General features: G+C 61.8%; 40 protein-coding genes and 1 tRNA gene (1 of these 41 cut by a window edge). 6 read left to right on the top strand and 35 right to left on the bottom strand.

Annotated elements, in window-relative coordinates; translation table 11 throughout:
* Positions 1-22: 22 nt before the first annotated feature.
* Genes cobT through cobM form a run of 8 tightly spaced genes read right to left on the bottom strand, consistent with a single transcriptional unit; the run spans position 23 to position 7939 of the window.
* The gene (gene cobT / locus ARB25_RS05620) at positions 23-1165 is read right to left on the bottom strand and encodes a nicotinate-nucleotide--dimethylbenzimidazole phosphoribosyltransferase (protein WP_082421887.1); all 1143 of its coding nucleotides are present in this window, start codon (positions 1163-1165) and stop codon (positions 23-25) included.
* A complete protein-coding gene (locus ARB25_RS05615) occupies positions 1158-2540 on the bottom strand; it encodes a cobyrinic acid a,c-diamide synthase CobB (protein ID WP_253276055.1) in 1383 nt (460 codons plus the stop codon). The genes cobT and ARB25_RS05615 overlap by 8 nt, the downstream gene beginning before the upstream one ends.
* Positions 2537-3871 carry a precorrin-6y C5,15-methyltransferase (decarboxylating) subunit CbiE gene (gene cbiE, locus ARB25_RS05610; RefSeq protein WP_055286474.1) on the bottom strand — a complete coding sequence of 445 codons (1335 nt, stop codon included), beginning with the start codon at positions 3869-3871 and terminating at the stop codon, positions 2537-2539. The genes ARB25_RS05615 and cbiE overlap by 4 nt, the downstream gene beginning before the upstream one ends.
* Complete coding sequence (gene cobJ / locus ARB25_RS05605; RefSeq protein WP_253276054.1) at positions 3859-4584, bottom strand: precorrin-3B C(17)-methyltransferase; 726 nt, start codon at positions 4582-4584, stop codon at positions 3859-3861. The genes cbiE and cobJ overlap by 13 nt, the downstream gene beginning before the upstream one ends.
* 17 nt (positions 4585-4601) lie before the next feature.
* Complete coding sequence (locus ARB25_RS05600; protein WP_253276059.1) at positions 4602-5687, bottom strand: cobalt-precorrin 5A hydrolase; 1086 nt, start codon at positions 5685-5687, stop codon at positions 4602-4604.
* A 48-nt stretch (positions 5688-5735) separates the two neighbouring features.
* Positions 5736-5969, bottom strand: coding sequence for an SAM-dependent methyltransferase (locus ARB25_RS09760; RefSeq protein ID WP_216595113.1), 234 nt, complete (start codon positions 5967-5969; stop codon positions 5736-5738).
* Positions 5962-7146 carry a cobalt-precorrin-5B (C(1))-methyltransferase CbiD gene (gene cbiD, locus ARB25_RS05595; protein ID WP_055286468.1) on the bottom strand — a complete coding sequence of 395 codons (1185 nt, stop codon included), beginning with the start codon at positions 7144-7146 and terminating at the stop codon, positions 5962-5964. Before cbiD ends, ARB25_RS09760 begins: the two co-directional genes overlap by 8 nt.
* Before the next feature lies 1 nt (position 7147).
* On the bottom strand, positions 7148-7939 hold the full coding sequence (gene cobM, locus ARB25_RS05590) for a precorrin-4 C(11)-methyltransferase (RefSeq protein ID WP_055286466.1): 792 nt from the start codon (positions 7937-7939) through the stop codon (positions 7148-7150).
* 458 nt (positions 7940-8397) lie between these two features.
* Here cobM and ARB25_RS05585 point away from each other — a divergent pair, with 458 nt between their 5' ends.
* The 5 genes from ARB25_RS05585 to ARB25_RS05565 all read left to right on the top strand — a co-directional run bounded on the left by ARB25_RS05585 (position 8398) and on the right by ARB25_RS05565 (position 13893).
* Positions 8398-9324, top strand: a complete 927-nt coding sequence (locus ARB25_RS05585) for a sirohydrochlorin cobaltochelatase (protein ID WP_055286465.1) — start codon at positions 8398-8400, stop codon at positions 9322-9324.
* Between the two features lie 145 nt (positions 9325-9469).
* A complete protein-coding gene (locus ARB25_RS05580) occupies positions 9470-10003 on the top strand; it encodes a hypothetical protein (RefSeq protein ID WP_035138217.1) in 534 nt (177 codons plus the stop codon).
* A 163-nt stretch (positions 10004-10166) separates the two neighbouring features.
* A complete protein-coding gene (locus tag ARB25_RS05575) occupies positions 10167-11579 on the top strand; it encodes an ABC transporter substrate-binding protein (protein WP_055286463.1) in 1413 nt (470 codons plus the stop codon).
* 4 nt (positions 11580-11583) lie between these two features.
* Positions 11584-12624, top strand: coding sequence for a FecCD family ABC transporter permease (locus ARB25_RS05570; RefSeq protein ID WP_253276053.1), 1041 nt, complete (start codon positions 11584-11586; stop codon positions 12622-12624).
* Positions 12625-13893: an ABC transporter ATP-binding protein gene (locus tag ARB25_RS05565; protein WP_055286461.1), complete on the top strand. Its 1269-nt coding sequence runs from the start codon at positions 12625-12627 to the stop codon at positions 13891-13893. It abuts the gene before it with no gap.
* Between the two features lie 159 nt (positions 13894-14052).
* Here the strand turns inward: ARB25_RS05565 and ARB25_RS05560 are convergent, their stop codons facing one another.
* The 9 genes from ARB25_RS05560 to ARB25_RS05520 form a co-directional block, all read right to left on the bottom strand.
* Entirely contained in the window at positions 14053-14664 is a 612-nt protein-coding gene (locus tag ARB25_RS05560) for a TetR/AcrR family transcriptional regulator (protein WP_055286458.1), read from the bottom strand.
* 116 nt (positions 14665-14780) lie between these two features.
* Positions 14781-16088 carry a lysylphosphatidylglycerol synthase transmembrane domain-containing protein gene (locus tag ARB25_RS05555; RefSeq protein WP_055286456.1) on the bottom strand — a complete coding sequence of 436 codons (1308 nt, stop codon included), beginning with the start codon at positions 16086-16088 and terminating at the stop codon, positions 14781-14783.
* Positions 16089-16239: 151 nt separating this feature from the next.
* A tRNA-Glu gene (locus tag ARB25_RS05550) sits at positions 16240-16316 on the bottom strand.
* Between the two features lie 127 nt (positions 16317-16443).
* Positions 16444-17838, bottom strand: a complete 1395-nt coding sequence (locus tag ARB25_RS05545; RefSeq protein WP_035138209.1) for a CCA tRNA nucleotidyltransferase — start codon at positions 17836-17838, stop codon at positions 16444-16446.
* A 164-nt stretch (positions 17839-18002) separates the two neighbouring features.
* A complete protein-coding gene (locus ARB25_RS05540) occupies positions 18003-18935 on the bottom strand; it encodes a 1-phosphofructokinase family hexose kinase (protein ID WP_006233968.1) in 933 nt (310 codons plus the stop codon).
* A gap of 189 nt (positions 18936-19124) precedes the next feature.
* Positions 19125-20057, bottom strand: coding sequence for a 1-phosphofructokinase family hexose kinase (locus tag ARB25_RS05535; RefSeq protein WP_006233969.1), 933 nt, complete (start codon positions 20055-20057; stop codon positions 19125-19127).
* 74 nt (positions 20058-20131) lie between these two features.
* Positions 20132-21835 (bottom strand): phosphoenolpyruvate--protein phosphotransferase, encoded by a 1704-nt coding sequence (gene ptsP, locus ARB25_RS05530; protein WP_035138206.1) that lies wholly within the window; start codon positions 21833-21835, stop codon positions 20132-20134.
* 133 nt (positions 21836-21968) lie between these two features.
* A complete protein-coding gene (locus ARB25_RS05525) occupies positions 21969-22232 on the bottom strand; it encodes an HPr family phosphocarrier protein (protein WP_022094575.1) in 264 nt (87 codons plus the stop codon).
* A 550-nt stretch (positions 22233-22782) separates the two neighbouring features.
* Positions 22783-24786 (bottom strand): fructose-specific PTS transporter subunit EIIC, encoded by a 2004-nt coding sequence (locus ARB25_RS05520; RefSeq protein ID WP_055286454.1) that lies wholly within the window; start codon positions 24784-24786, stop codon positions 22783-22785.
* 272 nt (positions 24787-25058) lie between these two features.
* Between ARB25_RS05520 and ARB25_RS05515 the strand changes: the two genes are divergently transcribed.
* Positions 25059-25916 carry a MurR/RpiR family transcriptional regulator gene (locus ARB25_RS05515; RefSeq protein WP_055286452.1) on the top strand — a complete coding sequence of 286 codons (858 nt, stop codon included), beginning with the start codon at positions 25059-25061 and terminating at the stop codon, positions 25914-25916.
* A gap of 59 nt (positions 25917-25975) precedes the next feature.
* On the opposite strand, the gene ARB25_RS05510 is transcribed toward ARB25_RS05515, so the two are convergent.
* The 18 genes from ARB25_RS05510 to ARB25_RS05425 form a co-directional block, all read right to left on the bottom strand.
* A complete protein-coding gene (locus ARB25_RS05510; RefSeq protein ID WP_055286450.1) occupies positions 25976-27604 on the bottom strand; it encodes a DNA repair protein RecN in 1629 nt (542 codons plus the stop codon).
* Positions 27594-28454, bottom strand: coding sequence for an NAD(+)/NADH kinase (locus ARB25_RS05505; RefSeq protein ID WP_055286448.1), 861 nt, complete (start codon positions 28452-28454; stop codon positions 27594-27596). The genes ARB25_RS05510 and ARB25_RS05505 overlap by 11 nt, the downstream gene beginning before the upstream one ends.
* Positions 28451-29254, bottom strand: coding sequence for a TlyA family RNA methyltransferase (locus ARB25_RS05500; RefSeq protein WP_055286493.1), 804 nt, complete (start codon positions 29252-29254; stop codon positions 28451-28453). Before ARB25_RS05500 ends, ARB25_RS05505 begins: the two co-directional genes overlap by 4 nt.
* Positions 29255-29289: 35 nt before the next feature.
* Complete coding sequence (locus ARB25_RS05495; protein WP_006233978.1) at positions 29290-29529, bottom strand: exodeoxyribonuclease VII small subunit; 240 nt, start codon at positions 29527-29529, stop codon at positions 29290-29292.
* 2 nt (positions 29530-29531) lie between these two features.
* Positions 29532-30119, bottom strand: coding sequence for a transcription antitermination factor NusB (gene nusB, locus ARB25_RS05490; RefSeq protein WP_082421883.1), 588 nt, complete (start codon positions 30117-30119; stop codon positions 29532-29534).
* A gap of 3 nt (positions 30120-30122) precedes the next feature.
* A complete protein-coding gene (locus ARB25_RS05485) occupies positions 30123-30485 on the bottom strand; it encodes an Asp23/Gls24 family envelope stress response protein (RefSeq protein ID WP_006233982.1) in 363 nt (120 codons plus the stop codon).
* A gap of 24 nt (positions 30486-30509) precedes the next feature.
* Positions 30510-31073 (bottom strand): elongation factor P, encoded by a 564-nt coding sequence (efp, locus tag ARB25_RS05480; RefSeq protein WP_055286447.1) that lies wholly within the window; start codon positions 31071-31073, stop codon positions 30510-30512.
* Between the two features lie 159 nt (positions 31074-31232).
* A complete protein-coding gene (locus ARB25_RS05475) occupies positions 31233-32363 on the bottom strand; it encodes a M24 family metallopeptidase (protein WP_055286445.1) in 1131 nt (376 codons plus the stop codon).
* Positions 32364-32495: 132 nt separating this feature from the next.
* A complete protein-coding gene (locus tag ARB25_RS05470; protein WP_055286443.1) occupies positions 32496-33605 on the bottom strand; it encodes a hypothetical protein in 1110 nt (369 codons plus the stop codon).
* Positions 33602-34135, bottom strand: a complete 534-nt coding sequence (locus tag ARB25_RS05465; protein ID WP_006233986.1) for a shikimate kinase — start codon at positions 34133-34135, stop codon at positions 33602-33604. The genes ARB25_RS05470 and ARB25_RS05465 overlap by 4 nt, the downstream gene beginning before the upstream one ends.
* An 8-nt stretch (positions 34136-34143) precedes the next feature.
* Positions 34144-34641, bottom strand: coding sequence for a YqeG family HAD IIIA-type phosphatase (locus tag ARB25_RS05460; protein ID WP_055286441.1), 498 nt, complete (start codon positions 34639-34641; stop codon positions 34144-34146).
* Between the two features lies 1 nt (position 34642).
* Positions 34643-36076 (bottom strand): endolytic transglycosylase MltG, encoded by a 1434-nt coding sequence (gene mltG / locus ARB25_RS05455; RefSeq protein ID WP_253276052.1) that lies wholly within the window; start codon positions 36074-36076, stop codon positions 34643-34645.
* Positions 36069-36497, bottom strand: coding sequence for a Holliday junction resolvase RuvX (gene ruvX / locus ARB25_RS05450; protein WP_055286437.1), 429 nt, complete (start codon positions 36495-36497; stop codon positions 36069-36071). Before ruvX ends, mltG begins: the two co-directional genes overlap by 8 nt.
* 17 nt (positions 36498-36514) lie before the next feature.
* Positions 36515-39172 (bottom strand): alanine--tRNA ligase, encoded by a 2658-nt coding sequence (gene alaS, locus ARB25_RS05445; protein ID WP_055286435.1) that lies wholly within the window; start codon positions 39170-39172, stop codon positions 36515-36517.
* Positions 39173-39324: 152 nt separating this feature from the next.
* A complete protein-coding gene (locus tag ARB25_RS05440; protein WP_055286433.1) occupies positions 39325-40731 on the bottom strand; it encodes an AI-2E family transporter in 1407 nt (468 codons plus the stop codon).
* A complete protein-coding gene (locus ARB25_RS05435; RefSeq protein WP_022094589.1) occupies positions 40728-41519 on the bottom strand; it encodes an RNA polymerase sigma factor SigF in 792 nt (263 codons plus the stop codon). The genes ARB25_RS05440 and ARB25_RS05435 overlap by 4 nt, the downstream gene beginning before the upstream one ends.
* Before the next feature lies 1 nt (position 41520).
* Positions 41521-41898, bottom strand: a complete 378-nt coding sequence (locus tag ARB25_RS05430; protein WP_006233993.1) for an ATP-binding protein — start codon at positions 41896-41898, stop codon at positions 41521-41523.
* Positions 41891-42099, bottom strand: the final stretch of a protein-coding gene (locus ARB25_RS05425; protein ID WP_055286431.1) for a hypothetical protein. Its footprint extends 379 nt past the window's final position; the window shows 209 of its 588 coding nt (coding positions 380-588); the start codon falls outside the window, past its right edge; its stop codon occupies positions 41891-41893. The genes ARB25_RS05430 and ARB25_RS05425 overlap by 8 nt, the downstream gene beginning before the upstream one ends.

Genomic DNA, 42099 nt, shown 5'->3' with positions numbered 1-42099 from the left:
GCGCCGATAACGAACGTCACCGTCATTTCCCAGCCTCGAAATGCTCGTAAGCAGCCATGCCAGTCGCCGTGAACGTCTTCCCATCCCGGTACACGCGCAGCGCCGAATCAAGAAGGGGCAGATACGCCATGGCGCCCACGCCCTCGCCCAAGTGCATGCCTGCGTCGAGGGGTGCCTTTATACCGAGCTCGCGAAGGAGCTCCTGGCTTGCGGGTTCGCTTGATGCGTGGGTGCCCACGAGGTAGCCCAAGGCGTTGGGGCACAGGCGCGCCGCGCACAGGGCCGCCGTGCAGGATATGACCCCGTCGAGGAGCGCCGGCGCCTTCGAGGCCGCGGCCCCCAGGTAGAAGCCGCACATCGCCGCGATATCGAAGCCGCCCACCTTCGAGAGCACGTCGATCGGGTCGGCGGGATCGGGCGAGTTCGCGTCGATAGCGCGCTCGACCACGTCGCGCTTACGCGCGAGCGAGGCGTCCGAGAGCCCCGCGCCGCGCCCGACGAGGCTCCGCGCGTCCGCCCGAATGAGCACTGCGGCCACCGCCGCCGAGGTGGTCGTGTTGCCGATGCCCATCTCGCCCGCGGCGAGAAGGCGCACGCCGGCGCGGACAAGCCCGCACGCGACGGCGATTCCGACATCGATCGCGCGCACGGCCTCATCGCGAGACATAGCGGAGCCGTGCGCGATGTTGCCGCTCCCCCGCCGTACGTTCGCGCGCACCATGCGCGCGTCTTCTATGCCCCGGGCCATACCCACGTCGACGGGCACGACCTCGGCACCCGCGAACGCCGCCATGCGACAGGCGCTCGTGGCCCCCTCGCACATGTTGCGCGCGACGGCTCGCGTCACGTCTTGCCCGCTTTGCGACACGCCTTCGGCAACGACCCCGTTGTCGGAGAAGAATACCGCGAGCGCACGGGGAAACTCGGCAACCTCGGCGCTCCCCTGAGCTGCGGCGATACGCGCGACGGCGTCTTCAAAGTCGCCCAATCCCCCCAAGGGGTGCGCGATGGAGTCCCACGCGGCGTACGCGGCGGCGCGGGCGCACTCGTCTGCGGGCGCGATCCGGGAGAGCGCGGCTTCGAGCACGGCGCCCGGCGCCGAAGAGAACGCGCGCTCGACTTCCTCGCGGATGCAGGCAAGCGCGGTTTCGGTTGCTTCAGCCATGCCGTCTCCTCTCTGCGAACGACGCTGCGGCAGACGCGAACGCGCGCGCAACGTCGGGGTTCGCAGGATAGTACACATGCGGGAAGCCCGCAACCAGGGACGGGGTGGTCGTCATGCACGGCCAGCCCTTGTCGCGCCGGGGCTTCTGCGCCCAGAAGTCGCCGCCCGGGCAGGTGGACTGCCAGTAGTGGAACTCGTGCGCACGGATGCGTGTGCCGCGCGGCCCGTAGAGCCCGTCGCGTTGGGAAGTGAGCTCCACGTACCCGAAATGGGACAGCCTTCCCCCGTTCTCGCTTGAGCCCTCAAGGGCGCCCGCAACAGGCCAGCGCCTCCCCTCGCTATCGGCGATTTCGTGCTGCAGGTACAGAAACCCACCGCATTCGGCGACCGTCGGCATGCCGGATTCCACCGCGCGCCGCACCGCCTCGCGCATCGGCGCGTTCTCGGAGAGCTGCCGCGCATGGAGCTCCGGGTAGCCGCCTCCCAGATAGAGGGCGCTTGTCCCCCGGGGCAAATCGCTATCACACAGGGGGCTGAAAAAGGCAAGCTCGCAACCCAGGTCCTCGAGCGCGCGCAGGTTCTCCTCGTAGTAGAACGAGAACGCCTCGTCACGCGCGACGGCGACGATGGGCCGCGCTCCCGCGATCGGCTCCAACCGGTAAGGTTCCTCGCGGATATCGGGTGCCGTCGCCGCTATTTCGAGCAAGCGGCCGATGTCGACGCTCTTTTCCACCAGCTCGGCCATCTTGTCGATGCGCGCGGAGAGCCGCTCGACCTCGTCGGCGGTCACAAGCCCCAGATGCCGGCTTTCGAGCGAGAACGCCTCGTCGGCGGGGATATTCCCCAAAACCGCGACGCCCGTGTGCTTCTCGATCGGAGGCGCCGCATAGGCGCAGGCAGCGGCGCTCGTCTTGTTCAGCACGACACCGCGCACGTTCGCACAAGGCAGGAACTCGGCGATGCCGCGGATTACGGCGGCGAGCGATAAAGACGCCCCGCGCCCGTTCACCACTAAAATGACCGGCGTTTCCGTGTCGCGCGCAACCTGGTAGCTGCTCGCGTCGGCCACGCCGGGTGCCATGCCGTCGTAGAAGCCCATGACCCCCTCGAGCACCGCGACATCCGCGCCCGCGGCGCCGCGTGCGAGCAGGGCGCGCAGCGTCGGGGCGTCGGTGAAGAAGCCGTCTAAGTTACCCGAGCGCGCGCCCACGACGCGGCGATGAAAGAGCGGGTCAATGTAGTCGGGGCCGCATTTGAAGGCCGCGCATGCAAGGCCGCGGCGCGCGAGCGCGCGCAGGAGCGCGCACATAACGACCGTCTTGCCGCTCCCGCTCGAGGGCGCAGCGACCATGAAGCGTGGGATGGACGTGCTCACCGGGCACCGCCTTCCCCACCTGCACCACGCGCGCTGACGAGGAACACGGGATTTTGCGCCTTCATAAGACGGTGCGAGCCTACAGCCTCGGCGCGGGCGGCCGACACCTGGCACGCCTCGAACCCCTTAAAGCGCGAACCCGAGAGGAGCGCGCACGCCTCGGTGAGTGTCTCAACGGTGACGCATGGCACGCACAGGCGAACCTGCGAATTCTTCTCGAGCGCCGCCTCCACGATGGAGGGAAGCTCGCCCGCGCTCCCGCCGACGAACACGGCGTCGGGGACGGGCAGTTTCGCGAGCGCTTCGGGGGCGACACCGGGGACCGCATGCACGTTGCCGCACCCGAATGCATCCGCGTTCTCTCGGATGAGCCGCACGCCGGCCGCGTTGCGCTCGACCGCCCATACCGATCCCGCTCGCGCGACGAGCGCCGCCTCGATCGACACGCTCCCCGTGCCGGCGCCGACATCCCACACGGTGTCGGTCGCGGTAAGGCACAGCTTCGCGAGCGCGACGGCGCGCACCTCCTGCTTGGTCATGGGAACGTCGCCGCGGATGAAGAGCTCGTCGGGAATGCCCGAGGAAGCGTACGGCCAGCGAGAGCTCGCGGCACGGGATGCGCCCGCAGAGTCCGCCGCGGGCGCAGACGCGCCGGCCGGCGCCTCGGAGGCTGCGCTAGAGCCCGCAGGCGACCCGGCGCCGCCTGCGAACTCGATAAGCATCACGTTCAAGTCGTCGAACGTCTGACCTGCGATTTCACTTGCGGTCGCGCAGGTAATGCGCTCGTCGGGGTACGACAGGCGCTCGGCCACCGTCACGCGCGCGTCCCCGAAGCCCGCATGCACAAGCTCACCCGAAAGCCGCGAGGGGTCTTCCCCGCCCGACGTGACGAGGAAGAGTTCACCTGTGCGCTCGGCCTCGGCCACGATGTCGCACGCCACGCCGTGAGCGCTCGCGAAGCGCCAATCCTGCCATGGACACGCAAGGCGCGCGGCGAGATACGACGCTGAGCTTATGCCGGGAACGACGCGCACGTCCACCTGCGCGTCGCCGGAGAGCGCCTCCACCAGGCGGCGCGCGCCGCTGAACAGCCCCACATCGCCCGTCATCACGACCACGGCGCGCCGCCACGACGCCGCATCGGTGAGCGCGGCGACGATGTCCGCCGTCTTCACGAGCTCACATCTCACCACGTCGGGCGGCACGTCGATGCCGGCAAGCGCGCGATGAGCGCCGATGACCACGTCGGCGAAGTCGATAGCGTCGAGCGCCGCGCGCGAGAGCAAGTCGGGGTTTCCGGGCCCCGCCCCGATGATCGTTACCTTTCGCATGGAATCTCCCGATACCCGCGTGGCGTGACCATACGGCCGCCTACGAGCTTTGTGTCCGCGTTGCCGACGAACACGGTGGTGAACATGTCGGCGTCGATCTCCCCCAGCTCAGAGAGCCTGCACATGCCCGACTGCTGCCCCTCGCGCCCGATGTTGCGTACCCAGCCGCAGAGCGTGTCGGGGGCCTTCCATTCGAGCATAATCTTCGCCGCGCGTGAGAGCCTGTCGGCGCGCTTTCTGCTGCGCGGGTTGTACAAACAGATGCAGAAGTCGGCGCTCGCCACGGCGGCGAGCCTGCGCTCGATGACCTCCCATGGCGTGAGCAGGTCGGAGAGCGACACGACCGCGAAGTCGTGGGCAAGCGGGGCGCCGAGCACCGCCGACCCGCTCTGAGCCGCGGTGGCCCCGGCGATAACTTCCACGTCTACATCGGGGTAGTCCTCCGCAAGCTCCAGCACGGGGCTCGCCATGCCGTACACGCCCGCGTCGCCGCTGCACACGAGCGCCACGGCGTCTCCACTCTGCGCGCGCGAAAGCGCAAGGCGGCACCGTTCGACCTCGTGCATCATCGGCGTCGCGAGATGCGCCGCGTCGGGCACGGCGGCGAGCGCGAGCTCCACGTATTTCGTGTAACCCACAACGACGTCGGACGCCTCGAGCGCACGCCGAGCCGCAATCGTCATGCCGTCGGGGCCGCCCGGGCCGATTCCCACCACGAAGAGCTTTCCCATCACCGCTCCTTAAACGAAAGTTTAATAGTTACCTTGGAAAACGCGACGGTCACGCCGCCGTGAGCGAGCTTCGGGAAGATAAGTTTGCCCCCCTCCGCGAGCGCTGCCCGCTCGCACACGTTGTCGACCCCCACCGTCGCGCGCACGAAATCAGATGGCGAAACGCTGCCTTCGACCTGCGACAACTCCTCTGCGGAATACGTCGCAAGCGGGATATTGCGCGCGCAGCAGAAGGCGAGCAGACCCTCCTCGTGCGCCTTCACGTCGATCGTCGCCGCCTCGCGCACGGCCGAAGGCGAGATACCCACCTGCCCGCACGCGAGAAGAAACGCCTCCTCGATCGCTTCGGCGCACGCACCGCGACGGCATCCTATGCCCGCAACGATGCAGGGCACGACAAGGCGAAGCGGCTCGGGCGCAGGCGCCTGCGCCCGCACGCCCGCCGGCTTCCCCGTCTCACCGGCGGGCACGACCTCGCCCGTTGTCTCCGCCGCACGAACGGACGCACCTGCATTCGCGCCAGCGAACGGCGACACGACGATATCGGCCCGAGCGCGGTCGGACGCAATGTCAACCCCCTCAGGCGGCTGTCCCGAAATCGGAATGTCGGAATAGAGCGCCACGCGCCCGCCCGAAAGCAGCCGCGCCGACACTCGCTTGATGGCCTCGGGATTCGAAACGGCGAGCCCCGCACAGCGCGCCCACGTATCCACCGCCCACACGCCGCGGACGTCGGTCGCCGTGGTGATGACGGGGATGGCCCCTGCCGCGCGTGCCACAGTTTGCGCAAGCTCGTTCGCACCGCCCAAATGCCCCGACAAAAGCGGGACGGCAAAGCGCCCCGCCTCGTCGATCGCCACAACCGCGGGATCGTTTGCCTTCGAGGCGACATGCGGCGCGATCGCCCGCACGGCGATGCCCGCCGCGCCCACGAACAGAAGCGCGTCCGACGCTTCCCACGCGAGCGCCGTCCATGCGCGCAGGTCGGCCTTCCCCTCGCCGAACCCGCGCGAAACGGAAACGTCCCAGCCAGGGTCGTCTTCACCTGTCTGCGCGCAATCGGAAAGCGCGTGTGCGGTGCGCACCGCCAACGCATACCCCCTCTCAGTGAACGCTATGCAGGAAACCCTCATCTAGCGCACCACCATCGTCGAGAAGTAGCTGCCCCGATCGGGCACATCGTCGAGCGAGCGGTACACGCGCTCGCCCGGAAGCCCACAGTCCTCTACAAGCTCGGCACCGTCGAAGGCATCCTCCTCGCAAAGGAAGCGCTTCGTGTCCGCAAGCGAGCGGCGCGCCTTCATGACCACCTTCGTCCCCGGCCAGCCGATTGCACGGCGCACCCCGTACAGAACGCCTTTACTCATACGTCGCCCCCAATTTCCCGATAACTGCATCGGCGCCCGACGTGCGGAAAAGCTCGCGGCGCTCGGCGTCGAACACGACCGCGGCGATGTCGCATGCGCCCGCCGCGCGTCGGCGCAACCTGTCCTCAATTGCCGCAGCGAGCGAGGCGCGCGCAGCGTCCCCAACGCCGGCGGCCTCGATTACCTCGAGCGCCGCCGTGGTCGTGACGGACGACATGATCTCGCGCACGGTCTTCGCGCCCGCGCCGGCCATGGCCGCGTGGGCGGCCAGAATCTCCGCGCGGCAGTCGGCGGTACGCGAATGGGTGTCCATGATGCCGCCCGCGACCTTCACCAACTTGCCGATGTGTCCCACAAGAAGGACATTGGTAAATCCCTCGCGAACGCAGCAGTCAATCGCATCGCCCACAAAGTTGGAGATGAAGACCACCGGCGCACCGTTTAGGTGGAAATGCCCCGAGATGAACTGCCCGCCGTAGTTGCCGGGTGTGAGCACGACTCCGCGCCGCCCCATAGCCGCATGCTGCCGGATCTCGAGCTCGATGCTGTCGCGCAAGGCAGCGAGGCTGCGCGGCTCGACGATGCCCGTCGTGCCCAGGATGGAGATGCCGCCCTCTATCCCCAGATGCGGGTTGAAGGTCTTTTTGGCAAGGGCAACACCCTCGGGTACCGAAATCGTCACAGCAATATTTCCAGAAAAGCCGTGCGCGGCGCACACCTCGCGCACCGCCGAAGTGATCATCGCGCGCGGCGTCGCGTTGATGGCGGCCGCCCCCACCGGCTGCTCGAGCCCGGGCAATGTCACGCGCCCCACGCCCACGCCGCCATCGACGGAAACTTCCGATTCGCGCGCGGGCACGTCCTTGCTGCCCGCAGCACCCGTGCCCGACCCCGCATGTTCCACGTGCGCGTACACGAGTACGCCGTCAGTCACATCGGCATCGTCGCCTGCGTCCTTTCGCACGGCGCACTGGGCGCACCCCTCGCCGATGCATGCGTCGACCACGTTCGCCTCGACGGGCAGCCCGCCGGGGGTGACGATCGACACGCGGCCGAGGGGCTTTCGTGACAAAAGCATCTCGCAGGCCGCCTTCGCCGCGAGCGCGGCGCAGCTCCCCGTGGTGTAGCCGCAGCGCAGGCGGGTCGTCCCGGTATATATGTAGTGCTCGAAGGCCACGCTAGCTGCTCGCCTTCCGATACCCCGTGGCAAACGAAGGGTCGTAAAGCTTGCTGCGCTCGTACGACTCTGCTTGCGCGCCGTTGTGCGAAAACCCGCCGCGAGCTCCGAGCACGCGGCCCACCACCACGAGCGCCGTGCGGTCGATGCCCTCTCGCGCGCCCGCATCGGCGAGCGTGCCCACTGTGCAGCGCACCACGCGCTCCTCAGGCCAGGTCGCCTTGTACACGAGCGCGGCCGGCTCGTCGGAGCTGCGGCCCGCGGCCAAAAGCTCGGCGGAAAGCTCGGCGAGCATACCCGAGCTCAGGAAGATGACCATAGTCGAGCCACTTTCCGCCATGGTGCGCATGCCCTCGCCCGCGGGCATGGGGGTACGTCCGGAAAGCCGCGTGATCACGACCGACTGGCTGATTCCCGGCAGCGTGTATTCCTGGCGAAGCGCCGCCGCGGCACCGCAAAAGCTCGACACGCCGGGCACCACCTCGTAGTCCACGCCGCGCGCGTCGAGCGCGTCCATCTGCTCCTGGATGGCGCCGTACAGGCACGGGTCGCCCGTGTGCAGGCGCACCACGTCCTCGCCCCGCGCATCTGCCGCGCACATCACGTCGAGCACTTCCTCCAAGGTCATGTGCGCGCTGTCGTAGACGATGCAGGATTCCTTGCACTCAGCGAGCAGCTCGGGGTTCACAAGGCTTCCCGCCCAAACGACCACGTCGGCCGCGCGCAAAAGGCGCGCCCCGCGCAGCGTGATAAGGTCGGCGGCGCCCGAGCCAGCGCCAACGATATGAATCATCCGAGCCTTCCCTTCCCGTTTCTCATCGCAACCGTTTACGCTGCCATTCGCGCAGCGGCCAAAACACGGCGCCCGCAGCGGCAATCGGCGCAAATACGCAGGCAGGAGGCGCAATGCCGCCCGCCCTGGCTTTGACACGTTCAAAAGTGCCCACTATCATAGTAAAAGATTCGGCAACGAGCATATGACAATCGGATAAAAGGAAATGACCGGCGCGGCGCCCGCACAGCCCGCGCTGGCTTGCGGAGGGAACCAGGTGGGAATCCTGGGCAAGGGACATTACTGTATAGGACGCACGGGCGAACCGCCTCGCGCCCCAAGCCAGACTGCTTCGCCTTTTCCTCACGGCATCGCCGTGGCGTTAGCTCCTTGTGAACCCCGAGGGGTGCGCTTTTCTTTCGCTTGTGCCGACAAGCAACTGTCGCCGGGGGACCGGCAAACCGAGGAAAGGAAAAACCATGTCCGACCAGATGTCACGCCGCGGCTTCATGGGCGCCGCAGCAACCGGAGCCTTCGCGCTCGCCGGAGTCGCGCTCGCGGGCTGCTCCAACACCTCCGCGAGTTCCGAGAAATCGAGTGAAAAGGAGAAGGCCGTGAAGCCGGTCATCCTCGTCACGAGCTTCGGCACGAGCTACAACGACTCGCGCCACATCACCATCGGCGCCATCGAAGACGCTATCCGCGAGAAGTACTGGCAGGACTACGACATCCGCCGCGCCTTCACCGCGCAGATCATCATCGACAAGCTGAAGAAGCGCGACGGCATCACGATCGACAACATGACCGAGGCACTCGACCGCTGCGTGGAAGACGGCGTGAAGGAAATCGTCGTGCAGCCGACGCATCTCATGGGTGGCCTGGAATACACCGACGTGAAAGACGAGCTCGACAAGTACGCCGACAAGTTCGACAAGATCTCGCTCGGCGACCCGCTGCTCACCTCCGACGACGACTACAAGAAGGTGGCCGCAGCCATTAAGGAGAACATGGCGTCCTTCGACGACGGCAAGACGGCGCTGTGCCTCATGGGCCACGGCACCGAAGCCGATTCCAACGCCGACTATGCCAAGATGCAGGAAGTGTTCAAGAACGAGGGCTTGACGCAGTTCTTCGTCGGCACCGTCGAGGCTGAACCGACCTGCGAGGATGTAATCGCCGCCGCGAGCGCCGCAGGCTACAAGAAGGCCGTGCTCGCGCCGTTCATGGTGGTCGCGGGCGACCACGCGAACAACGACATGGCAGACGAGACCGACCCCGACAGCTGGGCTGCGAAGTTCGTGGCCGCCGGCTTCGAAGTGACGTGCCTGCTCCAGGGTCTGGGACAGAACGTCGCGGTCGACGACATCTACGTCGCGCACGTGGACGACGCCATCGCCAAGCTGTAAACTCGCCGCGCACGGGGGCGCCGGTCGCGTCCCCATGCAACGGGCATGCGCCTTCCCCGACTGACGGCGCATGCCCGTTGCATTCGCATCCCGCCCGCCCACCGCACGGCGCGGGCGGTCGAAGCGATTGAAAGGAACCCCCTCCATGTTGAAGAAAACCCTCGCCTTCGCCCTGTCAGCGGCGCTTTTCGCGTTCTCGCTCGCCGGCTGCGGCGGAAATTCAATCGACAGCGCAAAGGCAAGCGATGCCGATTCCCAGGAAAAGACCGAACAGGCGGCCGATGCGCCCGAGGGCGCAAGCGCTGCCCCCATCACCGCCGACAAGGTGGCCGACGGCACCTATCCGATCACCGTAGATTCCAGCTCGAACATGTTCAGGATTGTGGACGCCCAGCTCATCGTGGAAAACGGCTCCATGCACTGCGTGATGACGCTTTCCGGCACGGGCTACGGCAAGCTCTTCATGGGCACGGGCGACGAGGCTGCCGCCGCGAGCGAGGCCGACTTCATCCCCTATGTGGAAAACGCGGAAGGCAAGTACACCTACGACGTGCCCGTTGAAGCGCTCGACGAGGACACCGCCTGCGCCGCGTGGAGTATTAGAAAAGAGCAGTGGTACGACCGCACGCTCGTGTTCGAATCCGCCGGCGTCGATCTGCGCGCCGACGCACTGAAGTAACGCCATGCGGTCGATTCTTCCCAAGGGGGAAAGCAGGAAGCGTCGCAGCATCGCGGTGCGCGCGATCGCCTGCGTTCTCGTCGCCCTGTTCGCGCTTCCCTTCGCGGGGTGCAGTGCGAGCCCGAACGCGACCGGTGGCACGGCAGGCTCTCAGGAATACACTGTGAGCGTCTCGCTCTCCGGCGGGTCAGGGCGCGCAAGCATCGCCTCACCCACCACAATTGTGAAGGATGGCGACACCTACACCGCGACCATCACCTGGTCGAGTTCGAACTACGACAAAATGACCGTCAACGGCGTGGACTACGCGCCCGTAAACGACGGCGGCAACTCCACGTTCGAGATACCCGTCACGCTCGACGAGGACATCGCCGTGTCGGCCGAGACCGTCGCCATGTCGACGCCGCACACCATCGACTACACGCTCCACCTCGACTCATCCACCATGAAGGAGAAATCGGGCAACGATGCAAGCGGCGGCTCCCCTGCGGGAACGGCTTCAAGCGCCGCGGCCGACTTCCACAACGCCGATTTGGGCTGCGGCTGGGAGCCGACGGGGGCGCTTCAGCTTGAATACGCCAAGCACTTCACTGTCGACGAGTACGAAGGCGGCCTGCGGCTTATCTGCATTTCGAACGGGGAGCGCTTCCTCGTGGTGCCGCAAGATGCGAAGGTACCTGATGGGTTGAGCTCCGACATCGCGGTCATAAGGCGCCCCGCCGACAAGGTGTACCTCGTGTCGTCGGCAACGATGTGCCTGGTCGACGCGCTCGATGCGAACGACAATATCCTCATGTCGGGCACGAAGGCCGACGATTGCTCGGTCGCGGGCTTCAAAAGCGCGCTCGAAAGTGGGGCGATCACCTACGGCGGCAAGTACAGCGCGCCCGACTACGAGCGAATATCGGCCTCGGGCTGCACGCTCGCCATCGAGAACACCATGATCAACCACACGCCCGATGTGAAGGAAAAGCTGCAGAAGCTCGGGCTCGTCGTGCTCACCGAACAGTCGTCGAGCGAGCCCGAAGCACTCGGGCGCGTCGAGTGGATTAAACTTTTCGGCGTCCTGTTCGACAAAGAAGACGAGGCCGCGCACCTGTTCAACGAGCAGAAGGCCCGCGTCGAGCAAACGTCGGGGCTGGCGTCATCAGGTAAAACCGTGGCGTATTTCTACATTAACTCGAACGGGGCCGCCGTCACGCGGCGGTCGGGCGACTACGTGGCGCAGATGATCGAGCTTGCAGGCGGCAGCTACGCGCTCGATGACGCGCAGACGGCGTCGACGTCAGGTTCGTCAGTAACGCTCGAAATGGAGCGCTTCTACGCGACGGCGAAGGATGCCGACATCATCGTCTACAACGGCACCATCGACGAATCGGTTGCCACCTTGAACGACTTCGTAGGCAAGAACGCGCTATTGTCGCAGTTCAAAGCCGTGAAGAACGGCAACGTCTGGGTCACAAGCGCCGACATGTACCAGCAGATGACTTCTACCGCCGACATTATCGACGAGCTGCACGGGGCGTTCACCTGCGATGACTCGAGCGGCTTCCATTATCTGAGGAAGCTCGGGTAGCGCCATGAGAAGCCGGCTTTCCATAGCATACGACGAATCGGGGCGCGCCGCGCGGTGTCGCGTCGTGACGGCGCTGCTCGCTGTTGCCCTCATCGTGCTCGTCGGGGCCAACCTGTGCATCGGGAGCGTGCTCGTGCCCGCAGACCACATCCCCGGCATCCTTTCGGGCGGCGCGGCCAATTCCATGGAAAGCAAGGTCATCTGGGAGATTCGCCTGCCGCGCGTGCTTTCAGCCGTGCTTCTCGGCGGGGCACTTTCGCTCTCCGGGTTCCTGCTGCAGACGTTTTTCAACAACCCCATCGCCGACCCGTTCATCTTGGGCGTCTCCTCGGGCGCAAAGTTCATCGTCGCGCTTACGATGATCGTACTTCTAGGCGCGAACCAGGCCATGTCCTCGCCGGCCATGGTGGCCGCAGCGTTTCTGGGCTCGCTTATCACCATCGGCTTCGTGCTCCTCATCGCACGGCGCATAAGTTCCATGGCCATGCTCATCGTGGCGGGCGTCATGGTGGGATACATCTGCTCGGCGGCGACGAACTTCCTTATCGCCTTCGCCGACGACCAGTCCATCGTGAACCTGCACAACTGGTCTTTGGGTAGCTTCTCGGGTTCGAGCTGGGACGACATCGCGGTCATCGCGGTCGTGGTGATCACCGTGAGCGCATGCGTATTCGCGATATCGAAGCCCCTTTCCGCCTTCCAGCTGGGAGAAGCCTACGCGAAAAGCGTCGGCGTGAACGTCGCACGCTTCCGCGTGGTGCTCGTCCTTCTAGCGAGCATGCTCTCCGCCTGCGTGACCGCGTTCGCTGGTCCGGTGTCGTTCGTAGGCATCGCGGTTCCGCATCTCGTGAAGTCGGCGCTGAAGTCGTCGAAGCCCATCCGCGTGATTCCTGCGTGCTTCTTGGGAGGCGCCATCTTCTGCGCGGGCTGCGATTTGATCGCGCGCACGCTGTTCTCTCCCGTCGAGCTTTCCATCAGCGCCGTCACCGCTATCTTCGGCGCACCGGTGGTTATAGCGCTCATGTTGAAGAAGCGGGTGAGGTAGATGGGGGAATTCGTGCCGCGGCCCAAAACGCTCGGAGGGGACATTCCATGCTTATACAGTCCTGAGCTCGCACGAAAGCGCCAGAAGGCACTTTCTGCTCGTGCGGAACTGCGCGCGGAACATCTCCTCCGAGCGGAGTCGAACCTCGAAACCCCGGTCGAAACGCAGGCTGACGGAGCGCCGCTTTTCCGCATAAGCGACCTGTCGGCGGGCTACGACAAGAAGGTCGTAGTCGAAGGCGTCGATCTGGAGGTTCGCACGGGCGACGTCGTGGCGCTCATCGGGCCGAATGGCTCGGGCAAGTCGACCATCTTGAAAACCATCACACGCCATCTGGCACCGCTTGCCGGCGCGGTCGAGCTCGACGGGCGGGAGATTTCCAGTTGGAAGACGGCGGAGTTCGCAAGGAACCTTGCCGTTATGCTGACAGATCGCCCCCGGACCGAGCTCCTCACCTGCCGCGATATCGTAGAGGCGGGAAGGCATCCCTACACCGGGCGAATGGGTACACTCTCGCCCGACGACCATAGTCGGGTCGACGAGGCCATGAAAACCGCACATGTGGAAGAGCTCGCCGAGCGCGACTTCATGCAGATAAGCGACGGGCAACGCCAGCGCGTCATGCTCGCACGCGCCATCGCGCAGGATCCGCGTGTGCTCGTGCTCGACGAGCCCACGTCGTATCTCGATATCCGCTACCAGATCGACCTGCTGCGAATACTTCGCCACCTTGCGAAATCGCGGAATGTTGCTGTCATCATGTCCATCCACGAACTCGAGCTCGCGCAGAAAAGCGCCGACAAGGTGATTTGCGTGAAGGACGGCCGGGTCTTCCGCGCCGGCGCACCCGAGGACATATTCACGCGCGAGACGATTGGCGAGCTCTACGGCCTTCAACATGGCACCTTCAACGAGCGCTTCGGCAGCGTGGAAATTGGGCGCCCGCACGGCGATGCGCACACGTTCGTCATCGCCGGCGCAGGAACGGGGTCGGCTGTGTTTCGCCAGCTCATCCGGCATGGCAAGGCGTTCTACGCGGGCGTTCTGCACGAAGGGGACATCGACTGCGAGCTCGCGCGCGACCTGGCGACGGAATGCGTGGCCGAACGCGCCTTCGAGCCGATCGGGGATAAAACCATAGCCCGCGCCAAAGAGCTCCTCGTCCACTGTGCGCACCTCATCGTGTGCCCCACCGCCTTCGGCACCATAAACGCCCGCAACGCAGAGCTCGTCGAGTTCGCACGCTCGCATGGTATCGAGGTCATGTAAGCGTGCGAAGGCGCATCGGAGGATTCCAAATTGGAGTGGGAAGGATAAACTGGACTTTCTTTTAAGGATCCTCAGGCTACAGCTCCCACGCGGCGAGGTCTACAAGGCGCCAGAGAACCTCGTGAACAGGAATTTCCACGCCGACGAGCCCAACTAGGCCTAATCCAAGCGAGATTCCAGACTCGACAGACCATTGAGAGTCAGATCGTTGGCGACCTCAGAGACGCGCTCGATAGGAACCGAGCCGTCAGACAGTGCCCACGTGCGATAGATACCGATAATACCCGACAGCAAAAACGCCAGATAGTAGTCGAACATCTCGTCCTTGAGACCTTGGGGCAGCAGATCGCGCTCGGCAATCTCATGTTCGAGCGGCGCACGAAGACGAGCCATGAAATCATCGAGCGGAATATTCTCGATCAGCTGACGATTGAGCACTAAGTTGTTGCACAGTGCCTCATTAACGGTTTTAAAGAAGGTCGCCGCCGCGCCAAGAGCGCGCTCGCTGGTGTCACCGTCCATAGAAGCAAGCGTTTTCTCGACCGAGTCGACAATCATCTCCACCACATCGACGGCAATGGCATCGAGCAGGCCGTCAACCGTACCAAAGTGAACGTAAAAGGTCTTGCGGTCGACATTGGCCTCGCGCGCGATGGCACTCACCGTAATGTCTGCCAGCGGCTTTTCCATGAGCAGGCGCTCGAAAGCCGAAAGGATGGCATTACGGCTGCGAATGATGCGACGATCAAGACGCGGTTTGCTGGTTGCCATGGGCGTGTCCCTTCGATATGCAAGCATTCATCAACAGATGAGAGATAATCTACGTAAGAGGATTATCCCCCATACAGCACAAATATGCCCCGCATCATGAAGAACGCACGACTGCCCTACTGCGACTTGGGATGCTTCTTCTTATTGATTGCCGACGGAGATACGCGAATACCATCGCCTGTCTGGCGCACATAGGCTTTATGAGCCGGCTTAGCGGTCCCAGAAGCCTTCTGAGCGCGCTTCTTGGGATCAACGGTAACAGCATTCGTGGGGTGCGGCATAGTGGGCGCAGAGGGCGTCTGAGGCGTGCGGCCGAGCTTGCGCATCACACGATCCCAGCGCGCATGGATGCTCTCGTTGTGGGCGCTCTTAAGTCCCAGCAGGGGCGCAGCCAAAATGGTCGGCGCAATAAACGTAATGAGGCGCCACAGCAGATAGCCGGCGGTCGAAGCCGACCCAAAGAAATGACCCAAGAACAATGCAAAGCCGCCCTCAGCGCCACCAGTTCCACCGGGCAGGGGGACCGCAGAGCTCAGCAGCTGGACAAAGGCGCTCGCGGCCATGACCGAGAAAAAGTCGACCTCGTGGTGGCCAAAGGCAAGCATCAGGAAATACGGCACCAGATAGAAAAACGCGAGTTGCAGCATGGTGATGACCACCGTGAGCAGCATGGAAGAAAAATGTCCGGCTGAAAGCTTGAACTTCTCGGAGAAGGAGTAGATCTCGCCATCGACAAACGTGCGCCATCCCTCGATCTTAGTGGCCGAGACACCAATGCGCTCAAGCCAATTGATGATGCAATGGGCGACGCGCGTGACGGTCTTAGGCATGAGCGCGACGGCGAAGATGCCCAGCAAGATGCAGCAGTGCCCACCAAAGCTAAAGACGCACAGCAACGTCATGTCGCCATAGCGCTCGGCAAAAAACGGCATGCGAGCAAGCAGTAGGATAGCGCCCCAGGCAACGAGGCCAAACTGGTACACGATAAAACGCGTGAATTGCGTGGCGCCGGCCTCGCCCACGTTTTGGCCGGCCTTGGTCAGGCGATAGATTTGAGCCGGGGTGGAGCCCATCATCATGGGCGTCAGGTTACCAAAGAAGATGCCACTCGCCTCGACCGAGATCAGGTCGCGGATGCCGACGGGCGAATTGGGATCGAGCCAGACGGCGATCGCATAGGCCACAATGCCAAAGAACAGGTACATGAACATGCAAAGACACGCGACAACGAGCCATGACGCCTGGACGCTCGACATAGCGGCCCAGAACTGCCCCATCTGCCCGGTTACCACCAGATAGACGATATAACCTACCAGCACGACGCCGATAAAGATGGCGCCGCGGCGTGCGCTCTTATTGTCATCTCCGCCCGAGGCCTCAACCTCGACCTGGGGCTTAGACGTATGCTGAGAGGACTCCGTCATGAGACTCCTTCTAACAGTCAAAATATCTTGGATATTGTACCCGTAAGGGCCATAGGCAGAACGCAAAGCTCTGGTTCAAACGGGAATTGCAGACGGTTGTTTGAAAATAAAAAAACCCGGCCTTCCATAGGAAGTCCGGGTATCAGATGCGTGGTAGCCCGTACCAGATTCGAACTGGTGATCTCCGCCTTGAGAGGGCGGCGTCCTAAACCGCTAGACGAACGGGCCACATGACATCTGCACTGCCGTGCTGCGAGGAAATATATTACGGGACAAAAAACGTCAGCGCAAGAAGAAATTCCAAATTGCCGAAAAATTGTCGGCAGGTTATGGAATACGCAGGTAAACTTGGTAGCTAATTCAAGTTGAGATGAACCAAAAGAGCTTCGCGCTCGTTGGGAATATCGTCTTCGATCACGGCGTCGAGGGCGGAGTTGAGAAGCTGACCCAGTTCCGGCCCGGGCTTGACTCCGGCACGGATCAGGTCGCCGCCGTTGATGGCGAGCATCTTGAGCGTATAGGGCTCCCCTGCCTTCAGCAGCTCGTGCGCCAGCGCGCGCATCTCCTCAATCGTCTCAACATAATAGAAGCACGACGGGGCCTTGCCAAGTGTGTCGGCACGCTTAAGGTCCATGAGCTCGTCAATCAGGCGGGCCGTGTCGACGCCCTCACCCGAAAGCGCGCGCATCATATTGAGCAGGCAGGAGCGCTCGGGGCGCAGCGGCTTGTCATGGTATTTGATGAGCAGGCACACGTCGCGCACCAAGTCGTGCGAGAGGGCCAGGCGATCCATAATGACGCGCGCCTTCTTGGCGCCGAGCTCGGGATGACCGTAGAAGTGTCCGCTGCCGGCGTGATCGACCGTGAAGCACTCGGGCTTGGACACATCGTGCAAAAACGCCGCCCACATAAGGCTCGACGAGGGCGCGACGCCGTCACACAGCGCGAGCTCCCCCGCCACCGTCAGCACACGGGCGATATGCACGTAGACGTTAAACGCATGATAGACACTGCGCTGATCAAACCCGCGACCCGCTGCCAACTCGGGCACGGCGGCGCAGATGAGCTCGGGATAGCGGAGCATCGCGTCTCCCCCATGACCGGTCGAAAGAATGCCCTCGAGCTCAATACCCACACGCTCACGCGCCACGGCTTCGAGCAGCGGCGCGCACTCGGCAAGCGCACGCTTGGTCTCGGGCTCAATCATAAAGTCCAGACGGCAGGCAAAGCGCACCGCACGCAGCATGCGCAGGGCGTCCTCGTTAAAGCGACGCTTGGGATCGCCGACAGCGCGAATCAGCTTGCGCTCCAAGTCACCCTGGCCGTCGTAGCGGTCGACAAGCCCGCGCTCGGGATGCCAGGCCATGGCATTGACGGTAAAGTCGCGGCGCGCCAGATCGTCCTCGAGCGAGGCGGCACGCTCCACACTCTGGGGATGGCGACCATCGGTGTAAAAGCCATCCAGACGGTACGTGGTGACCTCGATACGCTCGCCATCGGAAATAGCCGTGATTCCGCCAAATTTAATGCCCGACTCCACAACCGCGATGCCGGCGGCCTCGAGCGCCGCTTTGGACTCCTGCCACAGGCCGCTACAGCACATATCAACATCGTGGCTGGGGTACCCCATCAGGGCGTCGCGCACCCAACCGCCCACGTACCAAGCCTCAAGACCAGCCGCCTCAAGCGCGCGCAGGACGCGCAGGGACGCATCGGACGGTTGAGTACCGTTGAGCGAAACATTGCACATGCCTATGGCCTCCTGCGACTATCAAATTGGCTATCGATTGCGTCTGCAAGAAGTCTAGCAAGAAACAGCCTCCACTGCACACGCAAGTCCGATAAACAAAAACGCATCCGTCCTAGTCTAAGACGGATGCGAAATAATCAAACTATTCAGACAAGGTGCCGGAACTAGCAGACCTGGCGAACCTCGATGTGCTTCTTATATTCGTCCACCTTGGCAAAATCACCCAGACCGGGGCACTCGACCACGTTGGCGCCAGTGGCCATCGAAAGGCGCAGGGCGTCCTCGACGCGCTCGGGGGCGTCGTGCCACACGGACAGGAAGGCAGCGAGCGAGGAATCGCCGGCGCACACCGTCGACAGCAGCTTGACGTCGAAGGTGCGGTTGGCAAACCAGATATGCTCGCCGTTGGAGAAGTACGCACCGGCGCCACCAAGGGTCAGCAGCACGTTCTTGGCGCCCTTGGCGTGCAGCTCGGCCATAGCGCCCTTGACGGACTCGTCGTCGCCACCGCTCACCTTGATGCCAAAGATGTCAAGCAGCTCGTCGTCATTGGGCTTGATCAGCAGTGGCTCCAGAGCAATGAGGTCTGCCAGCTGATGGCTCGAGATGTCGAGGACGAACTCGGCCCCCTTGGCCTTGACACGGCGCAGGACCTCGGCCAAGAAGCCCTCGGAAGTGTTGGGAGGCAGCGAGCCGCTGATGACCAGGCAGGTCATGTCATCGAGCGAATCGATAAGTTCAAACATCTCCTGCTCGTTGGCCTCATTGATGGCGGCACCGGCATTGACCATGTTGTACTCGGTGTCGGGACCGGCGTTGAGGAACACATTGACGCGCGTAATACCGTCGGTCCACACGGGCTTGACGGGCACGCCCAGGGCCTCGGCTCCCTTAACGATAAACTCACCCGAGAAGCCGGCGAAGAAACCCAGGATCGTGGTGTCGACACCATAGTGGTCAAGCGTAAACGAGACGTTGAGGCCTTTGCCGTTGGGCGTGTAGACGGCATTGCGGGTACGCGTGACGGTATTGGCAGTAAGGCCGTCGCAGGCGATGTTGTAATCAATGGCGGGATTAGCAGTGAGCGTGTAAATCATGAATGTTCCTTTCACGAAGCAACGTGTTAATGAAAGTATATTCCACGCATCGGTAAAAGGCTAGGACAACTCGGTGAACGGTGTGGAAGCGATGAAGTACGGCAGGACACCTCTCCCCCATGGCGGAACAAAAAAGGCGCCCCGGCCGAAACCGGGGCGCCGCATGCGCACGAATATGTCGCGTTTCGATTACTGACGATCGAGCTTGCGGACAGCAACGCGCTTGCTGTACTCGTCGACGTGACCGAAGTCACCAATGCCGACGGACTCGGCAACGTTGGCGCCGGTGGCCATAGCGAGCTTCATGGCCTCCTCGACGTTGTCGCGATCCCTGTACCACTTGTGCAGGAACGCAGCGAGGGTGCAGTCGCCGGCGCAGACGGAAGAGACCAGCTTGATGTTGAACTCACGCTTGGCGTACCAGATGTCCTCGCCGTTGGAGAAGTAAGCGTCGCCGCGGCTACCACGGGTGAGCAGCACGTTCTGAACGCCAGCGTCGTGAGCCATCTTCATGGCGACACGAACCTCGTCGTCGGTGTCGACCGGCACGCCGAAGATGGCCTTCATCTCGTGATGGTTCGGCTTGATGAGCAGCGGCTTCTTGTGAGCGAGCTCCTTGAGCTTGTCGGAGGACAGGTCCAGGACGACGTCAGCGCCACGAGCCTGAGCGTGCTCCATGACCTGAGCCAGGAAGTCGGGCGTAGCTTTGGGAGGCACGGAGCCGGAGACGATCAGGCACTCGAGATCGCCCGCGGTGTCCAGGATGTTGTAGAGCTCCTCCTGGTGCTGCGGCGTGATCGGGGCGCCGGGGTTCAGGATGCCGTACTCGTGCTGGCCATCGTTGACGTAGGTGTTAATGCGCGTGATACCGTCGGTCCAGACCGGGCGGCAGAGGCAACCCAGGTTCATGACCTCCTCGACGATGAACTTGCCCGTGAAGCCAGCGAAGAAGCCGAGCGCGACGGTGTCGACGCCCATCTTCTTAAAGGCGAAGGACACGTCGAGGCCCTTGCCGTTAGCCGTGTAGCTGGCCGAACCGGTGCGGACGTTCTCGTCGGGCTCGAGCGGAGAGCTCGAAACCGTCATGTCGACAGCCGGGTTAGCGGTTAGCGTGTAGAACATTTACAGTACCCCCTGTATATGTGAGGGCCGCGTGGCCGGCCCATTCCAACCACGCGGTTACCTCTGATACCAAATTAGCGAGCTGCGGACTCGAGCAGTGCCTTGACCTCGGCGGCGGTGTTGCAGGCGAGCGCCTTCTCGGCGAGCTCGTCGCACTCGGCCTTGGTCCACTGGCTGATGGTCTTACGGGCGCGCAGGATCGACGGAGCACTCATCGAGAACTCCTCCAGGCCCCAGCTGATCAGCAGCGGCTCGAGCAGCGGATCGGCAGCGGCCTCGCCGCACATACCGACCATGATGCCGGCCTTCACGCCGCTCTCGATGATGTTCTTGAGCGAGCGGAGCACGGCGGGATAGTAAACCTGGTACAGGTTGGAGATGGTGTCGTTGCCACGGTCGGCGCACATGGTGTAGCCGATCAGGTCATTGGTGCCGATGGAGAAGAAGTCGGCGACCTCGGCAAGACGGTCTGCGAGCAGCGAAGCGGCGGGCGTCTCGACCATGATGCCGACCTCGATGTTCTCGTTGAACTTGCGCCCCTCTTCGGTCAGCTCGGCCTTGCACTGCTCGACGAGCTCCTTGACAGCCAAGACCTCCTCGACGCAGGTGACGAGCGGGATCATGATCTTGACGTCACCGAAGGCGCTAGCGCGCAGCAGAGCGCGGAGCTGGACCTTGTACTGGTCGGGATTGGCCAAGCAGTAACGCACGGCGCGGAAGCCCATGAAGGGGTTGTCTTCCTTGACCATATGCAGATACGGAATCTCCTTGTCGCCACCCACATCGAGCGTGCGGATGATGACCGGAGCACCCTTGAGCGCGCTGGCGACCTTACGGTAGGCGTTGAACTGCTCCTCCTCGGAAGGAAGCTCAGCAGAGTCCATGAACAGGAACTCGGAGCGGAACAGACCGATAGCCTCGGCGTCGTGATCGAGCGCGTTGGGCACGTCATCGGGGTTACCGATGTTGCAGGCGATGATCTTCTTGATGCCATCGGCAGTCACGGACGGCTTGCCACGGAAGGCCTCGAGGGCTGCCTTCTCGGCAGCGAAGGCCTCGGCCTTGGCGGTGTAGGCAGCGAGCGTCTCCTCGTCGGGATCGGCCTCGACGATACCCTTGCCACCGTCGACGACAACGGTCATACCGTTGCGCAGCGCGGTGCAGCTGTTGGAAACCGAAAGGACAGCCGGGATCTCGAGGGCGCGCGCAATGATCGCGGAGTGCGACGTGCGGCCACCGGTCTCGGTGACGATACCGGCAACGTGGGCCTTATCGATCGTGGCGGTCATGGACGGCGTAAGGTCGTGCACGACAACGACGGTGTTCTCGGGCAGGACGGAGAGGTCGACGACCTCCTTGCCCAGCAGCTCGGCCAGAATACCGGTGCGGATGTCGGCGATGTCGGCCGCGCGCAGACGGAACATCTCGTCGTCCATGGACAGGAACATGTTCTCGAACATGGTCGAGGTGTCCATGAGCGCCTGCTCGGCGCAGGTACCGCCGTCAATGGCGGCGTTGATGGCGTCGGTCATGCCCGGGTCCTGAGCCAGGACAATGTGTCCGCTCATGATCTCGGCCTCGGCCTCGCCCACCGTCTCCTTCATGTGGTCGGCCTGAGCCTGGGTCTTCTCGCAGAAGACCGAAAGAGCGGACTGATAGCGCTCCTTCTCTGCTGCCGAATCAGCAACCTCGTGCGGCTCAAACGTCAAGTCGGGATCGACGGCGACCATGACGGTGCCGATACCGATGCCCTCGGAAGCGTTGACTCCCTGATACATTCCCATTCCTCTCTCCGTGTCATGTGATAAAGCGTTTTGCCATATCCATGACAAAAGAGCGCAGTTACCTTACAACAGGTCACTGCGCCCCCAAATATGAACTTAGTTGTTCAACATGCGACCCGTTTGAGTTCTACTCGCCAAGACCGCTCTTGATGAGCTCGATGGCAGCAGCCAGAGCCTCGGCCTCGTCAGCGCCGTCGCACTTTACCTCGACCTCGGTGCCGCAGGGGATACCAGCAGCCATGAGGGCCATCGGGGACTTGCCGTTGACCTCCTTCTCGGGGGTGACGACCGTCACGTCACAGGCGTACTTGCCCATGGTGGAGGCGAACAGACCAGCCGGACGCATGTGCAGACCCTGAGGATTAACGAGGGTAGCCTTCTCAGAAACCATAGTTGACTCCTTTTTTGTGTTTAACCCCTGTCATGCATGTGGCAGGAGTCAGATTCACGACGTTGTTTATATTAACTCACATCAAACGGTTTTTCATTATGTTTCAGACGAATTATTGGACAGATGTGTTTGTCTTCCGCTTGCTCGCCCACAGGGGCCCGCGCGCGGCCTGTGAGATTTCCTGCTCTACAGTCCTGCTCGCACGAAGAGCACATTAAGTGCTCTTCGGCTCGTGCGGAACTCGCGATAAATCTCACAGGCCGCGCGCGGGCCCCTGTGGGCGAGCAAGCTGCGGAAACTCGGTCGGTCCAAAGTAATATCGTGCGAACGGAATTCTGGCTGATGATCTGTTCGCGACAAAGACTCGATAGGCAGCCCCCTCTATGCCCTTTTATAAGTTGCGGTGAAATAGGGACTGAGTTTGGGGTTGAATCGTTTAAACAGTCCCTATTTCACCGCAACTTATGAGAGGGCAAAGAAAAAAGGCGGGGGCTCCTAGTGGAGTCCTCGCCTTTTGTGCAGAGGGCGATGGTATTCGCGTACCGTGGAATTAGACCAGGCGGGCGTTGATCGTCTTGGCGATCTCGGCGGCGTCGGTTGAACCCTTGACAGTGGCACGGAAGTCCTCGTCCATGAGCGCCTCGGCGACCTTAGACAGGATCTTGAGGTGCGTAGTGCCGGCCTGGGCACCGGGGATGAGCAGGGCGATAGCCACGTTGACGGGAGCGCCGTCCATGGTGTCCCAACCGGTCACGCCGGACTCGTCCTTGACGACAATAACAGCAGCCTCGGTAATGGCGTCGGACTTGGCATGCGGGATGGCGAAGCCCTCCATCATGCCCGTGGTGCCCTCGGCCTCGCGGGCCAGGAAGGCGTTCAACACGGCGTCGGCGTCGCTGGCGATACCGGCCTTGACAGCCTGGTTGGAAACGAAGCTCAGAGCCTCGTCACGAGAAGCGAAGTCCTCGGCAACAAAGACATTCTCGACCTTAACGAAGTCGGCAGCCTCGGCCTTGGGGGCCTCGACGGCAGCGGCCTTGGGAGCCTCAACCGGCTTGGCTGCAGGAGCGGCCTTCTGGTTCTTCTCGAAGTCGTACTTCTTAAAGGCCACGAACAGGATGCCACCGACCACAGCGCCGATGAAGATCGCGAGAACCCACAGCGGACCGTTCTCGACAACGGGCAGGACCAGGAAGCCACCGTGAGGCGCCGGATCGTGAACGTTGAACATAATGGTCAGGATCGAAGCGATAGAAGAACCGAGCATCATGATGGGCATGACGGGCCAGATGTTCTTGGTCATGAACGGAATGGCGCCCTCGGTGATGTGGGTGCAACCAAGGATGAGGTTGACGACACCGGCGTCATGGTCCTCCTGGCTGAAGTACTTCTTGCCGACAACGACGGCGAAGGTGGTGATCAGCGGCGGAACGATGCAGGCGGCGGAAACGGCAGCCATGAAGTTGGTGCCGAAGTTGTAGGTATCGGTGCCAACACCGGCGGCCAGTGCCTCGGTGAGCATAGCGGTACCGGTAACGTAAGCAGCCTTGTTGACCGGGCCGCCCATGTCAAAGGCGCACATGCAGCCGATGGCAAGACCCAGGACAACGGCGCCAGAGGCGGACAGGCCCTTGAGGAAGTCCATCATGGCGGTGTTGATGGCAGCCATGGGGCCGGAAATGCCGAGCATGACCAGGCCGACGATAGCCGTCGAGAACAGCGGGTACAGGAAGATAGCCTTGAGGCCGTCCAGGTTCTTGGGCAGACCGGCAAAGACCTTCTCGAGCAGCAGGATGACATAACCGGCGAGGAAGCCGCCGACGATGCCGCCCAGGAAGCCGAAGCCCACGCCGGTGCCACCGGCGTCGATCATGCCGGTCTCGGCGTTAACAGGCAGGCCCTGGATGGCGATCATACCGGCAACAAAGCCGGGGACGAGCGCCGGGCGCTTGCCGATGGACTCGGCGATGTAGGCGGAAAGCACCGGAACCATAAGGTTCATGGCGATGCCGCCGATGATCTTGAGCATAGCAGCAAAGCTGTTGTAGTCAGACGCCGTCGAATCGAAGGACGTAATGCCCCACAGGAACGAAATGGCGGTCAGAACACCACCGGCAACGACGAAGACCAGCATGTGGCTGACGCCGTTCATGAGGTGCTTGTAGATGACGTGGCCGATGGACTCCTTCTCCTCGACCTCGTCCTCGACATCGGCGGCAGCGGCAACCGTGTCGTCGCCCTTGGCGGCGAGCGCGCGGTCGATCAGCTTACCAGCAGCCTCGACAGACAGGGCCTTGGAAACACCAACGGAAACCATGGGCTTACCGGCGAAACGCTCGGCCTGGACATCCTTATCGGCTGCGACGACGACGGCCTTGGCACCGGCGATCTCGCTCTTGGTGAGCTCGTTCTCGACACCGACCTGGCCATGAGTCTCGACCTTAATGGTCAGACCGCGCTCGGCAGCTGCCTTCTCCAGCGCCTCCTTCGCCATGAAGGTGTGCGCAATGCCGGTCGGGCAACCGGTCGCGGCGATGATGTCAAACTTAGCCATGTGTCCCTCCTTCTTGAGTACAGCGCCCTCGGGCGCTCCCCTACACGCGCTTCGATGCGCGTTTTTCCACAACTGAAAGATACCAACCTACCGTCCGCGTGAGAAGAGACAAGGCGCAATTCTCCGGTGAAAGGTTCTTTCATAACCGTAAACGGCAAGTGAAAGTTTACCATCAACACTTGAAACGGCAAGGTGTATCTTGTAATTGAAAATGCCCGTATACTATGGCATTGCAAATCAAGTTAGATTTTCAGGCCAACCAGGAGCCATCCATGACCGATAGTAGCAAAAGCGCACTTTCCCTCATTAGTACCCACCAGGGATACAGCGAGTCCGAGCAGCGCATTGTCGACTATATATTGGAGCACCAGTCCGAGGCGCCACGCCTCACGGCGGCTCAGCTCTCGCGCGCTGCCGCCACGTCCGAGGCGACCGTTTCGCGTTTCTGCCGCAAGCTGGGCTTTGGCAGCTTCCGCAGCTTTCAGTTTTCGTTGGCGCGCGACTTAGAGAGTCAGCGCAACGAGGGCCTGACCGACGAGGTCTCGCTCGACAACATGGAGCAGAGCCTTAAAAATATCCTCGCCGCCAAGGTGAGTGAGCTTAATGCGACCATCGACGGCATTGATCACGACACGTTGGCCGCAGTTGTACACGCGCTTAAGAACGCCGGCGTTATTGAGTTTGCGGCCGTAGGCAACACCAACGCCGTCGCGCTCGACGCGACGTTCAAGTTCTCGCAGCTGGGCCTGCGCTGCATGGCGAGCACCATTAGCGAGACATCAATCGGCTTTGCGCTCACGTTACGCCCGGGTGACGTCATCGTGCTAATCTCAAACTCTGGCAAATCGCGCCGACTGAATCGCATGGCAAAAGCGGCTCGCAACTGCGGCGCAACCGTAGTCGTCATCAGCAGCGATAGCAAGTCTCCACTTGCGCGCCTCGCCGACTACACCTTTAATACCGTCAATCACGAAGCGCTGCTGACAACGGGTGACTTCGCATTCTCCAAGATGAGCGCCACGATGATCATAGAGGTCATCTACAACTTCCTGCTGCCCGAAATCGAGGACGCCCGAGAGCATATCAGCTACTACGAAGAGCTCATCCAACCGGATAAGGTCGTGGAGTAAAACGCGAAGTGGGACAAAAAATTCAGTCTATTTTGTCCCACCAACACCGCTGATACGACCTAACCTCGAGCTTCTTCAAGCATCTGCTTGGCATGCGCCAAGCTCGCCTCCGATTGATCGCCGCTCAACATGCGGGCGATCTCGGCGGTACGCGCTTCGCCGGTTACCTCGTCCAAATGCGTCTGGGGAACATCGCCCGGTTCCTTACTGACAACATAATGTTTGTCGGCCATGACCGCAACCTGCGCAAGGTGCGTTACGACGATGACCTGATGAGTAGCGGCAAGATCGGCCAGCACACCAGCAAGAGCACGAGCCGTAGAGCCGCCGACACCGGCATCGACCTCGTCAAACACCAGCGTATCGACACCGTCCGCGTTACCGAGGACAACCTTACTTGCCAACATGACGCGGCTGAGCTCGCCGCCCGACGCAATGCGGCGCAGGGGACGTGGAGTCAAACCGGCACCGCTGCGGTATAGCAGCTCGTAGCTCGAAGGACCAACGGGCGTCCACTCAGCACGGGGAAGATCACGCGACTCCCAGACGAGCTCGGCGCCGCCCATCTCCAGGCGAGCCATCTGGCGGCAAACCTCGTGGCAGAAGCGCGGGGCCGCCATATTGCGAGCGCGCTTAAGTGCCTTGGCAGCAGCAAACAACTCGTGCTCGGCGCTCCCGAGTGCCTCACGCGCCTTTCTGATCTGTTCATCGCCATCATCGACCAGGGACAGCAGCTCTTGCGAGCGATCGCGCATGGCAAAAACATCGTCCATGGTAGGACCCCACTGACGCAGCAGGCCCTTGAGGTCGGAATACCGCTCACGCATGCGAGCGAGCTCGCGCGGATCGAAGGCGACGCCATCGCGATAGGCACGAAGTTCGTTCGCGCAATCCTCAAGGGAGATACAGGCATCCGAAAGCAAATCGGCAATGTCGCCAAGTTTGCGATCGACGGAAGCCATACGGGAAAGTTCTGCCACGGCGCTGTTCACGGCATCGAGCGCTCCCCCTTCAGAGGCAAGCGATGCATGGGCATCATTAGCTGTGGCAACCAGTACCTCGGCATGTTCGGAGCGCGGCAGCAGTTCCTCGAGTTCCTCATACTCGCCCGGTTTGGGGTCGACCTCGCCGATGCGCTCGAGCGCAAAGCGCGCTTCCTCGACGCGGCTCCCCTGCGCACGCGAGGTCTCTTCGACACGTCGAACCTCCTTAGCGGCAGCACGCGAAGCCTTAAAGCAGGCGCGGTAGTGCTCGAGCGCCTCGAGTGCAGGGCGCCCTGCCCAGGCATCGACCATCGCAACATGATGCGCCGGATCGAGCAAGCGCTGGTGCTCGTGTTGGCCGCACAGATCCATCATCACGCCAACGCGCTCCGAAAGCTCGCGCACACTGGCGATGCGGCCGTCAATCTTCACGCGGCTGCGGCCCTCGGCGGAAAGGCTGCGCTGTACGGTGAACCCTTCCGTGTCGTGCGGCCCGTCGAAGAGTCGTGCCTCGACGCTCGCGAGCGCCTCGCCCTCGCGCACCGTCGACGAATCCGCGCGCTCGCCCAAAATAAGTTTGAGGGCCGAGAGCAGCGCGGTCTTGCCGGCACCGGTCTCGCCGGTCAGGACAGTCAGGCCGGCACTCGGCACCAACGTCGCCTCGCGAATGAGTGCAATGTTAGAAACCTGCAGCTCATCGATCATGACGCACTCCGTAGAACACACGGCTCACCGAGTTATAGAAGCTCTCGGGGCCGTAATCCAGCAGCAACACATCTCCGGGCCCGCGGCGCACCGCCACGCTCTCAACGGTGCCATCGCAGGTAATAAACTGTCCATCGATGGCGATCGCCGGCACGCTCGGGCGATCATCGGACATAAAGATTTCGACGACATCACTCGGCGAAGTCAAGAAGGCACGGGCCTGAATGGTGTGCGGCGCAATGGGTACGCAGACCATGCCCGTATAGTCGGGGCTCACGATGGGGCCGCCGGCGGATAGTGCATAGCCAGTGGAGCCGGTCGCCGTCGAAACAACGACACCGTCACCGCGTAGGCGGTCGATATGGTGACCGGACACCGTGATGTCAAACTCGACCATATCGGACAGGGGGCCGCGCGTAAGCGCCATGTCGTTGAGGGCGAAGGTGCGCACGACATCCTTCGTACCTTCTTCGCGCACGGACACGATATCAGCGGCGATGGTAGCGCGACGGCTCACGTGCAGCTCGCCGGACAGGGCGTCACTCACGACCTGCAGAATGTCGCGCTCCTCGGGGCTCGCAGCAGTTAAAAAGCCCAGGTGACCATAGGAAAGACCGAGGATAGGAATCTCGCGATGGTTGAGGATGCGGGCAGCGCGCAGCAACGTACCGTCGCCGCCGAGCGTAATGACCAGATCGGAGCCGTCAATATCAGGCGTGCTTTGAATCTTCGATCGCTGGTCGGCAGCCCATGCGACTTCATAGCCCTGGCGCGTCAGCCAAAGCTCGAGCATCAGGCCGCTCTCGACCGCCTCTTGCTTGTAGTAATTGGGAACCAGAAAGACCTTCATAGCGTTGCAGCTTTCTCGCTCAAAACCGATACCTGGGATTGCAGCTCATCGTCGGCGCGCTCGCCGGGGGCAAACCTCGTGCCGTACAGGAAAAACTCAACGTTTCCCTTGGCACCATGAATGGGCGACACGCAAACATCGACCGGGAACAGGCCCTTGGCAGCAAAGAGTTCAACCGCCGCCACGAGTGTATCGCGGCGCACGGCGGAATCGGTCACAATGCCGCCCTCGCCCACCAGCGCCGCCGGAGCCTCAAACTGCGGCTTTACGAGCGTACAGAATGCACCCGTAGGAGCCATGCACGCCAGCACCGCATCGATAATGTTCGCGATGCTGGTAAACGAGACATCACACACAGCCAGGTCGATTGCGCCGGCATAGCCAAGCTCAGGCAGCTGCGTCACGTTTGTGCGCTCATGCAGCGTCACGCGATCATCCTGACGCAACGACCAATCGAACTGGGCGCGACCCACGTCCACCGAGACAACGGTCGCAGCTCCGCGCTTGAGCAGGCAATCGGTAAAGCCGCCGGTAGAGCAGCCCACATCCAGGCAGGCAAGGCCCGTCGGATTGATGCCAAACGCATCAAGTGCGCCTTCGAGCTTAAGACCGCCGCGGCCAACATAGGGAATGCGCCCCTTCACGTGCAGCGACAGGCCCGGGGTCACCTTAAGACCCGGCGAAGTCAAGCGCTCGCCGCCACTCGAGACCATGCCGGCCATAAGAGTGCGAAGGGCATCCGCGCGATCGGCGCAGATGCCCTGTGAAATCAGTTCGTCATCAAGACGCACGCGTTTCATGAATGCCATCAACCATTCGTATCCGGAGATGCGGCCTAGCTATCCTGGGATTCGTTTGCCGCATCCTCATCGTATTCCTGCTCGAGCTTGTCGGCCTCTCGCGGCGTCAACTCAAACTTGTCGACCATATCGACCGCGCGGGAACCCAACTCAATCGCTTCGTCAAACAAATCGAGTGAACGCTCCAAGGAGGTATCCTTGGAGCGAACGGTAGCGATGATCTGGTCCAGACGGTCCGAGATCTCGTCAAAGTTGCGGACAGAACCCTCTGGCATGGCTACTCCTCGACGGAGTCGGCCTCGACGGCCCCAGCAGCGTCCGCGTCCTCGGCAAGTACACCGGCAGCAGCCTGAGCAGCAGCGACCTTGGCGGCTGCCTCGGCAGCCTGTGCCTCCTCGCGAGCGCGATCCTCGGCCAGCAGCTCTTGGTACAGGTCATCGCCCGGCATTTCCTCGCTGCGAGCGATCTTGCCCAGCACGCCGTTGACGAACGACGCGGACTGGTCGGTGCCATAGGCCTTGGCAAGCTCGACGGCCTCGTTGATCACGATGGCGTCCGAGACCTCCTCGTCGGTGAGGAAACGCATCTCGTAAACGGCGATACGCAGCAGATTGCGGTCGGCACCGGGCATGCGCATAAGATCCCAGTTCTTGGCAACGGAGCGCAGAGCGCAGTCGATGCGGTCGATATGCTCGTAGGCACCGCGGCACAGCTCCAGCGCATAGGGGTCGAGGGGACCCTTCGAGATCAGGAAATCACCCTCGAGGACGCGCTCGAGCGGGCTGTCCGTGGCCTCGGCCTGGAACAGCAGCTGCAGCGCCTGACTGCGGGCAAGCGTACGCCCGCGATAAACCTTAAGGCTCAAAGGTTACTCCTTGGGAAAAACGAGGCCGTCGATGCAAACGTCGACGCGCTCGACCTCAACGCCCACCTGGGCATCGATGGCGGCGACCACAGCGGCGCGAACAGCCTCGGCGAGTTTCTTGAACGGATAGCCAAAGAACACCACGACACGCACGGTGAGTGCGAGCTTGTCGCCAACGACCTCGGCCTCGACCGCCGGCTCGGAAGCCGGGGCCTTGGACGAGAGCATCATGGAGACAAGGTTGGTGGCAAGGTCCTTGACGCCAACGGAGGCGATGCCCTCGACATCCGACACGGCGCGCGAGACGATGGCGGTCAGAACATCGGGCGAAATGCCGATGCCGTCAATCTTGATTTCCTGGGGCATGAGTCCTCCTAGAAGAGTTGGTTGCTAGACGCGGGAGACGAACTTGCCGTCGCGGGTGTCAACCTTGATGACCTCGCCCTCGTTGAGGTACATGGGGACCTGGATGACAGCGCCGGTATCGATCGTGGCCGGCTTGGTGGAACCCTGGACGGTGTCGCCCTTAAAGCCCGGGTCGGTTTGGACGATGGTGGTCTCGATGAACATCGGCGGGGTCACGCCCATGAGCTCATCGTCGGCAAAGAGCAGCTGGCAGACGTCGTTCTCGCGCAGCCACTTGGAGTTCTCGCCCACCATGTCCTCGGGAACGGGAACCTGCTCATAGGACTCGTTGTCCATGAAAATGTAGTCGGCGCCATCGTTGTAGAGGTACTGGAACTCGCGGGTGGTGAGCATGACGCTCTCGAACTTGGTGCCAGCGTTGCAGGTGTTCTCGACGACGCGGCCGCTCTTGATGTCTCGGGTCTTGTAGCGCACAAACGCGCCGCCCTTGCCCGGCTTGACATGCTGGAACTCGACGATGGTATAGACCTTGTCCTTGATGCGGAGACCGAGGCCGTTCTTGAAGTCGGCGGTAGAAATGGTAGGCATAGCGACCTTTCTTGTTATGGGCAGAACGCACAAGCGTCCAAATTACATACGATAGAGATTATACACTTGCAGACGGCGCCTGCAGCGAGCGCATAAAAAGAGAACGCGGGGCGTCCGAAGTGCTCCGGACGTCCCGCCCCAAAAATCTATCGAAATGGGCTAGCAATCGATGACGTGCAGGTCGTGCGGGGTCTTGGTGAAGGGCTCGTAGCCGTTCTCGGTGACCACGCCGTAGTCCTCAAGGCGTACGCCGCCCACGCCGGGCAGGTAGACGCCGGGCTCCATGGTGATAACCGAGCCGACCTCGATGGTGTTCTTGCTGCGGTTGAAGTTGGGCAGCTCGTGGATGTCGATACCGACACCGTGGCCCAGGCCATGGTTATAGTAATCGCCATAGCCGGCATCGCCGATGATCTTCTTGGAGAGCTTGAAGATGTCGTTGCCCTCGACGCCCGGATGGATGGCGGCGACGCACTCCTCGTGCGTACGGCGCACGAGCGCGTACAGGTCGAGCTGCTCCTGGGTGGGCTCGCCCATCACGACGGTACGAGTCATGTCGGAGCGGTAGTCGCAGTATCCCGCGCCGTAGTCCATCAGGACAAAGTCGCCCTTCTCGATCACGCGGTCGCTCGGCACGGCATGCGGGTTGGCGGTGTTGGGACCGCTCGCCACGATGGAGCCGAAGGCAAGGCTGTCGGCGCCGTTGGCGAACATAAAGTTCTCGAGCTCGTTGCGAACCTGCTTCTCGGTCATACCAGGCTTAATAAAGCCGAGCATATGCTGGAAGGCGGCGTCGGTGATCGACTGCGCATGGCGCATGAGCTCGATCTCCTCAGCGTCCTTGATGGCGCGCATCTTGCGAATGTCGTCGTGCATCAGCGGCAGCATGCAGGCGACGGAACGGTCCTCCAGGCCACGCTGAATACCCTGGTAGAAGTTAATCTGCATATCGTCTTCGACAGCGCAGACACGGCACTTGTTGGCTGCGATCTTACCGGCGACCCAGCCGGGAATGGTACCCTCGTCCATGTCGTAGACCCAGGGGCTGCCAGCGGGCGTGTTCTCCTCAAAGCTGTTGAGGTAGCGCGAGTCGGTGTGGAACAGGCACTGGTCGGCCGTAATAAACGCAGCGTGCGGGAACTCGAAGGTGTAGTCGAAGACGCCCTTCACGCCCGTAAGCCAACGAAGGTTGGCCTCGTCGCGCACCAGGATGGCGTCGTAGCCACGCTCGGCCATCAGGGCACGGACACGCTCGATACGACCGGCAGGACCGGCAGCAAACTCAGACATGCAGATTCCTTTCTTGTTGTCTCAAAAAGTGCGGGACGGGTCTCAACCGAACGTCGGAATCGCATGCAAACCGCAACCGATTGGAAACCCGTCCCTCAACATGATACGAAAGACGATGGATGTCAATAAATCTTAGAGAAGTTCTTTGCGAGAAGCCAAGTAGGCGTGAGCATGGCGCTCAAGAACCTCATCCTCAACGCTCGTTAGGCGAATGGCGCCAAGTGCTGCGGGCAGCGGCAACATACTGCGGTTCGAGCGGGCAAACTGCTGCTTGCGGAACTCCTCGATATATGCGGCAGGCTCCAGATCGAAGGCAAGTTCCTCGATACCAAAGTCCTCCAGGCAGTCATCGACCTCAAAGACGTAATCGATATCGAAGTCGCAGGCGTCATGTGCTAGGCGCGCCTCAAAGCGCATGCCCTCGGACAACAGCTGGTAGGCAGGGACCTGCGAAGCGGCATCGCCCAAGCAGGCGCGCAGGGTGCGCTCCCCCGTCTTGCCAAAATCGAGCGCATGGCGGGCGCTCGGGTTCGTGGCCATCAGTACGTCCTTACGGGCAGTCTGAGACCATTGAACGGCATTAACGAGCGCGACCTCCTCGCCCGCGAGAATCTCGGGGACGGTCTCAGTAAACTGATTCCAGCGGGACTTGCTACTCGAAAGCATGGTGCCAACAAGTACCACATAGCCGAGCTTAAGGTCCTCGGGGTCCGCCTCGCGAACAAGGTCGAGGTCACACACGACCAAGCCCGGTTCGGGACGGAACGCGATAGCGGGAAGCGCATTCGCCGACGAGGCGACGAGCGGCTTCATGGTCGTCGCGACCGTGAGCATGGCGTCGAACGTCGTCGGCAGCAAGGCGCACTCGGTGCGACCGCACCACTGATTGGCACACCAACAAACGACCGAGCAGGTCGCTGTATCGCCGACAGCGACAACGAGATCGTCGCAGGTAATGCCGTTAGCCGACAGGGCGCCAAAGACGGTATCGGCATCGACCAGCGTGGCACCAGCAGGCGAAACCTCGAGGACTAGCGGCGACACGACAAAACCGGCGTCGACCAGCGCATGCTCGACGACCTCACCAAAACGCTCGGATGTGGCGGAGTTCCAAACCACCATCGCGCGCTTAGGCTTGCCCACAGCCGAGGCAAACATGCGCGACAGCTCATCGAACGCGCCCAATCCGACGCGGACATCGACGCTGCGGTTTTGGAAATTGATCAGTTGACGGCGAATCATAGCAGTCCACGCTCCAAAAGCATCTCGGCACAAAGGTAGGAAACGTCCTCGAAGGACTTGTTGCGAATATCAAGGGTAAGGTCAGCGGCCTGGCGATACAGCGGACGGCGATGCTCAAACAGGCGCGCAGCATGCTCGGGCGAACGGAAATCGGGGCGCGTGTCGGACCGACGAATCTGGCGAATCGAATCCTCGAAGTCGCCCTCGAGGTACACGCACGTACCCATTTCGTGCATCAGCTCAATATTCACCGGCGTCTCGACGATACCGCCCCCGCACGAAACCAACAGGCTGCGCTCGCTTTGGAGCGAACGGAGTGCCGAGGTCTCGAGCTCACGAAAACGATCCTCGCCCTCGGTCTCAAAAATCTCGGTTACCGACTTGCCGCAACGACGCACGACCAGGCGGTCGGTATCGATAAAACGCCGCTTGAACATGGTGCCGACGTTGCGCGCGAGCGTCGATTTGCCCGCGCCCAAAAAGCCGATAAAGAAGATATGGTCGCAGCCGTGTTTGGTGTGCTGGGACATGACGAGACCTATTCCTCGCAGGGAAGGTCACGAAGGGCCCGGCGCTCAAAGATACGGAAGATCTGCGTATACCACAGGTCCTGCGTCGCCTGCGGCTTTACCAGGATGGTATCGACGCCGGCGAAGTTGCCGCTCCACACGTCCGTGTAGAGCTGATCACCGATCAGCACCGCCTCGTCGGCCGTGGCGCCGAGACGCTTAAGACCCACCTTGAGGGCAAACGGCGCCGGCTTCATGGCGTGGCTGATGGCCTCGAGTCCCAGCTCGCGTGCAGAGCTCATGACCTGGTCGCGATGCCAGTTGTTGGACACCATGCACAGCTTAAAGCCTTTGGCGCGGGCGGCATCGAGCCAAGCGGAAACCGCGGCGGGAACCTGCTCGGTGTCGCGCGGCACCAGGGTGTTATCGCGATCGAGCAGAATGGCGCGTTTGCCGTCGGCCCACAGGGTATTAAGGTCGATGCGATCGACCGAGGCAACGTAACGTTTGGGGCTAAAAATCCTCATGCTAATTCCAAGACTGTTGATGCTCTTCGTAGGTTTGCGAGAAGTACTCCTCGTCCTGCGTAATGTAGAAATACAGGTCATCGGAGTCGGTCGGCTCAAGCGTGGCCTTGAGTGCCTCGAGCGACGGAGAGCAGATGGGCGTGGGTGGCAGACCCTCATGCTTATAGGTGTTATACGGACTATCGCTCTGCAGGTCGTCGGCGGTAACCTCGCCACCGGTGACATACATCATAGTCGCATCGCTATTGAGATAGCGCAGGCCATCGAGCTTGCCGGCAAGACGGTTGTAGAAAACCGAGGCCACATGCGCACGTTGATCGGCGTTGAGGCCCTCGCGCTCAACGATAGAGGCCAAGTTGACGATGTCGTAGTCGGACATCTCCACACCGTAGCGTTCCTTGATCTTGGCTTCGCAGCTCGCAAAGTCAAGCGACTTGTACTCGGTCTTAAACTGATCGAGCATAGCGCGAATCACGTCATCGGCCGTCGGCGAATCGCCCAGCGAATAGGTCTTGGGGAACAAGAAACCCTCGAGCGAATCGTTGGCGGCGCCCTTAAGGAAGCTATAGTCGTCCACGTAGTTGGAGGCCTTGGCCTGGTTGAGGAAGTCTTCCTTAGAGATGCTGTCGTAGGCCTGGGCCACACGGTCGGCGACTTGATCGACCGTCAGGCCCTCAGGGATAGTCAGCGTATTGGAGCCCGCGTTGGGGCCTTCCATGAGCTGCTGAACAACCTTGGTCGCATCCATGAGTGTGGTGAACGAATAATCACCAGGCTTGAGCGACATATCGGCGTTGAGCTTTTTCACCGCCGCATAGTAATCCTTGGGATTTTCTACGATATGGTTCTCGGAGAGAATCGAAGCGATGCTGTCACCCGAGGCACCATCGGGAATCGTGATAGTAACCTGCTGGCCTGCAACGACTTTCGCACCCTCACCGCCAAAGAAGCCCTTGACGGCTGGCACGACAAAGAAAACGATCGCGACAAGCGCAAGCACGGCAACAACGCCACCGATAATCATAGGCACCGGGTAGCTTTTCTTTTGAGCACCGCGACGAGCATGCGTGTTGTAGCTCGAGCGGGTCGCCGGAGCAACGCCATGCGAACCACGAGCGTGATGCGAATGCAATTGGGGGGCCTGCGTTCGCTGGGTAGGTGCCTGCTGCTTAAAGCGGGTGCCGCCTGCAGGCTGGGCCGTACGAGCAGTGGGCTGCTGAACCGCGTGAGAAGCCGAATGCTGAACCGAACGAGCAGAAGGCTGCTGACCCGTCCGTTGAACAGGTTGGGCCGAACGAGAGAAGGACTGCGCCGGGCGCGCGGCAGGCTGAGCTGCGCGCTGCGTCGGCTGTGCCGGACGCTGGCCAGGCTGGGCAGGGCGCGACGCCGGCTGCTGTGTACGATTCGGCTGGCGCGGATCGGAAGCACTAGGCATGCGAAACCTCCTCGTTTTTACGATCGAGCCACGTCTGCAAAAACAGGCTGGCGGCAATCATGTCGATCTTGCCCCTCATCTGCTTTTCGTTGAGTCCCTGCTCGCGCAGGATACGCTTGGCCTCTTGCGAGGACAGACGCTCGTCCTCAAACTCCAACGGAAGATCGAGCTCGTCGGCAATCTTTTGCGCCACAGCGGCAACGCGCACGGCCTGAGGGCCGGGCTCACCGGCCATGGTCAGGGGACGTCCGCTTACCAGGATGTCGGGCTCATAGTCCTCAACCAGGTAGCGGAACGTCTTGGCCATACCGGTGACCTCGGCAGCCGGAAGCACCTTGACAGGCATCGCCATCTTGCCATCACGGCTCGAGACGGCGATGCCAATCCTGGTCTCCCCTATGTCCAGCGCGAGCGCAACCACAGCGACTTCTTAGATTCTTAGGCGCCGAGCGCGGTCTTGGCGGCCGCGAGGGCATCGGCGATGCCGGCAGCATTCTTGCCACCGGCCTGGGCCATGTTGGGACGACCGCCACCGCGACCGTCGACCAGACCCGCGATCTGCTTGATCACGTTACCGGCGTGGAAACCGGCCTTGACGGCGTCATCGGAGCCGGCAGCGAGCAGGGCCGGAGTGCCCTTCTCAGTCACGCTGGCGACGACACAAGCGACAGGGCCGGCGACCTTCTGGTGCACGGTATCCCAAACGTTGCGCAGGTCAGCGGCCTCGAGACCCTGAAGCTCAGCAACAGCAAGCTTGTAGCCATTCAGCTCGACAGCACCCTCGATGGCGCTGGAGATCGCATCGGAGGAGCCACCAGTGAGCGCCTTCTTGAGCTTGTTGGACGTCTCGCGCAGCTCGGCCTGCAGGTTCTCCACGCGGGCGGGAACCTCGTCGACGCGGCACTTGAGCGCAGCGGCGGCGGCGTCAACGAGCGCCAGGCGGTCGCCCATATAGTCGAGGGCACCCTTAGAGGTCACGGCCTCGATACGGCGGACATTGGAGCCCGTGGAGGACTCAGAAATGATCTTGAACAGGCCAATCTCGGCGGTATTGGCGGCATGAGTGCCACCACAGAGCTCGCGGGAGAACGGCTGGTCCTCGGCGCCCACGGAGACGACGCGGACAACATCGCCGTACTTCTCTCCAAACAGAGCGACAGCGCCGGCAGCCTTAGCCTCGTCAATGCCCATGACACGGGTCACAACCGGCTTGGAAGCGAAGATCTGCTGGTTGACCAGGTCCTCGACAGCCTTGAGCTGCTCGGAGGACAGGGCCTCGAAGTGCGTGAAGTCAAAGCGCAGGTGCTCGGGCGTCACCAGCGAACCGGCCTGGGAGACATGCTCGCCCAGGACCTGCTTAAGGGCGGCGTCGAGCAGGTGCGTGGCGGTGTGGTTGCGGCGCAGGAAGCCACGGCGCTCAGCGTCGAGCGCGGCGGTCACGGTAGCACCGACGGTCAGCGTGCCATCGGTAACGTGGGCGACGTGGGCATACAGGCCGTTGTGGTTCTTGGTGTCGGCAACGGTCAGCACAACGCCCTCGGCGGAAAGCTTGCCGGCATCGCCCTGCTGGCCGCCCATCTCGGCGTAGAACGGGGTGCGGTCGAGCACAACCTCGACATCCTCGCCCGCGGCGGCGGACTCGAGGGACTCGCCGTTGCGTACGATGGCGAGAACCTTGGCGCCCTCGATCACGTCGTTGTCATAGCCGTCGAACTCAGTCGCGGCGACCTTGTCGGAAAGCTCGACCCACACGTCGTTGAAGCTGCCCCAGGCGTCGCCCTTGGCATTGGCGCGGGCGCGGGCCTTCTGGTCCTCCATGCAGGCAGTGAAGCCGTCCATGTCGACGTCGTGGCCAGCGGTGCCGGCGATCTCGACGGTCAGGTCGATGGGGAAACCAAAGGTGTCGTGCAGCTTAAAGGCAACATCGCCCGGAAGCACAGCACCCTCGGCAAGCGCTGCCAGGGCCTCGTCCAGGTAGACGCGGCCGTTGTCGAGCGTCGTGGAGAAGCGCTCCTCCTCGGAGGCGACGATACCCTTGACGAGCGCGACGTTCTTGAGCAGCTCGGGATAGGCCTCGCCCATCTGAGCGTTGACCTCGTCGATGAACTTGGTCAGGAAGGCACCCTCGATACCCAGCAGGCGACCGTGGAACACGGCACGGCGGAGCAGACGGCGAAGGACGTACTCGCGACCCTCGTTACCGGGGAGGATGCCATCCGAAATCATAAAGTCGACGGCACGGGAGTGGTCGGCGATGATGCGCAGGGAGCGGCTGGCGCCGGAGTAATCGTCGGCGTCATAGGTCTTGCCGCTAATCTTCTCGCCCAGCTTGATGAGGTGCTGCATCAGATCGCCGTCGTAGTTGGCGGTCTTGTGCTGCATGATGGCGGCCATGCGCTCCAGACCCATGCCCGTATCGAGGTTACGGTGTGGCAGCTCCGGCATGGAGCCGTCCTCCTGGCGGTCGTACTGGGTAAACACGAGGTTCCAGAACTCAAGGAAGCGGTCACAGTCGCAGCCGGGCTTGCAGTCGGGGCTGCCGCAACCGACCTCCTCGCCCATGTCAAAGTAGATCTCGGAGCACGGACCGCAGGGGCCGGTGGGGCCAGCGGCCCAGAAGTTGTCGTCCTCGCCCAAGCGGGAGATGTGGTCCTCGGCAACGCCCAGGGAGCGCCACACGTCATGGGTCTCATCGTCCTCGGTAAAGACGGTAAAGTACAGGCGGTCGAGCGGCAGCTTGAACTCCTTGGTGATGAGCTCAAAGGCCCAGGCGCAAGCCTGCTCCTTGGAGACGCCGCCAAAAGAGAAATCGCCGAGCATCTCAAAGAACGACAGGTGACGGCCGTCCTCGCCGATGCAGTCGATGTCGTTGGTGCGGACGCACTTCTGGCAGGAGATCGCGCCAATCTCCTTCATGGTCTTCTTGCCCTGGTAGTACTCCTTAAACTGGTTCATGCCGGCGTTGGCAAGCAGCAGCGAAGGATCGTCGGGGACGAGGGACGAAGAAGGATAGAGCTTAAGACCGCGCTCCTCAAAGAAGTTGAGGAACTTGGAGCGAATCTCGGCCGTAGTCATTGACGGGTAGTCAGCACTCATAGAGGGAATCTCCTCGGTTTCACATCGAAACAGTTCAAACGTAACGATATTACCATCCCACCGCGCAAGTGCAAAAAAGAGGGCCGGCACAATGCCGGCCCTTCAGCGAAATTGCATGTTAGTGCGTATGAATGTTAACCCGAATTACCCCGCTAGTTGTCGTCATCGTCCATGGAGCCATCGATGCCGGTTTTGGTGTCGTCCGAGTTGGAGTCATCGTCCTTGGCGAAGGGATTCTTGAAGAAGCCCGTGGCATCGGGTTGCAAGCCCGAGAGCTTGATCCAAGGATTATCGAACTCGGGCTTAGGCATCGCTTGGGCCTCGGGCGCAGTCTCGTTGCCGATGAGCTCGGACTCGTAAATGAAGGTGTCGTCGCCGAGCGCGTCGTAGGCGGCGACCGGGTTGCCATCGGCATCGCGGTACGGTGTGCCCTTAAACACGGCGCCGTCATAGGCCACAAGCTGGCGGCCGGTCTCATTCTCGAAGTAGAACACGAAGATACCTTTGAGGGCCGCACAAAGCGGGATGGCAATAATCATGCCGATGGGGCCCATGAGTGCCGAGCCAATAACGAGCGCCGTGAGGCTCATGATGGGATGCACCTGCACCGAGCTCTGCATAACCTTAGGCGAAATCACGTTATCGGTGACGTTTTGCGCGACCATCGTCACGACGAGCGTCCATAACGCCAACATGGGGCTGAACATGAAACCGAGCACTGTGGCGATTGCTGCGCTCACCCAAGGACCGACGACTGGAACCAAATGCATGATGCCGGTAAAGATAGCCATGAGCGCCGCATACGGATGGCCGATGATCATAAAACCGATAAAGGCGAGGAAACCACCGCAGATGGACGTCACGACCATACCGCGCATGTAGCCGCCGACAGAGCGAGAAAGGATGGCGACCATAAAGCGGTACGAGGTCTCCTTCTCCTGACCGATGATGGTGCAAATCTCGTGGTGCATGCGAGGGTAGTCGCAGGCCATCCAGTACGCAAGCACCAGACCAAGGAAGATCACGAACAACTGCGAGGCCGTATTGGTGATGAGCGGGAACACACCGCGGCCAAGCTCGGCAGCGATCTGAGACACGTACTTTGATGCCACAGTAACAAGCGACGAAAGATTATCGTCCAAATACTCCTTGAGCGGCGTGTTGTTGAGCGTCTTGGCATGCGAAATCATCTCGTTGAGATCGCCACCCGCAACACGAAGCTGCTCGGGCAGACGGCTCAGGACTTCCATGATCTGACCAAAGAGAATCGGCGACAAGATGCAAACGACACCGACGAGCACGGCAACAACAACAATAAGCGCGATAAGCGAACCGATGCCGCGATTCACGCCATGGTGCTCGAGCCAGTTGGTGATCGGGGACATCACAAAAGCAATGATGGAGCCGACGGCAAGAAACTCAATAACCGGTGCCAGGATGCCCATAAGGTTAAAGATGACAGCAGCAATAACAATGCAGCCGACAACAGCCCAAATGCGCAGCGTCAGAATGCGGGTGTCGCGCAGCACGCGATCGGTTTGTTGGGGGTGCTCACTCATGAACGAATCATCACTCCGTCGGGGTCGATCTTGTCCTGAATCTTCTTAAGCGTGCGGCGCAGCAGACGCGAAACCTGCACCTGAGAAATACCCAGCTTCTTGGCGATCTCGATCTGGGTCATGCCCTTCACAAAGCGCAGCTCGATCACCTCGCGCTCGCGCGGCGAGAAATCACGGATGGCTTCCTCGATCACTAGGCGGTCATCGGTAAAGTCGAGCTCGTTGTCGTCGTCGGCGTAACGGTCGAGAATCGAGGGGGCATCGTCGGAATCGGACGCACCAGGAGCCTCAATGGGCACCGAGGTATAGGCCGAAGACGATTCCATGGCCTCCAGCACCTCATCGACAGTCACATCTAGATACTCAGCGATCTCCTCAACCTTGGGCGAACGCTGCAGCTCGTTGGTAAGTTTGTCAGTAGCCTGGTTGACCTTGGCCGAGAGCTCCTGCAGACGACGCGGTACGCGCACACTCCAGCCCTTGTCGCGAAAATGGCGTTTGATCTCGCCCAGGATAGTGGGTGTCGCAAACGTCGTGAACTCGAGTCCGCGCTCGGGATCAAAACGGTCGATAGCCTTGAGCAAGCCCAGATAGCCGACCTGCATGAGGTCGTCGAGCGGCTCGCCGCGATTCTTAAATTTGTTGGCAAGAAACCTTACCAGGTTCATATGGGACATGACGAGCTGCTCACGGGCGTCCGGATCACCGGTCTCCTTGTAACGACGAAACAGCTCGCGGGTTTTCTCCTTGTCCCAAGCGGTCTTGCCGCTCCGGGAACGTTCGGTCATATTAGATATCCGCCTTGAGGTCGAGGGAAAGCGTCAGGGGCGCCGTAGTCTTTTCGTAGGAGTCGCACACGCTCGCGAGGATGAGCTCGGCATACACCGCAGCCTGGTCGTCTTCATCGACCGTAGCCTGGTCGCCAAAGGTAATAGTCATGCCAACGTGGGTCTCATCGACATCGAATTTGATGGTGATGTCATCGCAGTCGACCGCGGTGCAACCAAAGATGAAAGCCTCCTCAGCAGCCATGCGGATGTCCTCGATGCGATCGACAGACATAGAGCACAGGGCACCAACGTTGGCTGCCGTCATGCGCACAAGGCGAGCGAGACGCGGGTCACCGGCAACGGTCAGCGTGATAGGGCAGGTTGCTTCGCTACTCATCGCAGGACTCCTCAGAGGTCTCGGCGGGCGTATAGGTGTAATACTGAGCCGGCTTGGATACAGACTTCTGACCATCATCGTCGCCCGCGGCGGCCTCGTCCTCGCCAATTAGGACGCGCTCGGTAGGCTGCTCGGCCTCCGCAGCGGCAGCGGCGAGCTTGCGATCTGCGTCGGCTGCAGGAGCCTTCACCTTATTGAAGA

Origin of the sequence: Collinsella aerofaciens, from assembly GCF_001405375.1 — a bacterium.
Lineage (GTDB): Bacteria > Actinomycetota > Coriobacteriia > Coriobacteriales > Coriobacteriaceae > Collinsella > Collinsella aerofaciens_F.
The sequence above is the reverse complement of the archived record's forward strand: the minus strand, read 5'-3'. Positions and strand labels throughout refer to the sequence as shown.

Bases quoted from the DNA above. Each gene is read 5' to 3' on its own strand.
- alaS (WP_055286435.1), bottom strand. From the start codon at position 39,172: ATGAGTGCTGACTACCCGTCAATGACTACGGCCGAGATTCGCTCCAAG.
- ARB25_RS05515 (WP_055286452.1), top strand. From the start codon at position 25,059: ATGACCGATAGTAGCAAAAGCGCACTTTCCCTCATTAGTACCCACCAG.
- ARB25_RS05505 (WP_055286448.1), bottom strand. From the start codon at position 28,454: ATGAAGGTCTTTCTGGTTCCCAATTACTACAAGCAAGAGGCGGTCGAG.
- ARB25_RS05585 (WP_055286465.1), top strand. From the start codon at position 8,398: ATGTCCGACCAGATGTCACGCCGCGGCTTCATGGGCGCCGCAGCAACC.
- ARB25_RS05545 (WP_035138209.1), bottom strand. From the start codon at position 17,838: ATGTGCAATGTTTCGCTCAACGGTACTCAACCGTCCGATGCGTCCCTG.
- ARB25_RS05460 (WP_055286441.1), bottom strand. From the start codon at position 34,641: ATGAGGATTTTTAGCCCCAAACGTTACGTTGCCTCGGTCGATCGCATC.
- ARB25_RS05475 (WP_055286445.1), bottom strand. From the start codon at position 32,363: ATGTCTGAGTTTGCTGCCGGTCCTGCCGGTCGTATCGAGCGTGTCCGT.
- ARB25_RS05430 (WP_006233993.1), bottom strand. From the start codon at position 41,898: ATGAGTAGCGAAGCAACCTGCCCTATCACGCTGACCGTTGCCGGTGAC.
- cobM (WP_055286466.1), bottom strand. From the start codon at position 7,939: ATGATTCATATCGTTGGCGCTGGCTCGGGCGCCGCCGACCTTATCACG.
- ptsP (WP_035138206.1), bottom strand. From the start codon at position 21,835: ATGTATCAGGGAGTCAACGCTTCCGAGGGCATCGGTATCGGCACCGTC.
- ARB25_RS05565 (WP_055286461.1), top strand. From the start codon at position 12,625: ATGGGGGAATTCGTGCCGCGGCCCAAAACGCTCGGAGGGGACATTCCA.
- ARB25_RS05555 (WP_055286456.1), bottom strand. From the start codon at position 16,088: ATGACGGAGTCCTCTCAGCATACGTCTAAGCCCCAGGTCGAGGTTGAG.
- ARB25_RS05525 (WP_022094575.1), bottom strand. From the start codon at position 22,232: ATGGTTTCTGAGAAGGCTACCCTCGTTAATCCTCAGGGTCTGCACATG.
- ARB25_RS05560 (WP_055286458.1), bottom strand. From the start codon at position 14,664: ATGGCAACCAGCAAACCGCGTCTTGATCGTCGCATCATTCGCAGCCGT.
- cobT (WP_082421887.1), bottom strand. From the start codon at position 1,165: ATGGCTGAAGCAACCGAAACCGCGCTTGCCTGCATCCGCGAGGAAGTC.
- ARB25_RS05470 (WP_055286443.1), bottom strand. From the start codon at position 33,605: ATGATTCGCCGTCAACTGATCAATTTCCAAAACCGCAGCGTCGATGTC.
- ARB25_RS05435 (WP_022094589.1), bottom strand. From the start codon at position 41,519: ATGACCGAACGTTCCCGGAGCGGCAAGACCGCTTGGGACAAGGAGAAA.
- ARB25_RS05520 (WP_055286454.1), bottom strand. From the start codon at position 24,786: ATGGCTAAGTTTGACATCATCGCCGCGACCGGTTGCCCGACCGGCATT.
- ARB25_RS05580 (WP_035138217.1), top strand. From the start codon at position 9,470: ATGTTGAAGAAAACCCTCGCCTTCGCCCTGTCAGCGGCGCTTTTCGCG.
- ARB25_RS05440 (WP_055286433.1), bottom strand. From the start codon at position 40,731: ATGAGTGAGCACCCCCAACAAACCGATCGCGTGCTGCGCGACACCCGC.
- ARB25_RS09760 (WP_216595113.1), bottom strand. From the start codon at position 5,969: ATGAGTAAAGGCGTTCTGTACGGGGTGCGCCGTGCAATCGGCTGGCCG.
- ARB25_RS05495 (WP_006233978.1), bottom strand. From the start codon at position 29,529: ATGCCAGAGGGTTCTGTCCGCAACTTTGACGAGATCTCGGACCGTCTG.
- ARB25_RS05500 (WP_055286493.1), bottom strand. From the start codon at position 29,254: ATGAAACGCGTGCGTCTTGATGACGAACTGATTTCACAGGGCATCTGC.
- mltG (WP_253276052.1), bottom strand. From the start codon at position 36,076: ATGCCTAGTGCTTCCGATCCGCGCCAGCCGAATCGTACACAGCAGCCG.
- cbiE (WP_055286474.1), bottom strand. From the start codon at position 3,871: ATGCGAAAGGTAACGATCATCGGGGCGGGGCCCGGAAACCCCGACTTG.
- ARB25_RS05535 (WP_006233969.1), bottom strand. From the start codon at position 20,057: ATGTTCTACACGCTAACCGCTAACCCGGCTGTCGACATGACGGTTTCG.
- ARB25_RS05510 (WP_055286450.1), bottom strand. From the start codon at position 27,604: ATGATCGATGAGCTGCAGGTTTCTAACATTGCACTCATTCGCGAGGCG.
- ARB25_RS05570 (WP_253276053.1), top strand. From the start codon at position 11,584: ATGAGAAGCCGGCTTTCCATAGCATACGACGAATCGGGGCGCGCCGCG.
- ARB25_RS05485 (WP_006233982.1), bottom strand. From the start codon at position 30,485: ATGCCCCAGGAAATCAAGATTGACGGCATCGGCATTTCGCCCGATGTT.
- ARB25_RS05465 (WP_006233986.1), bottom strand. From the start codon at position 34,135: ATGTCCCAGCACACCAAACACGGCTGCGACCATATCTTCTTTATCGGC.
- efp (WP_055286447.1), bottom strand. From the start codon at position 31,073: ATGCCTACCATTTCTACCGCCGACTTCAAGAACGGCCTCGGTCTCCGC.
- ARB25_RS05540 (WP_006233968.1), bottom strand. From the start codon at position 18,935: ATGATTTACACGCTCACTGCTAATCCCGCCATTGATTACAACATCGCC.